Consider the following 55,756-nt stretch of genomic DNA (forward strand, 5'->3'; position numbering starts at 1 on the left):
CTCCAGCGCCATCCCGAACTCATCGACAGTTGCCTCACCGAGACCGGACTGACCCTCACCGCAGACCATCCGAAGCCAATCCGAAAAGGTCAGTAATGGGTCGGGGGTGCGTGTGGGTTGGCGGCTGCGGGTGCGTTGTGGCTGGTCGCGCAGTTCCTCGCGCCCCTAGGTAGTTCACCTGACCGGTGTGGAGAGGAGAGCCTCGTGGATTTCGGGTTTGCCGCTGAGGATGAGGCGTTTCGGGGGGAAGCCCGGGAATGGCTCGCAGGTCATGTCGATGGTTCCCAGGACCGCCGTGCCTGGGAACGGACCCTCGGGAAGTCCGGGTGGATCGGGCTGGGTTGGGGAGAGTCCGGATACGGGAATCGGACGGCCACGCTCACCCAGCAAGTCGCCTGGGCCGAGGAGTACGCGCGGTCCGGGGCGCCGGCGCGGTCCGGGCACATCGGGGAGAAGCTGCTCGCGCCGACTCTCCTCGCACACGGCAGCGACGAGCAGAAGGCGCGGTTCCTGCCTCCCGTCGCCGCCGGGGAGGAGCTGTGGTGCCAGGGGTACAGCGAACCCGGGGCGGGGTCCGACCTGGCGGGTGTGCGGACCAGGGCCGTGCGTGCCGAGGACGGGGCGTACCGGATCAGCGGGCAGAAGATCTGGACGTCCCTCGCGCATGAGGCGGACTGGTGTTTCGTCCTCGCCCGGACCGATCCGGAGTCCCGTCGGCATCACGGGCTGAGCTTTCTCCTCGTGCCGATGGACCAGCCGGGGCGCGTCGAGGTGCGGCCCATCCGGCAGCTGACCGGGACCAGTGAGTTCAACGAGGTCTTCTTCGACGGGGCACACGCGCGTGCGGAGCATGTCGTCGGGGGCGAGGGGCAGGGCTGGCGGGTGGCGATGAGCCTGCTGGGGTTCGAGCGCGGGGTGTCCACGCTGGCCCAACAGGTGGGGTTCGCCCAGGAGTTGACCCGGGTGGTGCAGGCCGCCGTACGGACGGGCGTGGCCGCCGATCCGGTCGTACGCGCTCTGCTCGTGCGGCAGTGGGCCGAGCTGCTGACCATGCGGTGGAACGCCCTGCGGACGCTGGGCGGTTCGGGGGACGCCGGAGCCCCCAGTGTGGCCAAGCTGCTGTGGGCGGGCTGGCACCAGCGGCTCGGCGAACTGGCGATGCTCGTGCGCGGGGCGGAGGCCACGGTCGGGCCCCGGGAATGGGGCTCCTCCACGCCGTACGAACTCGACGAGCTTCAGCATCTGTTCCTGTTCGCACGGGCCGACACCATCTACGGCGGCTCGGACCAGGTCCAGCGCACCATCATCGCCGAGCGCGTGCTCGGTCTGCCCAGGGAACCCAAGGGGGTCGTCTGATGCGCGGCGTGCTGTTCGACGGGAGGCAGGTTCAGGTCGTCGACGATCTGGAGGTGCGGGATCCGGGGCCGGGCGAGGTGCGGGTCGCGATCGCGGCGGCCGGGCTGTGCCACAGCGACCTGTCCGTGGTGGACGGGACCATTCCGTTCCCGGTCCCGGTGGTGCTGGGTCATGAGGGCGCGGGTGTGGTGGAGGCGGTGGGGGAGGGGGTCACGCACGTCGGGTCCGGTGACCACGTGGCGCTGTCCACGCTCGCCAACTGCGGTGCCTGCGCCGACTGCGACCGGGGTCGGCCGACCATGTGCCGCACGGCCATCGGACGGCCCCAGCGACCGTTCTCGCGGGGCGGTGAGCGGGTGTTCCAGTTCGCGTGCAACTCCGCCTTCGCTGAACGGACCGTGGTGAAGGCCGTGCAGGCGGTCCGGATCCCGAAGGACATCCCGCTGTCGTCCGCCGCCCTCATCGGGTGCGGGGTGCTGACCGGGGTGGGAGCCGTGCTCAACCGGGCCCGGGTCGGCCTTGGGGAGAGCGTGCTGGTCATCGGGACCGGGGGGATCGGGCTCAACGTCATCCAGGGGGCGCGGATCGCGGGGGCGTCGCGGATCGTGGCGGTGGACGCCAACCCGGCGAAGGAGGCGGTGGCCCGCCAGTTCGGGGCCACGGACTTCCTGACCTCGACCGAGGGGGTACGGGAACTGCTGCCGCACGGGGTGGACCACGCCTTCGAGTGCGTGGGCCGCGTGGAGCTGATCCGCCAGGCGATCGACCTGCTCGACCGGCACGGCCAGGCGGTGCTGCTCGGGGTGCCGCCGTCGGGGGCCGAGGGCTCCTTCCTGGTCTCCTCGCTCTACCTGGACAAGTCGATCCTGGGCTGCCGCTACGGCTCCTCGCGACCGCAGCGGGACATCCCGCTGTACGCGGACCTCTACCGGCAGGGCCGGCTCCTCCTCGACGAACTGGTCACGGAGACCTATCCGATCGAGGACTTCGAGAAGGCGGTGGCGGACGCGGAGGCGGGGCGGGTGGCGCGGGGAGTGCTGACCTTCTGACCAACGGGTCCGGTGCGGGGTTCTCCACAGGCCCTGGAAAACCCTGGGGGCGTTGTCGGTGCCGGGCCCTAGCTTCGACGCATGACTTACCGTGACGTCGTCTCCCCACAGGTCCTGGTCTGGGCCTGCACGTCCGTCGGCGCCCGTATGCCGGTGGCGATGGCTCCGCTGGCCCTCGTCTTCCTGGTGCGCGAGAGACCGGGAGGGTATGTGCTCGGGGCGGTGCTCGCGGCGGCCTATGTGATCGGTGAGATCGTCGGCGCCCCCGTGCTCGGGATGCGATTGCGCCCCGAGCGACCCCGGCCCCAGCTGGCGGTTGGGCTCGCGGCCGGCGCGGCCGGGTTCGCGGGCCTCGGGTTGCTGCCCGAAGCGAACTCCCTGCTCTTGGGCGGGTTCGCGGTCATCGCCGGGGCCGCCCCTGCCGCCGCGACCGGCGGGCTGCGGGCACTGCTCACCGGGCTGGTCCCGGAGCAAGCCGTGGCACAGGCACTGTCCACCGAGTCGATGCTCAACTCCGTCATCTGGGCCGTCTCCCCGGCCGCCGTCACCGGTCTCGCCCTCCAAGTCGCGCCGCGCGTGCCGCTGTTGTTCGCCGCCGCGCTGATGTCGGCGTCGGTGGCGGGGCTGTGGCTGCTCCCGGCCGGCTGGAAGGTGGACGACCCGGGCGGCGGGGCGTGGGACAGCAGGTCGTTGCCCCGCCTGTTGCTCGCCGCCTGGCCGGTGTACGTCACGGGCGCGGCCAGCCTCAGCCTGCTGGGCCTCGCCGAACTCGTCCTGCCCGCCCTGCTCGAACAGCGGGGCATCGGCGTCGGCTGGTCAGGACCGCTGCTGACCGGTCTGGCCGTGGGCGGCGGACTCGGGGCGTTCCTCTACGGCCTGCGCACCTGGCCCGGTTCGCTGCGCACCCGCAGTGCCGTGCTGATGTGCGGCACCTCGGTGTGCGTCACCCTCATAGCGCTCGCACCGAACATCGCCGCGATCGCGGCCGCGCTCGCCGTGGGCGGCCTGCTCCAATCGGGCGCGCTGCTCACCCGCAACCTCGCCCTGCGTGAGGCGCTTCCGCCCTGTGCCCTGGCCGCCGGCTACTCCGTGATGTACGCGGCGGCGGGCGCGGGCTACGCGGCCACGGGCTCGCTCGCCGGAGCCCTGCTCAAGGTGACGGTGCCGTCCGACGCCGTCCTGGCTGGAGTGGTGCTGACCCTTGCGCTGACGGGGCTCGGCTGGTGGGGGGAGGAGCGCCGGGCGGGGAGCTCAGTGCGGGGCGCCGGCGTCGTCGTAGCGCCTGGAGGTGACGCCGAGGCTCCCGTGCCCGATCCCGGACCCGGCCCGGAACGTACGCCGGTACGCGGTCGGGGTGACGCCGAGGGTCGACTGTAGGTGCTGGCGCATCGACTGGGCGGTGCCGAAGCCGGCGTCGTGGGCGACCTGGTCGACGGAGAGGTCGGTGGACTCCAGGAGGTGCCGGGCGCGTTCCACGCGTTGCTGGGTGAGCCACTGGCCGGGGCTGACGCCGACCTCCTCGCGGAAGCGGCGGGTGAAGGTGCGCACGGACATGGCCTCCTGCTCGGCCATGTCCCGCAGCTGGATCGGCTCGTGGAGTCGGCCGAGCGCCCAGGCGCGGGCCGAGGTGGTGGTCGCCTGCTGGGGGTCGGGCACGGGCCGGTGGATGTACTGCGCCTGCCCGCCGTCGCGGTGCGGCGGTACGACGGTGCGGCGGGCCACGTCGGTGGCGACGGCGGTGCCGTGGTCCTGGCGCACCATGTGCAGGCACAGGTCGATGCCGGCGGCGACGCCCGCGGAGGTCAGGACGTCACCGTCGTCGATGAACAGCACGTCGGGGTCGACCTTGACCTGTGGGAAGAGCTCCTGGAGCCGCTCGGAGTCGGCCCAGTGCGTGGTGGCGGGGCGGCCGTCGAGGAGACCGGCGGCGGCCAGGACGTAGACGCCGGTGCAGATGGAGGCGAGCCGGGTGCCGGGGCGGATGTGGGCGAGGGCGGCGGCCAGTTCCTCGGTCAGCACGCCCTGGTCGAAGACCGGGCCCAACTCGTACGACGCCGGGACGATCACGGTGTCGGCGGTGGCCAGGGCCTCGGGGCCGTGCTCGACCTGGATGGCGAAGTCGGCGTCGGTCTGGACCGGGCCCGGCGGGCGGATCGAGCAGGTGATGACGTCGTACAGCAGGCGCCCCTCCGCGTCCCTGGGACGGCCGAAGATGCGGTGCGGGATGCCCAGCTCGAACGGGAGGACACCGTCCATGGCGAGGACGGCCACGCGGTGCGGGCGGAACCCCGGAGCACGCGATTCCGGATCACGACGGTCTGGGCTCATGGCCCGATCCTAACGAATGCTGTCCCTCGGGCCAATGGATCCGGAGCGGCGCAGGACCGAAGCTCTATGTCGTGACCCAGACAACCGCAGCCGCCGTCCAGGCGGCCCAGCCGGAAAAGCAGCCCGCACGCATCCACCGCGCCTGGTTCGTGGCCGCCGTCACCTTTGTGACGATCATCGGCGCGGCCGCCTTCCGCTCCCTGCCCGGCCTCCTCATCGACCCCCTGCACGACGACTTCGGCTGGTCGCGCGGCACCATCAGTGCGGCCGTCTCGGTCAACCTCGCCCTGTACGGTCTGACCGCGCCCTTCGCCGCGGCGCTCATGGACCGCTTCGGCATCCGACGGGTCGTCGCGGTCGCGCTCACCGTGATCGCGGTCGGCTCGGGCCTGACCGTGTGGATGACGGCCGCCTGGCAGCTGATGCTCTACTGGGGCCTGCTCGTCGGCCTCGGCAGCGGCTCCATGGCGCTGGCCTTCGCCGCGACCGTCACCAACCGCTGGTTCACCGAGCGGCGCGGCCTGGTCACCGGCATCCTCACCGCTGCCTCCGCCTCCGGCCAACTCATCTTCCTGCCGGTGCTGTCCTGGATGGTGGAGAAGCACGACTGGCGCCCGGCCGCGATCACGGTCGCCCTCGCCGCCCTCGCGGTCGTCCCCTTCGTCTGGCTGCTGCTGCGCGACCACCCGGCCGACGTGGGCCTGAAGCCGTACGGGGCAAAGGAGTTCGTGCCGAAGCCCGCTCCGGTGACGGGGGCGGCCCGCCGGGCGGTCACGGTGTTGCTGAAGGCCGCCCGCACCGGCCCCTTCTGGCTGCTCGCCGGCACCTTCGCGATCTGCGGCGCCTCCACCAACGGCCTGATCCAGACCCACTTCGTGCCCGCCGCCCACGACCACGGCATGCCCGTCACGGCCGCCGCCTCACTGCTCGCGGTCATCGGGGTCTTCGACGTCGTCGGCACGGTGGCCTCCGGCTGGTTCACCGACCGCTTCGAACCGCGCCGCCTGCTCGCCGTCTACTACGCCCTGCGCGGTATCTCGCTCCTCTTCCTCCCCATGCTGCTGGCGCCCTCGGTCCACCCGCCGATGCTCTTCTTCATCGTCTTCTACGGCCTCGACTGGGTCGCCACCGTCCCGCCCACCGTCGCCCTGTGCCGTGAGCAGTACGGCGAGGACAGCGCGATCGTCTTCGGCTGGGTGCTCGCCTCCCACCAGGTCGGCGCGGCGCTGATCGCCTTCCTCGGCGGCCTGGCACGGGACGTGTTCGGCACGTACGACATGGTCTGGTACGCGTCGGGCGCGCTGTGCGCGGCGGCGGCGCTGATGGCGCTGGTGATCCGGCGACGGCCCGCCCCGGTGCCCCTGGCGGCGGCCTAGAGGAACCGCGCCGCGGTCCCTACAGGAACCGCCCCTTGTGGAACAGCAGCGGAGCCTCGCCCTCGCCCGTCCCCAGCGCGTCCACCCGTCCCACCACGATCAGATGGTCCCCGCCGGTGTGCACCGCGTGGATCGTGCAGTCGATCCACGCCAGCGTGCCCGCGAGGCGCGGGGAGCCGGAGGCCGGGGCCGGGTCGTGGGGTACGCCCGCGAACTTGTCGGCGCCGCTCACCGCGAAGGCACGGCACAGCCCGCCCTGGTCGGCGCTCAGGACGTTCACGCAGAAGACGCCGGCCCGGGCGATGCGCGGCCAGGTCGTCGACGTACGGCCGACCATGAAGGCGACGAGCGGGGGGTCGAGGGAGAGCGAGGAGAAGGACTGGCAGGCGAAGCCGGCCGGCGGCGTGCCGGGGGCCGTGATCACCGTGACGCCGGTCGCGAAGTTGCCCAGCACCTGCCGGAACTCGGCCGGGTCGACCGGTGCCCGCTCGTCCTCGCGCACACACCGCAGCTCCGGGCGGGGCAACGCCTCCACGGCGAGGGCCTTCCCGGACCTGAGGTAGCGGACGGCCGCTTCCGCCGTCCCTGCTTGTCCCATCACACCCTCCATTGAAGCTGACGGTGTGTCAGATGGGAAGGGTTCGGGCAGACGTGCGAAAGGCCGCACGTACGCTGCGTCCATGCAGTGGGGGAACAAGCAGATCAACGAGGCCGCCGCGGTGTGCGCGGCGCAGTTCCCGGCGATCGGACTGATCTGGTGGATCAGGGGTCAGCTGGGCGACGACTACGCGTACGCGGGCGCCTACGGGGCCTTCGCCCTGTTCGCCCTGGCGTGCCTCCTCGCCGTGGCGCCGCTGGTCCTGCCGGTCCTCGGCCTCCTGCACGCGGCCGTCCAGGTGCTGCCGGCGGAGCTGCTCGCCCACCGGGCCGCCCGTCGCGCGCGGGGGCCCGTCTGGGCCTGGCACCTGGGGCTCACCGCGGCCCTCGGCGTGGCCTGGGCCGCGCTCGCCCTGCTGCTGTGGGACTGGCCGTTCAGCACCACCGCACCGCTCTTCGCGGCCCTCGGTCTGTTCCCGGTGCTCGGCCTCGGATGGCTGCGCAGAGGGGCCCGGGGTTTCTGGGGCATATGGCTGCCCGCGCTGTTCGCCTCCGTCGGCCTGTTCCTGCTGGTGTTCGTCGGCGGCGTGCTGGCCACGGTCGCGGGGATCGTCGAGGAGTACGAGCCTCCCGTCCTGTCCGCCGCCCAGGTCACCGGTGTGTGGCGGGGCGACGACGGCGCGGTCCTGAGTCTCGGCACGGGCGGCCGGGCCGAACTCACCGCCCTGCCCGCCGAGCCCGAGCCCGGGTCCGTCGACCCGAACGCCGAGTCGCCCTTCGCCGTGTGCGACGCCACCGGCACCTGGCGGCTCGACGACAAGGGCGGCCACGACCCCTACGCCAACGGCTCCGGGGGGCGCGCCGGTGTCGTCGTACGGCTCGACGGAGACTGCGGGCGGGAGACGTACTGGAGGATCGGCGGAACGGAGTCCGCGCCCGAGCTGTTCGTGCCGTTCGGGGACCCGGACGCGCCGGACGTGCGGATCCTGATCCGGGACTGAGCCCTCAACGGCCCCGGTACTCGGGGCTCCTGCGCTCCACGAAGCTCGCCACGCCCTCCCGCGCGTCCTCCGTCGTCATGTTGATCTCCTGCGCGGCGGCCTCCGCGGCGAAGGCGGTGGCGCGGTCGCTGTCCAGGGAGGCGTTCACGAGCTGCTTCGTCAGGGCGAGGGCGCGGGTCGGGCCGGTGGCGAGGCGCTCGGCCCACGCGCGGGCCGTTTTGGCCAGCTCCTCGTCGTCCACGACCCGGTTGACGAGACCCAGCCGTTCGGCCTCGCGCGCGGTGAGCGCGTCGCCGAAGAACATGAGTTCCTTCGCCCGCTGCGGGCCGATCAGACGGGGCAGGAGATAGGCACCGCCGCCGTCGGGGACCAGGCCCCGGCGTACGAACACCTCGATGAATCTCGCCGACTCGGCGGCCAGCACGAGATCGCAGGCGAGGGCGAGGTGCGCACCCAGACCGGCCGCCGTGCCGTTCACGGCGGCGATCACCGGTTTCTCGCAGTCGAGGACGGCCGCGACCAGACGCTGGGCGCCGAGGCGGATCGTACGGGCGACGTCACCGGGGGCCACCGTCCCGGGTGCGCCCCGCAGATCCGCACCCGCACAGAAGCCGCGCCCGGTTCCGGTGAGCACCACGGCCCGCACGTCCGGATCCGCGGACGCCTGCGTCAACAGCTCGATGACCAGGTCCCGTTGGGCGGGCGTGAGGGCGTTGAGGACCTCGGGTCTGTTGAGGGTGACGTACGAGACCTGTCCTTCGACGGTGTGCATCACCTCGCTCACCGGCACACCACCAACGCGTCCAGCGCCACCGCCCCCTGCCCTCGGGGCAGCACCATCAGCGGGTTGATGTCGAGTTCCGCGACATCGTCCCCGAGCTCCACCACCATGCGCTGCACGCGGAGGACGACCTCCACGAGCGCGTCGAGATCCGCGGCCGGCCGCCCCCTCACCCCGTCCAGCAGGGCCCGCCCGCGCAGGTCGTCCAGCATGTCCCGGGCCTGCTCCTCGCCGAAGGGCGGCACGCGTACGGCGGTGTCGCGCAGCACCTCGACCAGGACCCCGCCGAGCCCGACCGTCACCGTCGGCCCGAACAACTCGTCGTGCGCCGCCCCTACGACCATCTCGACGCCCCGCTCCACCATCTGGCAGACCAGGACGCCGTCCAGGGAGACGTCCTCGTAGCGGGCGATGTCGGTCAACTCGCGGTAGGCGTCCCGGACCTGGCTGGCGGAGGTCAGGCCGATCTTCACCAGGCCCAGCTCGGTCTTGTGGGCGATCCTCGCACCGGACGCCTTCATCACGACCGGGTAGCCCACCAGGCCGGCCGCGCGGACGGCCGCCGCCGCGCTGGTCACCAGCTGCTCGCGCGGCACCCGGATCCCGTACGCCCGCAGCAGTTGCTTCGCCGCGTGCTCGCTGAGCTGCTGGCCGGGGCGCATCAGGGCCTGGGCCTTGCGGAAGGAGGGCGAGGGGGTGCGCGGGGCCTCGTCGAAGGGGGAGCGGTAGCCGGTGACGAAGCGGTGGTGGTCCAGGTAGGCGCGGACCGCGGTGATGCAGTTGCCGACCGTGCGGAAGGTGGCCACCCGGGAGGAGCCGAGCAGGACCTCGCGGTAGGCCGGCTCGGTGCCGACCGGTGATCCCCACACCACGCACACCAGCTTGTCGGTCTGCTCGGCGGCGTCCACCAGGTCCTGGACCAGCCGGTCGCTCAGCGGCGGGAACGGCCCGGTGACCGGGCAGATCAGCACTCCGACCGAGGGGTCGGCGAGGATCGCGTCGATGATCTTCCGGCCGCGCTCGTCACCGACCGGGTGCCCGCCGTTGTCCACGGGGTTCGCGACGCTCAGGAACTCCGGTATCCACTGGTGCAGTTCGGCCTGCTTGGCCTCCGAGAAGGCGGGCAGCCTGAGGCCCGCCTCCGTCGCCAGGTCGGCGAAGTGGGCGCCGGTGCCGCCCGATATGGAGTACACGACCACACCCTCGGCGCGCGGGGGCCTCGCGCGGGCCAACAGGGCCGCGGTGTCCTGGAGTTCGTCGAGGCCGTCGACGCGGATCACACCGTACTGGCGCATGGCCGCGTCCACCACCGTGTCCGCGCCGGTGAGCTTGCCGGTGTGGGAGGCGGCCGTGCGGGCGCCGGTCTCGGTGCGGCCGACCTTGACCGCGACGACCGGCACCTTGCGGCGGGCGGCCCGGTCGGCGGCGAGCAGGAAGGAGCGGCCGTCCTTGAGGCCCTCCAGGTAGCAGGCGATGGCGCCGACCTCGGGACGCTCGGCGAACCAGGAGAGGAAGTCGGAGGTCTCCAGATCGGCCTCGTTGCCGGTGGGCGCCCAGTGGGTGAGGCGGATGCCGAGTTCCTGGAGGGCGAAGACCGGGCGGCCCTGGTGACCGGACTGGGTGATCAGGGCGATGCCCGGCCCCTCCAGGTCCTCACGGAACGACGAGAAGGCGTTCAGGTTGGTGTTGGGCCCCAGCAGCCGCATCCCGGACTCCGCCACGGCGGCCGCGAGACGCTCCTGGGCCGCCGCTCCCTCCTCGCCGGTCTCCGCGAACCCGGAGGCGAAGACGACCGCGAACTTCACCTTGGCCTCGGCCAGTTGCTCGATCAGCGGAAGAGGGTCGGCGACCAGCAGGACGGCGAGATCGACCTGCTCGGGCAGCTCGGCCACGGATGCCACACAGGGAACGCCGAAGACGGACGGGCGGGTCGGATGCACCGGATGCAGCCGGGCGCCGACCCGGTCCGCCCAGTCGGCCAACTGCCGGGTGACGCCGGTGTTCGGTCGGCCCTCGGTGTCCGAGGCACCGATCACGGCGACCGACTCCGGCCGGAAGAAGCGGTCCAGATCGGGGACGTCGGCATACAACGGCCGGCCGCCGACGTCGAGATCGTCGACCTCGGCCGGCCTGCCGTGAACGGCGGGCCCGGGTTGCTCGCCGCACGCGATGACCCGGGCCCGGCGGGAGTCGGTGGTGAGGGTGCCGTGGGTTGATCCAAGCATCGGTCCGCCCGCTCCTGTGTGACAGCACAAATAACTGACGTAGTGTCAGATTACAGAACTGACGGTGTGTCAGGAATGGTCGTGCACACAAAAACGAGCGGACCGACAGCGACCGGGTCGCGGCGTGGACCGGCCAGGACCGGGCCTACAGCACCGCCAGCACCTCCTTCGCCACCCGCTCGCCCGACCGCACCGCACCGTCCATGAAGCCCATCCAGTGGACCGACGTCTCCGTCCCGGCCCAGTGGATGCCGCCGACGGGGGCGCGCAGGGCGGGGCCGTACTGGGTGAGCACCCCGGGCGCGCCGATGGAGACGGGGCCGCCGCGGGTGTAGGCCTCGTTGTTCCAGCGTTGCAGGACGAAGGAGGTGGGGGAGGCCGCTTTCGAGCCGAAGTACGTCACGTAGTCCTTGAGGACGGCGGCCTTGACCTCCGCCTCGCTCGCCGCGTCGTACTTGCGGGCCTCGTCGGCCTCGATGAAGCCCATCAACGCGCCGTAGGAGGCGTCCGGCGGGGAGTTGTCGAAGGTCGAGCTGACGACGCCGGTGTCGCTGACGACCTGGCCGTTGAGGCCGTCGGCCCGCCAGAAGGGGGTGTCGTAGATCGCGATCGCCTTGCCGACGGAGGCCATCGGGAGGCGCTGGGTGAGCTGGTCGCGGGCGGCGGGCAGCAGTGGGTCGTAGGTGATGCGGGCCGCGAGCGGCGGGGGTACGGCGACGACGACCCGCTTGGCGGTGACGGTGACCCCGTCGGCCGTGACGACGTACTTCGCACCGGACTTGGCGATCGTGCGCACCGGGGCGTTCAGCACCACGCGGTCGCCCAGTGTGGCGGCGAGCTTGATCGGCACCAGCTGGGAGCCGCCGACGAAGCGCAGTTCCTGGGCGCCGCCCGCGGTCTCGGTGAGGCGTTCCAGGGTGCCGGGAGTGGTCTCATTGCCGGCGGCGGCGATGTAGAAGAGGACGAACAGCAGGGAGAGTTCCCGGGGTTCGGCCGAGAAGATCGACGTGCAGGCCACGTCGAGGAGGAACTTGGCCGACGGGATCACGGCGTTGGCGCGCAGCCAGGTCTCGAAGGTCTGCCGGTCCCACTCCTCGGCCTTGGCGGCGGTCCAGGGCGCGTCGACGGGGATCGTCTTGGCCATGTCGTCGAGGGATGCCTGGACGATGGCCGCGTTGGCGAGGCCCGCCGCGTCGATGGGCGGGACCGAACCGAGGAGGCCGTCGGTGGCGTAGGCGGTTTTCTTGCCGTCCTTGTAGAGGAGGTTGTTGCCGGTGTTGTAGGTGGCGAAGGTCTGCACGCCGAGCGAGTCCGCGAGGGCCTTGATGCGGTCCTGGGTGGGGCCGATGAACTCGCCGCCGCCCTCGGTGACACCGCCGTTGGCGAGGGACAGGTTGAGGACCCGGCCGCCGACGCGGTCCCGGGCCTCCAGGACGGCCACGGTCTTTCCGCCCGCGACCAGGTCACGGGCCGCGGTGAGCCCGGCGAGTCCGCCGCCGACGATCGCGACGTCCACGTCACGGGTGGCGGCGGAGGCGGGGGAGGCGGCGGTGCCGGTGAGGGTGACGGCCCCGGCCGCGGCGGCGGCACCGCCGAGCAGGGAGCGCCGGGAGAGGCGGGGGAGCGGGGGGAGCTGTCTTTCGCGTGCCACGTGCGTCCTCCGTGGTGGAGAGAGTGTGGAGCTAGAACATGAGAAGTGTTCACATTCTGGCCCTGTGCGACGGCACACGACAACGCTCCTGTCACATCTCTCACAGATGTAACAGGAGCGCTGGTGAAGGGAGTTGAGCCGCCTATGTCACCGGAAGACGGGAAAGCGACGCCGTGCCGCCCCGCTCGACGGACTTCTCGACGGCCTTCGCGATCTTCAGCGCGTCGATCGCCACCTCGCGGAAGGTGCCGCTGATCGGAGTGACGTAACCGCTGAAGAAGAGGCCTGGAGTGTCGGCGGGGCAGCGGGCGCCGTTGACGAGCGGTCTGCCGTGGGCGTCGAGGACGTCCAGGTGACCGACCAGCCCCTCCAGCGACCGCGCGTACCCGGTGGCCGCGATCACCGCGTCCGGCGTGACGCGGGTGCCGTCGGCGAGCAGGACCTTGCCGTCCTCGAACCCCTCGACGGCGGCCACGATCTCCACCCTGCCCTGGCGGATCGCGTCGATGAGCCCGACGTCCTGGACCGGGATGGCGCCCTCCTTGACCCGGCTGTAGAGACCGGTGTCGGGGCGGGGCAGGCCGTGCTGGGACAGGTCGGGCACGCTGAGCTTGGCCAGGGGCCGGGCCAGCCGGTCCACGAGGCCGACCGGCAGCCGTCGTACGAGGACGCCGGTGTACTGGGCGGCCCAGCCGGCGGTGGAGCGGCGGACGATGTGCGGGGCCGTGCGCACGGACAGCCGTACCCGCGAGGCGCCGCCCTCGACCAGGTCCACGGCGATCTCGGCGCCGGTGTTGCCGGCGCCGACGACGAGGACGTCACGGCCGGCGTACGGCTCGGGGTTGCGGTACTCGCCCGCGTGCAGGAGCTCGCCCTGGTACTCCTCGCGGCCCGGCCAGTCCGGCAGCAGCGGGGTGTGGTTGTAGCCGGTGGCGACGACCACCGCGGCGCCGGTCAGCTCGCGGCCCCCGGTGGCGTGCAGCAGCCAGCCGGTGCCGTCAGGGGTGCGCTCGACGCGCGAGACCTCGACGCCGGTGACGGTCTCCAGCTCGTGGAACTCGGCGTACTTCTCCAGATAGCGCACCACGTCGTCGCGGGCGACCCAGCGGCCGAAGCGGCGGGGCATCGGAAGCCCGGGCAGGGCTGACAGGCGGCGGGTGGTGTGCAAGTGGAGGCGGTCGTAGTGGCGCCGCCAGGACGCGCCGACCTGCTCGGACTTCTCCAGGACGACCGCGCGGACGCCCCGGGCCCGCAGCGCGTACGCGACGGAGAGTCCGGCCGGGCCGCCGCCGATGACGTACACGGGGCGATCGGGCTGGTCGGGGCGGTCTGCGGGGGCGGGGTCGGGTGCGGAGTCGGCCATGAGCGCGAGCGTAATCAGACAGCGCGTTGATGGGTCTCGGTCAAGACGGGAATTGGTTGCGGATCGATCACGCCTGTAGGAGAAGTGCGTGGGTCGCGTGACGTAGCCCACACGGAAAACGCCAGGGCGCCGGGTCCGCGTGCTGCGGTCCTCGACGCCCTGGCGGCGGCGGCCGGAAACTGACGGGAAACCGGGGCCGCGTCCGTGGGGGCTACTCCGCTGGGGGCTGCTCGGCCGGGGGTTACTCGGGCGGGGGCTACTTGGTCTTCTTGTGACCCGTGACCTTGGCGATCCAGGTGATGAAGTCGCCGGGGTCGGTGTTGGCGCCGTGGCCCTGGTCCCAGTAGTAGAGGTGGTTCACGTCGTCACCGAGGTTCTGGGCGGCGGCGGCCAGGTTCGCGGCGATCGTCAGCGAGGTGTCCGAGTCCTTCGTGCCGAGGCGGATCCACCAGTGCTTCGAACGCTTCCCGTTGGCCTTCTCGACCAGGTGGTACATCGGGTTCATCAGGTCGAGCTTCGCGGGGATATCGCTCGCGACGCGCTGGGTGGACAGGCCCGTGGTGTCGTTCTTGGCGCCGTACGCCGTGAAGTGCCGGGCCTCGGTGGTGTCCGCGCCGAACTCGTTGTTCTCGCCGGCGGACAGGTCCCAGGCATCGAAGGAGGGGGCGTTCTTCTTGCGGGCGCCGACGTGGGTGAGGAAGTCGGCCCAGGTGAAGCCGGCCTTGCCGTTCTTCCACGTGATGAAGGTGTTCGCGGCCAGGTAGGCCGTGCGGTCGGCGTCCGAGAGCGCGGCCAGGTAGGTGGTGGCGGACGGCTCCAGGTACTGCTTGACCAGGTAGTCGTCGTAGTTGCGGGCGGTGAGCGTCCCGAAGCCGGAGCCCTTCAGGCCGCGCAGCCGCAACTTCGCCTGGTACTCGGCGAACTGCGACCGGAGCTCCTTGGACACCGTCTGGTCGACCTGCTTGCCGGTGCTGAGGTCGTTGGTGCCCCAGCACCATTCGTAGGCGCCGTCGGCGTGCTCGAGGTCGATGATCGGGCACCAGGCGCCGGTCGCGAAGATCGCGTCGGAGGCGTCGGCCGCGCCGATCTCCTCGAGGTACTTGTCGTAGAGCGGGCTGTCGCCGGAGGCGCCGAGCAGGGAGGACAGGGCGCCGCCCGCGCTGGTGCCCGCGGAGACGATCCGCTCGACGTCGCCGGGGATGCGGCCCTTGTTGGCCCTCACGTACCGCACGGCGGCCTTGAGGTCGACGATCGCGGCGGGGGCGGTGCCGTAGTACTCGCCGGCGGAGTTCTTGAGGGTACGGCCGCGGGCGCCGGGCTCGACGACGACGTACCCGGCGGCCAGGGCCAGGAGCTGGTTGGTGTTCATGGCGCCGCCGGTGGCGTTGGTGTTGCCGTTGGCACCCGGCGCGGAGGCGGAGGCGCTCGCGGTGGGAGCGTCGCTCGCGGCCCCGCTCGGAGCGCCGCTCGGGGCGCCGCTCGGGGCGCCGCCGCCCGCCCCGCCGCCCATGCTCGCGCCTCCGATGCCGGTGGCGTCCGCCACGGAGGACGGCATGTAGCCGCCGACGGAGTTCGCGAACAGGATCGGGGCGTCGCTCGCGTCGACCGCGGTGCCGTCGATCTCGACCGGCACGCTGACGTTCAGCGACTGGTAGGTCGCGTCGACCGGCTTGGAGACGTAGGTGATCGCCTTCCAGAAGTGGTAGGTGACGGAGTGCTCGGTGCCCTCGGTGTCGGTGACGGTCGTCGTCAGCTTCGTGTAGGCGTCGGGGTCGAACACGAGGCTGTCGTCGCCGCTCCCGGTGGAGCCGGCGGTCGACGCGCTGGCGTTCAGGGCGATGCCTCCTACGGCCGCGACCCCGGCCGTGGCGCCGATGCCTATGACGACGTTCCTGCGCTTGATTGACCTGTGCTTCACGGTTGGCTCCCTCGGCGTTTTCGCTGGCGGGAACGAACGTAGCCGCATCTTCGACAAAATTGCCAACAATCTGGCGGCATTCACGGGGGACCCACAGCTTCTCAGGGGGTGCACAGGTTTCTCTCATGGATTCTCGCCGTGAACACGGTCTTCCCGCGCCCCGGGATCTGACGTACCGTCAGATTTCATGGACACGATCTGGCTGACCGGCGCCGAGTGGCTGGCCGTGCTGCGCATAGGCCTCGGGTTGTGGTGGCTGGAGAGCTGGCGGCACAAGGACAAGAGCACGTGGTTCGAGGGCGGCGGCATCACCTGGGCCGCGGACATCGCCGCCAAGCACCGCTGGACCCCGGTCCGCAGCGGCTTCGACGTCCTGGTCGCGCCCCGCCCCAAGACGATGGCGTACGTCGTCGCGTACGCCGAACTCGCCCTGGGTGCGGGCCTGATCCTCGGTTTCCTGACCCCCCTGGCCCTGGTCGGCGGCCTGCTCCTGAACGTCCTCTACTTCACCCTGATGATCCACGACTGGGCCGAGCAGGGGCAGAACTCCATGATGGCCCTCATCTCGCTCGTGGCCCTGTTCGCGATGTCCTGGCAGACCTGGTCGCTCGACGCCGTGCTGGGCTGGTTCTGATGGGCGCGAGGTACGACCTGCCGGAGGCCGACGCCTTCACGCAGACCTACTGGGACGCGGCGGCGCGGGGCGTGCTGCTGCTCAGACTCTGCGCGGCATGCGCCCAAGTCCACTACTACCCCCGCGAGTTCTGCCCGCGCTGCTGGAGCGAGGACGTCTCCTGGTCCCCGGCGAGCGGCCGGGCCACGCTCCACACCTGGTCCGTCGTCCACCGCAACGACCTCCCACCCTTCAAGGACCGCACCCCGTACGTCGCCGCCGTCGTCGATCTCGCCGAGGGGCCCCGGATGATGACGGAGATCGTGGACTGCGTGCACGAGGAGCTGCGGGGCGGGCTGGTTGTGGAGGCGGTGTTCCCGGAGGGGGTGCCGAAGTTCAGGCCCGTGGGGCCGCTTCGGGGGCTTGGGTGATGGTCGGGCGGCGTTCCGTCGGGCATGGCAGCGAGCTGGCGCCCTCCATCGGGCGGGCTGGACGTGGACGTGGTGTTCCCGGGCTGGGGTGGTGAAGTTCAGGCTCGTGGGTCGCTTCGGGGGCTTGGGTGACTGGTCGGGCGGCGTTCCGTCGTCCATGGCAGTGAGCTGGCGCCCTCCATCGGCCGGGGTGGACCCAGAAATGGGATTTTCGGACGGGGTGCCGAAATTCGGTCCGCGTGGGACGGTCCTGGCGGTTTGAATGGGTGGATGACCGACGTCGACGATCACCACCTCATACGCCCCTTCACTCCGCTGCACGGCCACGGCCTGCGCCTGTGCGCCTGGGACGCGGACTCCGACGCCCAGGTCCAGGACTGGCTGCGCGCCACCCTCGACCCCGAGTTCGGGCGCTGGAACACCCCCCTCACCCTGATCCACGACCTCGACGGTGCCCGTGATGCCATCCGCGGCAGGGCCGACCAGGCGGCGCAGGGCACGAGCGCGTCGTACCGGATCACGGACGAGTCGAGCGGTACGACCCTCGGGCATCTCGGCTTCAACATGATCGACCACGTCTTCCGCACCGCCCGCGTCGGCTACTGGGTACTCCCCGAGGCCCGCGGCCGGGGCGTCGCCACCCGCGCCCTCCGTCTCGCCGCCCACTGGGCCCTCACCGACCTCGGCCTGCACCGCCTGGAACTGGGCCACGCCCTCGGCCACGACGCCTCCTGCACCGTCGCCGAACGCAGCGGCTTCCGCTACGAGGGCACGCTGCGGGGCGCGATGTTCGAGGCGGGGCGGCATGACGCGTTCCGGGACATCCACCTGCACGCCCGGCTGGCGACGGATCCTGATCCGCAACTGGGCGAATTCCGTACCGCGTGAGCCGCGCGGCAGTGGTGTAGCACGGTGAGACACAGCGAGCTACGCGGGCCGTATGAAGACCATCACGCAGCGCGAGTTCCGGAACAACTCCGCCGCCGTCATGGACGCGGTCGAGGCCGGTGAGACGTACCACATCACACGCAACGGCATAGAGGTCGCCGAACTGCGTCCGCTGGCCCGTCGGCGCAGGCTGGGTGCCGACGAGCTCGTGGCCAAGCATCGGAACCTTCTGCGAGTGGACCACGCGCAGATGCGTGCCGAGGCGGACGAGTTCTTCGGGAGTGAGGATCGGGTGGAAGACGACCCGTGGGAGCGAGAGCGTGGCTGAACGGCACCAGGAGGGCGTTCTCGACACCCGCACTTATATCGATCTCGGCGTGATCAGCCCGCTGAGCCTCCCTGTCCTGTCGGAACTGACTGCCATCACGTTCGCGGAACTGCAGCAGGGGGTGGCCATGGCCAAGGATCCTGCCGTGCGCGCGGCGCGGATGGAAAAGCTGGGAGCTGCGGTCGCCGACTTCGAGCCTCTGCCGTTCGACGGGGATGCCGCGGCCAGGTACGGCACCACCTTGGTCGCACTGACCATCGCGGCCAACAGGGACCCTCGTCCGCGGCGTATGGATCTGATGATCGCGGCGATCGCCTCGGTGAGGGGTCTGCCGCTCTTCACTCGGAATGCCGGGAACTTCGAAGGGCTTGAGAGCGCCGTCCTCGTCGTCCCCGCCTGACCCGGCGGACGCCCTGCTTCGGTATGTCACGGCCACAGCAGCTGTTTGGCCCAACCTCCGTTCTTCCGCCAGTAGTTCAGCCGCACATGCCGCCTGCGCTCGTCCCCCTGGAAGAACTCCACCTCTTCGGGTACGAGCCGGTACAGCGTCCAGGACGGGACGGGCGCCGACGGTTCCCGCTGCGCCCGCTCCCACGCCTCCTCGGACGCCCGCGCCAACTCGTCGAGCGAGCCCAGGACTTCGCTCTGCCGGCCGGTGAGCGCGGCGGCCAGCGCCCCGGTCGAGCGGGCGTGGAGATCCGCGGCCGCCTCCCCGGAGGGCGCGGCGGTCACCGGCCCCCGCGCCCGCACCTGCCGGCCGAGGCTCGGCCAGTAGAAGCCGAGGGCGGCGTACGGCCGGTGCGCCAGGTGCCCGCCCTTGCGGCTGTGGGCGTGGCTCGCGAAGGCCCAGCCGTCCTCGTCCGCGCCGTGCAGCATCACGGTCCGAACGTCCGGCCGGCCCGCCGCGTCCGCCGTCGCGAGGGACATGGTGTGCGGCTCGGTCTGGCCGGCGGCCACCACCTCCGCGAACCAGGTGGTGAACAGCTCCAGCGGGGTCGCGGGCGCGGCGGCGGGGTCGAAGGAGGGCAGCGAGGTGACCTCCGGGTCCCACACCCGCAGTGACCTCAGCAGTTCGTGAAGATCCGTTGCCATGCCTCAGACGGTACCGAGGCAGCGACGGTGCGTCGCGCCTCTGGCCGAGCTAGACTTAGTCCATTGCTTAGTCCACCCGTCGCCCCGATCGTGAGGCAGTCATGGAAGCAGCCCGTCAGTACAACGTCCATGAAGCCAAGACGCACTTTTCGCGGATTCTCGAGCAGGTTGCGACCGGTGAGGAAATCGTGATCAGCAAGGCTGGGGAGCCGGTGGCCAAGGTGGTGCCGCTGCGCCCCAAGGTGAAGCGGACGGGCAGGGGCTCACTCCGGGGGCGGATCCACATCCCGGACGACTTCGATGAACTGCCCGAGGACATCGCCGACGCCTTCGGGATGCGCTGATGCGACTGCTGCTCGACACCCATGTCGTTCTGTGGTGGCTGGACGACTCCACTGAGCTGTCCGGTGAGGTCAAGGATCTGCTCGACACCGAACCCGCGGTGTACGTCAGTGCCGTATCACCGTGGGAGATCGCCATCAAACAGTCCCTCGGAAAACTGGAGGGCCCGGAGGACCTGGCCGAGCGGGTGCGCGACAGCCAGTTCACCGGCCTGCCCATCACGGCCGGGCACGGTGTGCGGGCGGGCCGGCTTCCGGCACATCACCAGGACCCCTTCGACCGGATACTGGTCGCTCAGGCGCAGATCGAGGGGATGACGCTGGTGACGCGGGACAAGTGGATCCCGCAGTACGACGTGCGGGTCATGCCCGTGTGAGGGGGCGACCCGCCTCGGCGCGGCGAGGGAGGCCGCCTCAGACGGTACCGAGGTCCGACGTCACCCACCGTTCGGGCCGCATCCGGACGATCACCTGTTCGCCGTGGTTCTTCGAGGCGAACTCCACGTACCGGTCCACCTTCTCGGCCGCCAGGTAGCGGGCGGAGATCTCCCGGAGGTCCTCGAGGGTGCCCGGCCGGGTGTCGACGACCGGCCCCTCCACCGACACGTACCGGATGGTGGGCTCGACGCGCTCGACCAGCAGGGAGAAGCGGCCGGCCGCCCGGATCAGCTCGTGCTTGCGGGAACCGGCGCCCGTCATGATCCAGATGTCGGCACCGGGCGCGTACTGGTACCAGATCGGCACGGCGAGCGGCGCGCGCCCCTCTCCCGCGTCAACCGCCAGCGCGGCGACATGCGGCTCGGCCAGGAACTGTTCACGTTGTGCGCGAGTCAGGGCCATACGGCGCAGGGTACTTGGGCCAGGGCGTGGGAGCCGCGAGGAGAGGGATTCGGGCGTGCCCTAACGCGCCAGCACCACCGTCCCCGACGAGCAGAACCAGCCGCCCGTCCCGGACGCCACCGCCAGCCCCGGCGCCGACCCGTCCCGGCGCCGCACCTGCCGCGCGCCCGCCTCTCCGCGCAGCTGCCGTACGGCCTCCACCAGCAGGAACAGCCCGCGCATGCCGGGGTGTTGGGCGGACAGTCCGCCACCGTCCGTGTTCACCGGCAGGTCCCCGCCCTCGACCCTCAGCCGGCCCTTCTCCACGAAGGAGCCGCCCTCGCCCTTCCCGCAGAATCCGAGGTCCTCCAGCGTCACCAGCGTCATGTAGGTGAACGCGTCGTAGATCTCGGCGAGTTCGATCTCCCCCGGGCTCACGCCCGCCCGTTCGAAGGCCAGCCGCCCGCTCACCGCGGCCGGGGACACCGTGAAGTCGGGCCACTCGGACATGCTGACGTGTGACACGTACTCCCCGGTGCCGAGCACCCAGACGGGAGCGGTACGGCAGTCCCGTACGTACTCCTCGGCCGCGAGCAGCACCGCCGCGCCGCCGTCGGAGCGGATGCAGCAGTGCAGCTTGGTGAAGGGGTCCGCGATCATCGGGCCTGACAGGACGTCGTCGACGCTGATGGGATCGCGGAACATCGCCTCGGGGTTGAGGGCGGCGTTCGCGCGAGCCTGTACCGCCACCTCCGCCAACTGCTCGATCGTCGTGCCGTGTTCGATCATGTGGCGGCGGGCCGCCATCGCGTACTTGGCGATCAGGGTGTGGCCGTACGGCACCTCGAACTGGAGCGGGCCGCGGGTGCCGAAGGAGAGGTTGCCGGTGCGGCGGCCGGCCTTGATGTCGGTCCGGGCCGTGGAGCCGTAGACCAGCAGGACCGCGTTCGCGTGTCCGGCGGCGATCGCGTCGGCCGCGTGGGCCGCCATGACCTCCCAGGTGGAGCCGCCCACCGAGGTCGAGTCGACCCAGGTGGGGCGCAGGCCCAGGTACTCGGCGATCTCGGCGGGGGCGAGGGTGCCGGTGCCGGCGGAGGCCAGGCCGTCGACCAGTTCGCGGTCCAGACCCGCGTCGGCGAGGGCGCGGCGGGCCGCCTGGGCGTGCAGGGCGTAGGGGGTCGTGCCGTCCACGCGACCGCAGTCGGCCAGGGCCACGCCGGTGATCGCGACTTTCCGGCTCCCGGGGGGCATGAGGGTCTCCTGCCTCTGGGCATCTGGTGCGGGCGCTCCTAATATGACGGACCGTCAGATCGGGAGGGAAGAGGAAGAGCCATGGACGCTCGCTTCACCGCCGAACAGGACGAGATCCGGGGTGCGTTGCGGGAACTGCTGCGGAGACGGTGTGGACCCGCGGAGTCGAGGAGCGCGGCCGGCACTCCGGCGGGATACGACCCGGCACTGTGGACGGCCCTCGCCGAACAGCTGGGGCTGCCGGGGCTGGCGCTCCCCGAGGAGTACGGCGGCGTGGGGTGCTCGGCGACGGAACTCGCGCTGGCCTGCGAGGAGACGGGGCGGGCACTGGCGGCCACGCCGTTGCTGGGCACGGCGGTCCTCGTGGCCCCCCTGGTACTGGCCCTGGGCACGGCTGCCCAACGCGCGGACCTGCTGCCACGCATCGCGTCGGGCGCCCTGACGGCGGCCCTCGCTGTACCACCGGGCACGGCCCTCGCCCTGACCGGCGACAACCGGGACGACTGGGCCGGAGGCGGACGTGCGGGCGGGGTGCAGGCCCGGCCGGCCGGTGGTGGGGGTGTTGTCGCCGGGCCGGGAGCCGCCTCAGTGACGGAGCGACCGGCCGCCGAACCGGCCCCGCCCGCCGACCGCTGGCGGCTCTACGGGCAGGTCGATCACGTCATCGACGGGCACAGCGCCGGTCTGCTCCTCGTCGCGGCCCATGCCGGAGGCTTCGCCCGGTCCCGGACGCTTCTCTTTCTCGTCCGCGGCGACGCCCCGGGGCTCCTCCGCACCCGGCAGACCGCCCTCGACGCCACTCGCCCCCAGGCCCGCGTCCAACTCCGGGACGTGGAAGCCGAACTGCTCGGCGCCGACGACGGGTCCGATGTGCTCGGGGCCCTTGCCCGCACGGGAGACACCGCCGCGGCCGTTCTCGCCTGCGAGGCCGTCGGGGCCGCCGACCGGGTGCTGGAGATGACCGTCGAGTACGTGAAGCAGCGGGAGCAGTTCGGGCGGCCGATCGGGTCCTTCCAGGCTGTCAAGCACCGGCTCGCCGATGTGTACGTTCAGCTCCAAGCGGCCCGTTCCGCGGCCTACTTCGCCGCCTGGGCCGCTGTCCATGACGAGCAGCGGGTCGGCGGGCTCGCCCTCGCCCAGGCCCTCGAGGCGCTGCGGACCGCAGCGGGCGAAGGCATCCAGCTGCACGGGGGCATCGGGTTCACCTGGGAGCATGAGGCGCAGCGGTACTTCAAGCGCGCCACCGCGGACGAGTTGCTGTTCGGGCCGGCGCACCGGTTGCGGGCGCACGCCGCCGACGCGGCACGGCTTTTCGAGCGGGCGGAGGTGACGGTGTGATCGGGGAACGGATCGTCCAGAGGGTGTCGTCCACACGCGGTTTCGCCAAGGTCGCGCCTCATGTCATCCCGGCCCTGGACCGGGCCGTGCACCGGATCACCCGGGGGAGGATCCTGCTCAGCGCGCAGATGCTGCCGGGGGTGGTGCTCACCTCGACAGGGGCGCGGAGTGGGCTGCCCCGGCGGACCCCGCTCGCCTGCATGCCCGAGGACGACGGCCGCACCTGGATCCTTGTCGGCTCCAACTTCGGCCGCGACGGCCACCCCGCCTGGACCGCCAACCTCATCGCCCACCCCGACGCCGAGGTCAGCTGGAAGGGCACGGACATCCCGGTCACGGCGACCCTGCTGACCGGGGAGGAGCGGGCGGGCGTATGGAAGACGGCGCTGGCGTTCTGGCCGCCGTACGCCACCTACCAGGCGCGGGTCGAGCGGGAGATCCGGCTCTTCAGGATCACCCGCAGGTGATGCCCGGACGCACGACAGGCGGCCGTCCACCCGTGTGAACGGCCGCCCGCCAGACAGGACTCGAAACAGGGACGCTACTTCGTCGGCTTCTTGCCCGTCACGCCCAGGTGCACCAACAGCGCCAGATTCGGCTTGAGTTCGGCCTGCTTGACCCCCCAGCTCTGGAAGCCCTTCTGATGCGAGGCCACCGCCGCGAGCATCGCGACGAGCGAACCGGCCACCGCGGCCGGGTTGACGTCCTTGTCGACCCTGCCCTTGGCCTGGAGCTCGGCGACGGCGTCCGAAAGGGAGTTGTTCACCGAGTTGAGGATCTTCATGCGGATCTTGTAGAAGCGCTTGTCGCCCTCGGCGGCCCCGAGGTCGACCACGCGCAGGATCGCGTCGTTCTTCCGCCAGAACTCCAGGAAACCGTCCACGAGTTCCTGCGCGGTCTGCCAGCCCGCCTTGCCGACCCACGACCGCCCTTCGAGCAGCCGCGTCAACTGGCCGCCCTCGGTGGCCATTTGCTCGGCGACCTCCAGGACGGCGCCCTCGACGTCCGGGAAGTACTGGTAGAAGGTCGCGGGCGACGTGCCCGCCTTCCGGGCGACATCGATGACTTTGACGTCCCGGTAAGGGGAGGAGCTGAGCATCTCGCTGAGGCAGTCGAGCAGCTTCTGCCGGGTCGCCTGCCCACGCCGGCCGGCCACGCGGCCGTCGACGGTACGCACTTGTCCTGTCATGTCGTCAGCTTACCGAGGGGTGATCGGAGCGCGATTCGGCCGACTGCAAATGGGGTGCACGAGGTCCGGGAGGCGGGTGTGCCTGGTCCTGCGGGGTGCGTGCGCCGCCGTTACTTTGACGGTATGGCCGAAAACAGGGCATCCGCAGACGGAACGGGATACGGCGAGGGCGTCCCCTGCTGGGTGGACGCGCAGCTGCCCGACGTGGCCGCCGGACGGCGGTTCTACGGTGAGCTCTTCGGGTGGACCTTCGAGGACGCCGACGAGGGTTCGGTGTGGGCCCACCACAAGGGCCGCCCCGTCGCCGCCCTCGCCCACAAGACGGACGGCCGGATGCCCACCGTGTGGACGGTCTACTTCGCCACCCCGGACATCGAGAACCTCGCCGACCGGATCTGGGCGGCCGGCGGACAGGTCGTCACCGCGCCCGTTCCGGTGGCGGACCTGGGTGTGTCCGCGCTGGTCACCGACCCGGAGGGGGCGGTCTTCGGTCTCTGGGAGCCGGGCCGCCACCCCGGCTTCGGTGTCCGGCACGAGCCCGGCACCTTCGCCTGGGCCGAGCTGTACGCGCGTGACACCGAGGCCGCCAACACCTTCTACGGCGGGCTCTTCCACGACGCCCTCTTCGGGCCCGAGGCGCACCCCGACTTCGGCCGAGCCCCCGTCTCGGACGTCTTCCCCGCCGAGATGCCGCCCCACTTCCTCGTGCACTTCGCCGTCGAGGACTGCGAGAGCGTGCTCGGGACGGTCAGCCGGCTCGGTGGGCGGGTCCAGGCGCCGCCATTCGAGACGTCGTACGGAAAAGTGGCCGTCGTCACCGACAATCAGGGGGCGTCGTTCGCCATTCTGGAGCGGTCGGAGCGATCGGAGCGGTAGAAGATTCCGCTTTGAGGCGAGACACCCCATTTGACCCCGGGTTCGCCACCAGGCCTCCGGCCAGGAAGAATCAGGGTTGCGTGCCGCCATGGCGGTGCGGTGGTGAGACGCTGCACGGGGTCGCGTACATATGTGGGTGGCGCGGCTTGTACGGGGAGGTGGCAGGCAGAGTGGTGGATCAGCTGACGCAGCACGATCCGCGCAGGATCGGGCCGTTCGAGGTGCTGGGACGGCTCGGTGCCGGCGGCATGGGGCTGGTCTATCTCGCGCGTTCGGCGTCGGGCCGGCGCGTGGCGATCAAGACGGTCCGTACGGAGCTCGCCGAGGACCAGCTCTTCCGCGTCCGCTTCACCCGCGAGGTGGAGGCGGCCCGGGCGGTCTCCGGCTTCTACACGGCGGCCGTGGTCGACGCGGACCCGCGTGCGGCCGTGCCGTGGCTGGCCACCGCGTACGTCCCCGCGCCCTCCCTCGAAGAGATAGTGAACGAGTGCGGGCCGCTCCCGGCCCAGGCGGTGCGCTGGTTCGCGGCAGGCGTCGCCGAGGCCCTGCAGTCCATCCACGGCGCAGGGCTGGTCCACCGTGACCTCAAGCCCTCCAACGTCCTGGTGGTCGAGGACGGCCCCCGGGTGATCGACTTCGGTATCGCGTCCGGCGTCTCGAACACCCGTTTGACGATGACGAACGTCGCCGTCGGCACCCCCGCCTACATGTCCCCCGAGCAGGCCAAGGACTCCCGCAGCGTCACCGGCGCCAGCGACGTCTTCTCGCTCGGCTCCATGCTGGTCTTCGCCGCCACCGGCCACCCGCCCTTCCACGGCGCCAATCCGGTCGAGACGGTCTTCATGCTGCTGCGCGAGGGACCCGACCTCGAAGGCCTCCCGGACGAGCTGCGTCCGCTCATCGAGTCCTGCATGCAGATGGACGCCACGGCCCGCCCCAACCCGGCCGACCTCCAGGCCCAGCTGGCGCCCCACCTCTACGGCTCCGGCTCGGACGACAGCGGTACGGCGTCGGCGTGGCTGCCCGAGAAGGCCGTCGCCATGATCGAGACGCGGCGCGGCGGGCGCCCCGCACCCACCCAGACCGGCGGTGCCCGCAGCGGAGGCGGCCGCCCCGCCGCCGTACCGCCGCCGCCCGCCTACGACCCGCCACAGCCCGCGCCCGTCCCCGTGGGCGCCCCCGACACCGGCCCGGTGCGCCTGGCCGGCGCCCAGGTGCCCATCGGGCCCGGACCGCGCGTCGCCGACGCCCGGGCCGCCGCCGTGAAGGCGCCCCCGCCGGAGGCCGGCCTGGTCGCCTCCTGGTCGCGGCCGCGTCCCGGCGTCAACGGCACCGACGCCGCCGTGGGCCCGGCCGTACCGGCGCCCCCGCCCGCGCCGCCGGAGACCGCGGCCGGCTGGCGGCCCTGGCGGTTCCGCATGTCGAACGACGTGTGGGGCACCCCGGCCGTCGCCGGGGACCTCGTCTACGTCACCTCCTTCGAGGTGCACGCCCTGGACGTCGGCACCGGCCGCCGCCGCTTCAAGACGCGGGACGTGGCCTGGTCGATGGCGGTCGCGGACGGCCGTATCCACGCCTCCGACGGCCCCACCCTCTTCGCCCTCGACGCTCGCGAGGGCGCCGACCAGTGGCGGCTCGGCACCGACGCCTGGGTGTACTCCCTGAAGGCCGAGCACGGCACGGTCGTCACCGGCACGCGCGGTGGTGGCGTCCAGGCGTGGGACGCCTCGGGCGGGCAGAAGCTCTGGGAGATCGCCGGCTGCCAGACCGACTTCGAGTCCCCCGAGGCCGGACCCGCGCTCCACGAGGGCACGGTCTACGTCTGGCAGGAGGGCCGCCTGCGCGCCCTGGACGCCCGCACCGGCAAGGAGCGCTGGGCCTTCCCCATCGGCGACGCGGCCTCCTGCGGCGGGGTGCCGGTCCGGGTGGCGCAGGCCCACGACGGGTTCGTGTACATCTCGGCCGGGACGCGGGTCATGGCCCTCGACGTGGCGAGCGGACGGGTGCGCTGGCACTTCGAGGCCCCGGCGGTCTTCCTGTGCGCGCCGACCTTCGTGCCGGGGGCCGCGGTGACGGGCGGCGGGGTGTACCTCGCCGACTACCTCGGCACGGTCTACGCCCTCGACGCGACCGACGGCCGCGACCGCTGGCGCATCGCCACCGAGGCCCGGGCATCGGTCGAGCCGGTGCTGGTGGCCGCGGGCCATGTCCACGTGGGCAGCGGCAAGGGCCTGTACACGCTGGACGCGGTCACCGGTACGCCGAAGTGGCGGTTCCAGGCCGGCGGGGACATCGTCGGAGCCCCCGCGGTCGCCGAGGGCCGTATCCACTTCGGGTCCACGGACCATCTGCTCTACACCCTGAAGGCCGACGACGGCCGCCTGCGCTGGAAGCTCGCGACCGGCGGGGAGATCACCGGCTCGCCGGTGGTCAGGGACGGGGTCGTGTACGCGTGCAGCAAGGACCGCTGCGTGTACGCCCTGGACGCGGAGAAGGGGACGGGGACGGCCAGGGCGACCTGAGCGGGATGTCGGTGGCGCCCATTAGAGTGATCACATGCATTCACGGGGGCGTGTTCTCAGGTTTACGGCGGTCACGGCGACGGTGGTCCTCGCGCTGACGGGGTTCTCCAGCGGTCACAAGAGCGGCGGGCGGCACAAGAGCAGTCACCGGGACAGTGACGGCGGCGGGGGGTGCAGCAGCTCCAGCCAGGACCACGACAGCTACACGCCGGCCCGCACCACCGGCACCCGCCGCGCCTCGACGCTCCAGGACGGCACGGCGACGGTGGTGAGCTGCGCGACGAAGGCGACCCCGTACACGACGATCGAGGTCAGCAACCCGAACAGCCGCCGGGGCACCTTCGAGGTCGCGTTCTCCTTCACCGACGCCGCAGGCCGGACGCTGAACTCCGGGGACAAGCAGGTCTCGGTGTCCGGCAGAGGCACGTCGAAGATCAAGGTGCCGACCGGCCAGGCCGTTCTGGCGAAGCTCGACCACTGCTGGGTCGAACCGGCAGCCGACCTGGTGAACTGACCGTCAGCCCCGCAGCTCCGTAAGGAACTCCACCAGCGCCGCGTTCACCTCGCCGGGCCGCTCCTGCTGGGTCCAGTGGCCGCAGCCCGGCAGCAGGACCGGGTCGCGGACCAGGTTCGGCATCAACTCCGGCAGGCGCTCGATCAGTTCCGGGGTGCCGGGGAAGGCCGGGACCAGATCGCGGTCGCCGTACAGGTAGAGCGCGGGCGGGGTGGCCCTCGCGTCGTGCCAGGGCGCGGTCAGCTCCCAGTTGCGGTCCAGGTTGCGGTACCAGTTGAGGGCACCGGTGAAGCCCTTGGCGTAGCTCTCGGTGAGCTCGTCGAGGTCGGCCTCGGTGAGCCAGTCAGGGAGCTCCTCTGGGTCCGGCATGTCCGCGAGCCAGCCGCGGTCCAGGTCGGTCACCAGGGCCTGCTCGTAACGCCCGCCGCCTTCGCCGTCGCCCGAGGCTCCGACCAGCAGCCTGCGCAGGGCCGATCGGGGGTCGGCGCCGAACTCGGCGTCGGCCATCCCGGGCTGTTGGAAGTAGTTCCAGTAGAAGTGCCCGCCGAACCGCTCCCGCATGGTCGTGAGCGGCGGCCGCTCACCCCGGAACGGCGGCGGCACGCTCAGCCCGGCCACCCCGCGCACCACGTCCGGCCGGAACAGCGCGGTGTGCCACGCGACCGGCGCCCCCCAGTCGTGCCCGACGACGAACGCCGTCTCCTCGCCCAGCGCGTGGACGAGACCGACGACATCCCCGACCAGATGGAAGATGCTGTACGCCGACACGTCGTCGGGGTGGTCGCTGGTGCCGTATCCGCGCTGGTCGGGCGCGACCACCCGGAACCCGGCGGCGGCCAGCGGGCCGAACTGGTGGCGCCAGGAGTGCCAGGACTCCGGGAAACCGTGCAGCAGCACGACGAGCGGCCCCTCGCCCTCCTCCGCGATGTGCAGCCGGATGCCGTTCACGTCGACCATGCGATGTTCAACCATGAGGCGAGCATACGCCTGTATAGGACACCGAAATTGCTAACGCAACCGGAACCCGGGCTGTCGCGAACGGAACAGTTCCGCCTGCCGCTCCGGGGGGAGGTTGCCGAGCGCGACCAGGTGCGGCGCCTGTGCGAACCCCCGCTGCACGGCCGCCTCCTTGGCCGCCCAGAGCGCGCGGACGGTGCCCTGCACCCCTTCCGGCGGATACCCGGCGATGATCTCGGCGGCGGCGGTCGCGGCCGCCGACGCCCCGCCCGGTGCGGTGATTTCGGTGACCAGGCCGATGGCGTGGGCGCGCTCGGCGGAGAGCCGCTCCGCCGTCCCCATCAGCGCCGTCCGGGCGGCCTCCCCGTGCGGCATGACCTGCGCCATGAGCACCGACTCGTAGGCGCTGACCATGCCGTAGGTGGTGTGCGGGTCGAAGAAGGTGGCGCCGGGGTCGGCGACGAGGAAGTCGCTCTCGCCGAGGAGGTAGAAGGCGCCCCCGCAGGCCATCCCGTTCACTGCGGCGATGACCGGTTTCCACAGGTCGTTGGATTTGGGGCCGGCCCGCAGGAGCGGATCGTCCGCCATGTAGGGGGAGTTCGGCTGCGGAACCTCGGCGTCCCGATCGAGGCCGGTGCAGAACGCCCGCTCCCCGGCGCCGGTGAGGACCACGGCCCGTACGGAGTCGTCGCACCGCAACTCCCCCCAGCAGGCGACGAGTGCGTCCCGCGTCTCCAGGTCGATGGCGTTCAGCCGGTGCGGCCGGTCGAGGGTGACGACGGCGACCCCGGTGTCCTTGTCGGCGGTGACCCGCAGGCCGGTCACGACAGCACCCACTGCGGAAGCCCGTCGGAGAACACCACGTGCACCCGGGCGCCGATCCGGATCCGGTGCGGGTCAAGGGAGTTGAGCGGCGCCCCCGCCGCGCTGACCAGGTTTCCGACCAGCCGTACCCGAGGTGCCTCCTCCAGTTCGACCACGATCACGTTGTACGGCGCCTGCGCCGCGTAGTCGGGGAGGAGGGGTGGGTGCGGGACGACGTAGGACCAGATCCGGCCGTGCCCGGAGACCGGCCGCCACTCGGTCCCGAAGGACCGGCAGTGCGGGCAGCAGGGCCGGGGCGGGAAACGGAGTTCGCCGCAGTCGGCGCAGGCCTGGACGCGCAGTTCGCCCCGGGCGGCGTACTGCCAGAAGGGGGCGCCCGTGGCGTCCTTCACCGGTTCGAGCATGTCAGCTCCCGTTGGTCCGGTTGGTCAGCAGCAGGGCGGAGGTGGGGACGCCCTCGCCGGCGGTGACGAGGCAGGTCGCGGCGTCCGGGACCTGGGCGGTGCTGGTCCCGCGCAGCTGCCGGACACCCTCGTCGATGAGGTTGAAGCCGTGCACGTAGGCCTCGGAGAGCCCCCCGCCCCCGGTGTTGATCGGCAGCCGTCCGCCGGTCTCCAGGGCGCCGCCCTCCGTGAAGGCGCCGCCCTCACCGCGTCCGCAGAAGCCGTAGCCCTCCAGGGAGAGCGGCACGAGGGCGGTGAACGCGTCGTAGATCTGGGCCACGTCGACGTCCTGCGGGGTGAAGTCGGCGTGTTTCCACAGGTGCCGGGCGGCGGTCCAGGCGGGTCCGGTGAGCGGGTCGTCGTTCCAGTAGTTGACCATGCCGTGGTGCTGGGCGGGCAGGCTCTGGGCGGCGGAGTGGACGTAGACGGGGGTGTTCGGGCAGTCCCGGGCGCGCTCCCTGCTGACCAGGACGCACGCCAACGCCCCGTCGGTCTCCAGGCAGTTGTCGAAGAGGCACAGGGGCTCGCTGATCCAGCGGGAGGTCATGTACATCTCGCGGGTCAGCGGGCGGTCGTACATGATCGCGGCCGGGTTCTGGTTGGCGCGGTTGCGGCAGGCGAGGGCGACGTTGAAGAGGTGGTCGCGGGTTACGCCGTACTCGTGCATGTAGCGGCGGGTGAGCATGGCGATCTCGTCGGCGGGGCGGAGCAGGCCGAAGGGTCTCGTCCACTGGGCCGGGGTGGGGAGTTGGACGGTGGTGTTGGTCCAGGGGCGGGGGCCCGAGCCGCGCTTGCGGGACCGCCAGGCGACCCCGACCGTGGCCTGGCCGCTCGCTATCGCCGCCGCGAGGTGGGCGACCGTCGCGCACGAACCACCGCCGCCGTAACCGACCTTGCTGAAGAAGGTGAGGTCGCCGAAGCCGACGGCCTTCGCCAGCTCGACCTCGTCCGTCTCCTCCATGGTGTACGAGGCCAGGGCGTCGACCTCGCCCGGGTCGATCCCGGCGTCGTCGAGGGCGGCGAGCACGGCCCGGCAGGCCAGGGTTCTCTCGTCCTCGGCGAGGCGTCTGGCGAACGGGGTCCGTCCGATGCCGACGATCGCCGTGGCGTCCTTGAGGGTCACGCTGCACGCACCTCCGCACACTGTGAGGCCTGCTGACAGCCCGTCAGGCTACAGCTAATCTGACGGGTAGTCAGCTAACGCGTTTCCGCTTTTCGGGGAGGCCGATGTGGAGTGGCGGAGCATCCCGGAGCTGGTCGGCTGGGCCGCGCGGCGGTACGCCGCCACGGAGGCGGTCGTCGAGGGCCGGAACCGCATCACGTACGGCGAGTTGGGGGCCCGCGTGGAACGGGCGGCGGCCGCGTGCGTCGCGAACGGCGTGCGGCCGGGCGACCGGGTGGCCGTCTGGGCCCCCAACTCCCTGGACTGGATGGTCTCGGCGCTCGGCGCGGTGTCGGCCGGGGCGGTCCTGGTCCCCCTCAACACCCGCTTCAAGGGCACCGAGGCCGCGGACGTGCTGCGCAGGAGCGGCACTCGGCTGCTGTTCGTCACCGGCACCTTCCTGGGCACCTCGTACGTGGCCTCCCTGCGCCGGGCGGTCGCGGAGGGGCCGGGGCTGCCGGACCTGGAGCAGGTGGTGGTGCTCTCGGACGACGCCCCCGCCGACTACCGCACGTGGAAGGACTTCCTGGCGAGCGGGGACGCGGTGGGGGAGGCGGAGGTGCGGGCGCGGGCCGCCGCCGTGGCCCCCGACCGGCCCTCGGACATCGTCTTCACGTCCGGGACCACCGGCCGCCCCAAGGGCGCGGTGATCACCCACGAGCAGACACTGCGGGCGTACGACGTCTGGTGCGAGCTGGCCGGACTGCGGCACGGCGACCGCTACCTCATCGTCAACCCCTTCTTCCACACCTTCGGTTACAAGGCCGGGGTGATCGCCTGTCTGATGCGCGGCGCGACGATGATCCCGCAGCCGGTGTTCGACGTGGACACCGTGCTGGCCAACATCGCGGCGGAACGGGTCTCGGTGCTGCCCGGCCCGCCCACCCTCCACCAGTCGCTCCTGGACCACCCGGCGCGCCCCTCCCACGACCTGTCCGCGCTGCGCCTGGTGGTCACGGGCGCGGCGGTGGTGCCGCTCAGACTGGTCGAGCAACTGCACGGCGAGCTGGGCGTGGAGACCGTCCTGACCGCGTACGGCCTCTCGGAGGCGAGCGGCATCGTCACGATGTGCCGGCGGGGCGACCCGCTGCCGGTGATCGCGTCGACGTCCGGGCGGGCCATCCCCGGGACGGAGGTGCGGGTCGAGGCGCCGGACGGGGAGCCCGGCGAGGTCCTGGTCCGCGGCTTCAACGTGATGCGCGGCTACTACCAGGACGAGGCGGCCACCGCGGAGGCGGTGACCGAGGACGGCTGGCTGCGCACCGGCGACATCGGCGTCCTGGACGCGGCGGGCAACCTGCGGATCACCGACCGGCTGAAGGACATGTTCATCGTCGGCGGCTTCAACGCGTACCCGGCGGAGATCGAGCAACTCCTCGGCCTGCACCCGGCGGTGGCCGACGTGGCCGTCGTCGGCGTCCCGGACGCCCGCCTCGGTGAGGTCGGCAAGGCGTACGTGGTCCGCCGCCCGGACGCGGTCCTGACCGCCGACGACCTGATCGCCTGGGCCCGCCGGGAGATGGCCAACTACAAGGTGCCCAGGACGGTGGAGTTCGTGGCACGGCTGCCCCGCAACGCGAGCGGGAAGGTGGTCAAGGGCGAACTGCGCCGGGGACCGGCCTGAACGGCCGCCCCCCCGGACACGCCTCGGCCGCGACGGCTCCCCCTCCGCGCCGCCGCGGCCGATCCCCGTGCGGGAAGGAAGTCCGATCAGACGGGCTCGTCCGTGGCGTGGATGTTGTCCGTGCCGGCCTCGGCCGTGCCCTCGTCCGCCTTGAGCGCCGTGGCCTTGAGCGGCTCGCTCGTCGCGTGGATGTTGTCCGTGCTCACCGGCGCCTCGTCCTCGACGTCGGTGGCGTGGATGTTGTCGGTGGTGTTCTTGTCGCTCATGGGACTGCCTCCCCTGACAGTTGGATGCTGATCTGTTGCCCGGCCCGGCGACTCCCCCGAGGGTCGCCGGGCCGGCTGTGCGACCGCTCACCGTAGTGCAACGGTCCAGGTCGACCCGCCTGCCCCCCGACGCGACGGAACGACAGGACGAGAGTGCCGGTCGCCGATAAACGAACGATGAACGTCCGCTCCCGGGCCTCCGGCGCCCTCCCGCTCCCGGCCCCCGGGAAGGCGCTCCTAGGCGAGGGCGAGCGGTGCGAGCAGGGCCCGTACCGAGTCCGCCTCCGGGGCTTCCAGGGCCTCGAAGAGATCCAGGGCCTCCCGCCAGCAGACCTGGGACCGGCCGGGCTGGCCGATGCCGCTCAGGGCGTGACCGAGGACCACGAGGACGTTGGCCCGGCGCCAGTCGCCGCCGATGCCGCGCAGCACGGTCAGGGCCGTCTCGGCGTTCGAGGCGGCCTGCGCCGGTCGCAGGGCGGCCAGGTCGGCCTCCGCCAGGCGGAACATGGACATGCCCTCCCACAGGCGCTGACGGCTGTCCTGGAACACCGTCAGGGCCTCCTGGAGACGCGCGGTCGCCTCGGGCAGCCTGCCGTGCTGGGTGAGGGCGAGGCCCAGCGCGTACCGGGCGTTGGCGCCCTTGAGGGCGTGGCCCATGGCGTCGTACATCTCCATGCCCTGCCGGGCCAGCGAGACCGCGCTCTCGGTGCGGCCGCCCGCCAGGTGGATGCGGGAGAGGTTGCACAGGGCGCTCGCCTCGCCGGTGGGGTCGTCGCAGGCGCGGAAGCCCTCGATGGCGCGGGTGAGGTGGGCCTCGCCGTCGTCGTTGCGGCTCTGGTAGACCGCGATCACCCCGAGGATGTTGTTCGCCCAGCTGCCCGCCAGCGGATCACTGGAGGCGACGGTCAGTTCGTGGGCGCGGGCGGCCTCCTCGTCGGCCAGGTCGAAGCGGCCGGTGACGCTGTGGGCGTAGGCCAGCGTGATCAGCGCCCGCGCCTCCGCACCCGGGTCACGGGCCTCGCGCGCGGCCTCCCGCAGGGCCGAGGCGACGCCTTCGTACGCCTTGGAGTTGGTGCCGGACTCCGCCAGGTCCACGGCGGCCCACAGGAGGTCGACCGCGCGCCGCAGGAATCCGGAGCCCGCGGACTGGCGCACGCAGGCGAGCAGCGACACCGCCTCGGCGTACAGCCAGTCCTGTGCCGCGTGCCGGTCGGCGAAGGTCAGCCCCGGGTACTCGGGGGTGGCCAGGTGGTCCACCAGCCGGTCCCCGGGCCGTTCGATCAGGTACACGCCCGCGACGGTGGCCAGGTAGAAGTCGAGGAGCCGGGACAGGGCGGCCGCACGCTCGCTGGGTGGCCACTCGTCGCGTTCGGCGCACGCACGCGCGTAGAGCCGTACGAGATCGTGGAACCGGTAGCGGCCGGGCGCCGCCGACTCCAGCAGTGAGGTGTCGACGAGGGCCTCCAGGAGGTCCTCGGTGTCCTCGGCGGGAAGGTCCAGTACGGCGGCGGCCGCGGCCAGCGAGATGTCCGGGCCGTCGGCGAGGCCCAGCAGCCGGAAGGCGCGGGCCTGAGCGGGCTCCAGCTGGCCGTAGCCGAGTTCGAAGGTCGCCTTCACCGCGAGGTCGCCTGCCTGGAGTTCGTCCAGGCGGCGGCGTTCGTCGGCGAGCTTCGCCGCGAGCACGGAGACCGTCCAGGTGCGGCGGGCCGCCAGGCGGGAGGCGGCGATGCGGATGGCGAGCGGGAGGAAGCCGCAGGCGGCGACCACGTCGAGGGCGGCCTTGCGCTCGGAGGCGACCCGCTCCTCGCCGACGATCTTCGTGAAGAGCTGGAGTGCCTCGTCGGGGGACATGACGTCCAGGTCGACCAGGTGGGCTCCGGCGAGGTCGACCATCCGCACCCGGGAGGTCACGAGGGCCGCGCAGCCCTCCGTGCCCGGTAGCAGGGGCCGTATCTGGGCCGCGTCGCGCGCGTTGTCGAGCAGGACGAGGATCCGGCGGCCGTCCAGGACCGAGCGGTACAGGGCGGCCCGTTCCTCCAGGGAGTCGGGGATCGCCGAGTCGGCGGTGCCGAGGGCTCTGAGGAAGGCACCGAGGACCGTCTCGGGGTCTGCGGCCCGCGCGCCGGCGCCCTGGAGGTCCACGTAGAGCTGCCCGTCGGGGAAGGCGGAGCGGGACTGGTGGGCCACGTGCACGGCCAGCGTGGTCTTGCCGACGCCGCCGATGCCGGCCAGCGCGGAGACCGCCATCACCCGGCCCTCGGAGCCGGAGGCGAGCACCTCGCTGAGTTCCTTGACGAAGGCTGCGCGGCCGGTGAAGTCCGGTACGGTCGCCGGGAGTTGGGCGGGGCGGACGGGGGTGGCGACCGGTTCGGGCTGCGGGGAGGAGGGTTCCGCGAGGCCGGGGTCGGCCTGGAGGATGCGCTGCTGGAGCTCGCGCAGGCCGGGGCGGGGGTCGACGCCGAGTTCGTCGGCGAGCAGGCGGCGGGTGTCGGCGTAGACCGCGAGGGCCTCCGCCTGGCGACCGCTGCGGTACAGGGCGAGCATGAGGAGTTCCCTGAGCCGCTCACGCAGGGGGTGCTCGGCGGTGAGGGCGGTGAGTTCGGAGACCGCCTCCGCGTGGCAGCCCTGCTCCAGGTCCATGTCCAGGCGGGATTCGAGGAGTTGCAGCCGCCACTCCTCCAGCCGTACGCGCTGTGCCTCGGCGTACGGCCCCGGCACGCCCGCCAGCACCTCGCCGTCCCACAGCGCCAGGGCCCGGGCGAGGGCGTCCCGCGCGTGACACAGGTCCCCGGCGCTCCGGGCCTTCTCCGCCTCGGTGGCCAGTTCCTGGGCGGCGGCGAGGTCCAGCGCGTCCTCGCCGAGCCCGCGGATCGCGTAACCGCCGGACTCGCTGACCAGGATGCCGGGGTCGAGGATCTTGCGGAGCCGGGAGGCGTACGTGCGTACGGCGGCCAGCGCCTGCGACGGGGGCTCCTCGCCCCACAGGGCGTCGATCAGCTCGGCGGCGGTCGCGGTACGGCCGTCGCGCAGCAACAGGGCGGCGAGCAGGGCGCGTTGCTGGGGGGAGCCGGTGTTCAGCAGTTCCTCACCGCGCCGGGCGCGCACCGGGCCCAGCACGGAGAAGCACAGCGGCGCGGGTTCCCCCGCGGCACCCGTGTCCTGCCCGGCCCCCGCCGAGGAGCCGGGACGCCTTTGCTCCGGCACCCGCGGTACACCGTCCATCGCCGTCCCCCTAGGGCCTGTTTACAACCCCGTCAGTCTGCCTTGTCCATGGCGGATGCGTCAGCTGTGGAGAGCCTGATCACAGGAGGACGCGCGGGATGTCACAAGGCCCTCACCCGCTCTTCGCACACTTCCGCACAGGAACGCCCGCGACGCCCCCGTCGGCACCCACCTCCCGAGACGACACCGGGAGCGGGCCGGACGGTTCCGTGCGGGCACGCGCACAAGTGACGGGTGACACCTATCCGTCCCCCTGCCGGAGGTGGCCGCACCCAACCCCGGCCCAGCGCCCCGCACAACCGCTGACGGCACAGCTGACGGACCGTCAGATCGGCGCTACCGTGGGCGCCATGGAGACCACGACGGCACTTCCGAAGATCATCTCCGTCGACGACCACACGGTGGAGCCCTCCGACGTCTGGCAGAACCGGCTCCCGAAGAAGTACCTCGACACCGGCCCCCGCATAGTCCGCGCCCCGCTGAAGGAGATCAGCTTCCTCGGCGGCCGCTTCAAGCCCGTGATGGGTGCCCCCGGCGAGGACGGCCCCCTCGGCGACTGGTGGCTGTACGAGGGACTCCAGCGTCCCCTCACCCGCCTCGACACCGCGGTCGGCTACAGCAGGGACGAGATCAAGCTGGAGGTCATCACCTACGAACAGATGCGCCCCGGCTCCTACGACGTCCCGCAGCGCCTCGCCGACATGGACGTCAACCACGTCCAGTCCGCCCTCTGCTTCCCGACCTTCCCGCGCTTCTGCGGCCAGACCTTCACCGAGGCCAAGGACCACGAACTGGGCCTGCTGTGCGTGCAGGCGTACAACGACTGGATGGTGGAGGAGTGGTGCGGCCCCCAGGCGCAGGGCCGACTCATCCCGCTCACCCTGATCCCGCTCTGGGACGCCGAGCTGGCCGCCGCGGAGGTCCGCCGCAACGCCGCCCGGGGCGTCCGCGCCGTCGCCTTCTCCGAGATACCCCCGCACCTGGGCCTGCCCTCCGTCCACTCAGACGACTGGGACCCCTTCCTCGCCGCCTGCGACGAGACCGGCACCGTCATCGCGATGCACATCGGCTCCAGCAGCCGCATGCCCTCCACCTCCGCCGACGCCCCGCCCGCCGTCGGCTCCACGATCACCTTCGCCAACTGCTGCTTCTCGATGGTCGACTGGCTGATGAGCGGCAAGTTCGAGCGCTTCCCGAACCTCAAGGTCATGTACGCGGAAGGCCAGATCGGCTGGATCCCGTACATCCTCGAACGCGCCGACGTCGTCTGGGAGGAGAACCGCGGCTGGGGCGGCGTCGCCGACAAGGTCCACCGCCCGCCGTCCGAACTCTTCACCGAGCATGTCTACGGCTGCTTCTTCGACGACGCCTTCGGCCTGAGGAACATCGACGCCATCGGTGTGGGCAACGTCCTCTACGAGACCGACTACCCCCACTCCGACTCCACCTGGCCGAAGTCCCGCGAGGTCGGCGAGGCGCAGATGGGGCACCTGGACGCCGAGGTGGTCGAGCGGATCGTGCGGGGCAACGCCATCGAGCTGCTCGGTCTCACTCCCGAGGGGCTGTGGAGCGGGGCATGAAGTACGGCATCCAGCTCCCCGTCCAGTCCCAGAGCACGATCTACGCCGAGCCCTGGGAAGCCGGCGCCGGCCCTGAGGATCTCGTCGAGATCGCCCGGGCCGCCGACCGCGCCGGGTTCGCGTACATCGCCGTCTGCGACCACGTGGCGATCCCGCGCCGCCTCGCCCCCGCGATGAGCACGGTCTGGTACGACCCGGTCGCCACCCTCGCCTACCTGGCGGGCGTGACCGAACGGGTGCGGCTGCTCAGCCATGTGGCCGTCGTGGGGCTGCGGCATCCGCTCCTCACCGCCAAGCAGTACGCCACCCTCGACCATCTCAGCGGCGGACGGCTGATCCTCGGGGTCGGCGCGGGACACGTCCAGGAGGAGTTCGAGGCGCTCGGGGTCGACTTCGCCGGGCGCGGGGCCGTCCTCGACGAGTCGGTCGACGCCCTGCGCAAGGCCCTCGGCCCCGACGAGTTCCCCGAACACCACGGCAAGCTCTACGACTTCGCCGATCTCGGCCAGCGTCCCCGGCCCACCCAGGCCCGCGTCCCGGTGTGGGTCGGCGGGTCCTCCCCGGCCGCCGTACGCCGTGCAGCCCTCAAGGGTGACGGGTGGCTGCCCCAGGGCGATCCCCGGGACCGGCTCCCCGCGCAGATCGAGCGGATACGGCGGCTGCGGGCGGAGGCGGGCGTCGAAGGGCCGTTCACCGTAGGGGCCATCGCCGGGCCGCTGTACCTCGGCACGCCCACGTGGGACGTCGGCCGCCGCACGCTCAGCGGGGCGCCGGACGCACTCGCCGAGTCCCTGCGCGCCTACCGCGCCATGGGCGTGGACCAGATCCAGGTGCGCTTCCGCAGCCGTGACCGCAAGGAACTCATCGACCAGATCTCGGCGTTCGGCGCCGACACCGCCCCCCACCTCTGAGGAGTCACCGCATGGGCAAGCTGGACGGACGTGTCGTCCTCGTCACCGGCGCGGCGCGCGGGCAGGGGGAGCAGGAGGCCCGGCTGTTCCGGGCGGAGGGCGCCGAGGTCGTCGTAGGGGATGTGCTGGACGAGCAGGGGAAGGCGCTCGCCGAGGAGATCGGGGCGCTGTACGTCCACCTGGATGTGAGCCAGGAGGCCGACTGGCGGCGGGCCACGGAGGCCGTCGTCGAGGAGTACGGGCGAGTCGACGGGCTGGTCAACAACGCCGGCATCCTGCGCTTCAACGCCCTTCTCGACACGCCTCTCGACGAGTTCATGCAGATCGTGAACGTCAACCAGGTCGGCTGCTTCCTCGGCATCAGGACCGTGGGGCCGGTCCTGGCCGACGGGGGCACGATCGTGAACACCGCTTCCTATACCGGCGTGACCGGGATGGCGGGCGTGGGCGCCTACGCGGCCTCCAAGCACGCGATCCTCGGGCTCACCCGGGTCGCCGCACTGGAGCTGGCACCGCGCGGTATCCGGGTGAACGCCATGTGCCCCGGCGCCGTCGACACCGCGATGTCCAACCCGGCCGTCCTGGACCCGTCGGCGGACGGGGCGGAGGCATCCCGGGGGCTCGACCGGTTCTACCGCAAGATCGTGCCGCTCGGCCGGATCGGGCGGCCGGAGGAGGTGGCGGCGCTCGCGCTGTTCCTGACCTCCGCCGACTCCTCGTACATCACCGGGCAGCCGTTCGTGATCGACGGCGGCTGGCTGGCGGGAGTCAGTGTCATCTGACTGACCGTCAGCTATTGACCCTCCATGCCGGTGGTGCCACAGTCACATCGAAACTGACGATCCGTCAGAAATATTCGGACCGGGGATGGTGACCCGCCTTGGAATTCGGGCTCTTTGTACAGGGATACGTGGGCAAGCGCGCCGAGACCGACCCGCTGGCCGAGCACAAGGCGCTGATGGAGGAGACCGAGTACGTCATCCAGGCGGACCGGTCCGGCTTCAAGTACGCCTGGGCGTCCGAGCACCACTTCCTGGAGGAGTACTCGCACCTCTCCGCCAACGACGTCTTCCTCGGCTACCTCGCGCACGCCACCGAGCGGATCCACCTGGGGTCGGGCATCTTCAATCCGCTCGCCCAGGTCAACCACCCCGTGAAGGTGGCCGAGAAGGTGGCCATGCTCGACCATCTCACCGAGAACCGCTTCGAGTTCGGGAGCGGGCGCGGGGCCGGGTCGCACGAGATCCTCGGGTTCATCCCCGGGGTGACCGACATGAACTACACCAAGGAGATCTGGGAAGAGACCATCGCCGAGTTCCCCAAGATGTGGCTCCAGGACGAGTACGTAGGCTTCCAGGGCAAGCACTGGCAGCTCCCGCCGCGGAAGGTGCTGCCGAAGCCGTACGGGAAGTCGCACCCCGCGATGTGGTACGCCGCCGGGTCGCCGCCGTCGTACGCGATGGCCGCCCGCAAGGGGCTCGGGGTGCTGGGCTTCAGCGTGCAGAAGGTCTCCGACATGGAGTGGGTCCTGGAGCAGTACAAGACGGCGGTGGTCGACGCCGAGCCGATCGGGGACTTCGTCAACGACAACGTGATGGTGACGACCACGGCGATCTGCGCGCCGACGCACGCCGAGGCGATCGACATCGCCGTGCGCGGGGAGCTGCACTACCTGCCCTCGCTGGTCTTCCGGTACCACGACACGTTCCCGCGGCCCGAGGGGTTCCCCGTGTGGCCCGAGACCCTGCCCGAGTACACCGCGGAGTTCGTCGAGCTGCTCATCGAGGAGGAGCTGCTGATCTGCGGCGACCCGGACGAAGTGGTCCGGCAGTGCAAGCGGTGGGAGCAGGCCGGGGCGGACCAGCTGAGCTTCGGACTGCCGGTGGGGGTGCCGAAGGAGGAGACGCTGCAGACGATTCGGCTCATCGGGGAGCACGTGATTCCGAAGATCGACACGGATCCTGTGCATCGGACTACGCGGTTCCGCCAGGGGGCCTGAGCGTTCGTCGGCGGGTGCGGGGCCGTGGGGGCTGGTCGCGCCCGCGCGGCGGAGCCGCAAATCGATACAGCCCCGCGCCCCTGAGTAGGTCCACCTTGCCCGGATTGGGAGGCAACGTCCATGCTTGATCACGTCATCAAAGGGGCGACCGTCGTCGATGGCACGGGTGCGCCCTCCTACACCGCCGACGTGGGTATTCGTGACGGTCGCATCGCCGTCATAGGGACGGGCACCGAGCCGTCCCGCTCCACCGAAGACGCCTCCGGGCTCGTCCTCGCCCCCGGGTTCGTCGATCCGCACACGCACTACGACGCCCAGCTGTTCTGGGATCCGTACGCGACGCCCTCGCTCAATCACGGGGTCACCACCGTCGCCGCCGGCAACTGCGGCTTCACCCTGGCGCCCCTGAACCCGGCCCGACCGGACGACGCCGACTACACCCGCCGCATGATGTCCAAGGTCGAGGGGATGTCGCTGGTCGCCCTGGAGGAGGGGGCGCCCTGGAGCTGGAGTTCCTTCGGGGAGTATCTGGACGCCCTGGAGGGACGGATCGCCGTCAACGCCGGATTCATGGTGGGGCATTGCGCGCTGCGGCGGTACGTGATGGGCCCGGACGCCGTCGGAGGGCAGCCGTCCGAGGAGCAACTCGCCCAGATGCTACGGCTGTTCCACGAGGCCATGGACGCCGGCGCCTGGGGATTCTCCACCACCCAGTCGTCCACGCACTCCGACGGGGACGGCAAGCCCGTCGCCTCCCGGCACGCCCTGCCCGGCGAACTCCTCGCGCTCTCCCGGGCCGTCGGGGAGCACGAGGGGACCCAGATCGAGGCGATCGTCGCCGGGTGCCTCGACCAGTTCAGCGACGCCGAGATCGAACTGTTCACGGAGATGAGCGCGGCGGCCGGGCGGCCGTTGAACTGGAACGTGCTGACCATCGACTCGTCCGTTCCGGAGCGGGTGCCGAGGCAACTGCTCGCGAGTGAGCAGGCGAAGAAGGCGGGCGGCCGGGTCGTCGCCCTGACCATGCCGATCCTCACCCCGATGAACATGTCCCTGGGCACCTTCTGCGCGCTGAACCTGATCCCCGGCTGGGGGCCGGTGCTCGCGCTGCCCGTCCCCGAGCGGATCGAGAGACTGCGCGATCCGGACGTACAGCGGGAACTGCTCCGGCAGTCCCAGTCCAAGGAGGCCGGCGTCTTCCGGCGGCTGACCAACTTCGGCCGGTACGTCATCGGCGACACCTACAGCGACACCAACCGCGGGCTCAGCGGGCGGGTCGTGGAGGACATCGCGGCCGAGCGCGGGCAGGAACCGTTCGACGCGTTGGTCGAGATCTGCGCGGCCGACTCCTTGCGTACGGTCCTGTGGCCCATGCCCACCGACAACGACCCGGCGTCCTGGGCGATGCGCGCCGAGGCCTGGCAGCACGAGGACGTCCTGCTCGGCGGGTCCGACGCGGGCGCGCACCTGGACCGGATGTGCGGGGCGCCGTACACGACCCGCTTCCTCGGGGACTGTCTGCGCGGGCGGAAGCTGACGTCGTTGGAGCAGGCCGTGAAGATGCTCACCGACGACCCGGCCCGGCTGTTCGGGCTGCGGGAGCGCGGGCGGATCCAGGAGGGCTTCCATGCGGATCTCGTCCTCTTCGACCCGGAGCGGATCGCCGCGGGCACGGCCACCCTGGTGCACGACCTGCCGGGTGACAGTCCGCGGCTGGACTCCAAGGCGATCGGGGTACGGGCCGTGTGGGTCAACGGGGTCGAGGCGATCCGGGACGACGTGGTGAGCGGGGCCGTGCCGGGCCGGGTGCTGCGGTCGGGGCGGGACACGCGGACGGTGAGTACGAGGTGAGTTCGCCGGGTGGTTCTGGTGGTTCCTCGGACGGGCGGCGGCTGTTCGTCGGCGGCGAGTGGGTGGCGCCGGACGGCGGGCACTACGCGGTGGTCGACCCGGCCACCGAGGAGACCGTCGGATGGGCTCCGGAGGCCTCGCGGGATCAGGTGCACGCGGCCTGCGCCGCGGCCCGCGAGGCCTTCGGGCCGTGGTCGCGCACGACGCCGGAGGAGCGGGGCGCCGTGCTGGCCCGGGCCTCCGACATCATCCGTTCCCGCCTGGTGCCGTACGCCGAACTGGCCCAGGCCGAGACCGGCGCGACCACCGGTGTGGCCCGGGGCATGCAGGTCGGTGTGGCCGCCGCCCGCTTCCGGCGGTACGCGCGGGTCGAGCCCGCCGAGTGGGCGATCCCGCCGCAGGTCAACGAGGCCGGGCCGATGGGGAAGGCCGCGGTGATGGGCGCGCTGGCCGTCCGGCAGCCCGTCGGGGTGGTCACCTGCATCACCTCGTACAACAACCCGTGGGCGAACCCGGCAGGGAAGATCGCCCCCGCCCTGGCCATGGGCAACACCGTCGTCGTGAAACCCGCCCCGCAGGACCCCCTCTCCGTCTACCGCATGGCGGAGGCGCTGGAGTCCGCCGGGGTGCCGCGCGGGGTCGTGAACGTGGTGAGCGGCCGTGGCGTGGAGGTCGGCGAGGCCGCCGTCGACTCGCCCGACGTCGACATGGTCAGCTTCACCGGCTCCACGGCGGTCGGACAGCGCATCGGCGAGGTGTGCGGGCGGTCCATGAAGCGGCAGCTCATGGAGCTGGGCGGGAAGGGGGCGGCGGTCGTCTTCGAGGACGCGGATCTCGCCTCGGCGGTGGCCGGGATCGGGACCACCTTCTCCTTCTACAGCGGGCAGATCTGCACGGCACCGACGCGGGTGCTGGTGCAGCGGGGCGTCTACGAGCAGTTCGTCGATCAACTCGCCCGTTACGCCGGGAGGTTGAAGCTGGGCGACCCCCGGGAGACCGGGACGGTGGTCGGACCGGTGATCTCGGCGGCACACCGGGAGCGGGTGGAGTCGTACGTCGAACTGGGCCGCAAGGAGGGCGCATCCGTCGTCGTGGGCGGTGAACGGCCGCCCCTGGCACGTGGCTTCTACGTCGCCCCGACCCTCCTCGCCGACTGCGGCCCGGAGATGCGCGTGGTCCGTGAGGAGATCTTCGGTCCGGTCGTGACCGTGACGCCCTTCGGCGACGAGGAGGAGGGGATCGCCCTCGCCAACGACAGCGACTACGGCCTGATCGACTACGTCTGGTCGGCGGACGTCGCCCGCGCCTTCCGCGTGGCGCGACAACTGCGGGCCGGGGGAGTCGGGGTCAACACCGTCGCCCGCAACATGGAGGCGCCGTTCGGCGGCTTCCGCAGGAGCGGGGTCGGTCGGGACTGCGGCTCGTACGCGCTGCACGCCTACAGCGAGGTGCAGTCGATCGTCTGGCCGGGGTGAGACGGCTTCCCGGGGCGGGGTCCGGTCACCGGGGTTCGGCCAACTGGCCGGTAACCCCGCGGTGGGCCCGTAGAGTCCCGGAGCGGAGGGCGCCGGCGCCGCTGCTGTCGCCCTGACTGCCAGTCAAGAACCGTTCCGGAGAACAGACTTGAAGCTCACCAAGCGACTTGCCCTGACCACCGCGGGCCTCGCCGCCGCGACCGCCCTGCTGGGCACGACCACCGGTCACGCCACCCCCTCGGACCCCGCGCCCAGGCCCGTGAAGGCCCCGGCGGCCCTCAAGGTGCCCGACGGCAACAAGCTGACCGGCGTGTACCCGGCCCGCGGCGTGCAGACCTACACCTGCACCGACGGTGCCTGGAAGCTCCTGGAGCCCGCCGCGACCCTCTCCGACAGGAGAGGCCGCACGGTCGCGCTCCACTCCCGCGGCCCGGTCTGGGTCTCCACGGTGGACGGCAGCGCGGTGAACGCCACGGCGATCGCCAACTCCCCCAAGACCGGCACCATCCCCGAACTCCTCCTCCAGGCCACCGCCACCCGGGGGACGGGCGTCTTCGCGGGCGTCTCCTACATCCAGCGCCTGAACACCACCGGCGGCGTGGCACCGACCACCGCCTGCACCGGCACGGACCAGGTGAGCGTGGCGTACACGGCGACGTACGCCTTCTACAAGCCGGCGAAGTGACGCGGGTGACTCTCTGAGCGGGACCGCCGCCGTGCCGCTCGGGGAGTCACTGGTCGAGATCCACCCGTACCGTCAGCTGTCCGGCTCCTATCGCCCGCACAGCCGCGCTGTTGAGCAGGGGAAGGCCGCGCAGGCGTACGGCGGTGTCGTCGTCCGGCATGAGATGGGCGGTCCCGGTGTGCCACCGCCCGCGGATGCGTACCCGTACCCGTGGGTCGGCCTTGATGTTGCGGACGTACTGGGACCGCTCGCCGAACTCCGAGACCAGCCAGAAGGCTCCGCCGACCCGCTTGCCGCCCACCGGGGTCCGGCGGGGCAGGCCGGAAGCGCGGCCTGTGGTCTCCAGGACGGTCTGCAGGGGCAGTCGGCGCATGATCGGGTTGAGGCGGCGCTGAAGGGCCGTGGCGGCGCGGTACTTGCGCTCGGCGTTGCGGGACATGGGCGGTGAGACTCCTGTCTCTTGTCTTCCGTATCCTGACCGGCGGCCTCGATGATCTCAGGGTGCGGCGGCCATGCGGATGAGGGGTGTCGGCGATGCGTGTGGTGACCTGGAACCTGTGGTGGCGCTTCGGCCCGTGGCAGGAACGCCAGAAGGCGATCCTCGCGGTGCTGCGGGAGTTGCGGCCGGACGTGGTCGGGCTCCAGGAGGTGTGGTCGGCGGGTTCCGAGAACCTCGCGGAGTGGCTGGCCGGTGAACTCGGCCTGCACTGGGCGTGGGCCGCGTCGCCCGCCTCGGAGCGCTGGCAGCGGCGGATAGGCGACCCGGGGGTGGAGGTCGGCAACGCGGTACTGAGCCGCTGGCCGGTGGTCGACCGGGCCGTCCTGCGGCTGCCGGCCCCCGACGCGCTGGACGACGGCCGCCTCGCCTTCCACACCCGGCTGGCCGGACCGTCGTACGACATCCCCTTCTTCACCACCCACCTCACCTCGGCCCCGACCGCCTCCGCGATCCGCTGCCAACAGGTCACGGCACTGGCGGAGTTCGTGGCCGCCCACCGCTCCGGCACCGACTTCCCCCCGGTGATCACCGGCGACTTCAACGCCTGGCCCGACTCCGACGAGATCCGCCTCTTCGGCGGCTACCGGACAGCCCCGGCCGCGCCGGGCCAACTCTTCCTCGACGCCTGGGAGTACGCGGACCCGACGGCCCCCTCCGCGACCTGGGACCCCGCCAACCCACACGTCCGCATGTCCCCGCCGGCCCGCATCGACTACATCCACGTGGGCCCGCCGGGTCCTGCGGGTCTGGGCCACGTCCTGGACGTCCGGCGCGCGGGGGACGGGCCGGTGGACGGGGTGTGGCCGTCGGACCATGCGGCGGTGGTCGCCGACCTGGCGGACGGGTCAGATTGACTTCAGCAGGGCGGTGAAGGCTGCGCGGCTGACGGTGATGACGGTTTCTGCGGCGTCCGAGTCGGTGAGGTGGACGCCGTCGGGGTCGGTGGATATGTGTACACAGGCTTCGCCCTCCTGGCAGTAGGACGACTTCCGCCAGACGTGGGTGGTCATCTCGGCTCCCTCACAGGCTTTGGATGATGGAGTGGATCAGATCGCGCGACTTCGCGGGACTGAGGGCGATGGCCTCCACGACGTCCAGGAGGCGCCGGTACTTCTCCAGATGGGCCTCGGCGTCCAAGAGCACCGGGCCGTGGAACTGGTCCAACTGCACGGTGTCCAGCGGCGGCACGGGGCCGCAGAGGTAGTTGATCGACTGTCCCGATCCGGGGAACGCCCCGACGTCGAAGGGGAGTACGCGAAGGGTGATGTGCTCCCGCAGGCTCATGGCGATCAGATGCCGAAGCTGATCGCGTGCCACCCGCCGACCGCCGACCCGCATGTGCAGGGCGGCCTCATGGATCACCGTGCTGTACGGGTTCGGGTTCTCCCGGAACACGAAGTCCTGCCGCTTGATCCGGTGCGAGACGCGGTGCTCGACCTCTGGCGGGGTGAGGGCCGGAATCGCCTGACTGAAGATCTCCCGGGCGTGTTCGGCGGTCTGGAGCATGCCGGGGATATGGGCGGTGAACGCGGTACGGACGGCGGTGGCGTGGTGCTCCAACTCGGCGAGGGTGAGCAGTCCTGACGGCAGTACCTCGCCGTACGCGTCCCACCACCAGCCACGTGCCTTTTCGGCCGCCATGTCGGCGAGGGCGTCGATGTAGGGCTGGTTCGTGCACGAGTAGATGCCGGCCATTGCCCGCACACGGTCCGGACTTACCCCGAACCGGGCCGACTCGACATTGCTGAGTTGACCCGAACTCGTGCCGAGCAGCTGTGCGGCCTCGGTCGAGGTCAGGCCGGCCCGTTCGCGGAGTTTGCGCAGCTCAGTCCCGAGCCGGACACGCCGAGCCGTCGGCGCGGGCCTTGGCGCCATGAGACCTCCTCCTACCGGGCGTGCGGCGAGCTTGTCACCCACACGGGGGAGAAAGCGCCGAGCTTCTTCGAATCGGCGCAAAGAACCTTTGTGTGACCCTTATCTTCGTTCCCAGGCGCCACCCCGCCTGGCAGCGCACCGTGGGACGCCGCGGCAGAGACACCAGGCACTCGTCCAACTCCCCTCAGCGACCGGAGACTTCCGATGGCCACCGTATCCCCGCCCTGGAACTACACCCTGCATCTCCCGCACGATCCACGCGCCCCGGGGATCGCGAGAGGCGCCTTGAGGCTGATCCTGGCCGCACATGAGATGCCCGACCTCGCCCCCACAGCGGAGCTGATCGCGGCGGAACTGCTGGCGAACGCGCACTATCACACGAAGAAGCCGTACGCCTTCCGCCTCCTCTCGCCGTCCCCCGGACGGGTCCGGGTCGCCGTCTGGGACACGGACCCGCGCGTTCCGCCGGGCTTCACCTCCGACCAGCCTCCCCCCGCACCGGACGCCGAACACGGCCGCGGCCTGCACCTGGTCCGGGCCTGCGCGGACGCGACGGGGGTGTCGGTCCTACGAGAACTGGGCGCGTCGAAGGGCGGGAAGCTGCTGTGGGCGGAGTGCGGGGTGCCGGGATGGTGAGCCGGGCCATACTGGGAGCTGGATCGATGTCCGTTCACCAGGAGCCGACCATGAGCGCACAGCCCGAGCACGGCTGGGGAACGATGCCCCTCCCGGCGATCCGGACCGTGGACGACCTGCGCAGCGCGCTCAGCCGCTACGGCTTCCCCGGCGACCGGGAACGCTTCGAGACGGAGCTGGCCACGGCCATAGGAGCCTCGCCGACCAACGACTTTGCGGGCGCCGCCGCAGTGGTCCGTGCCTACCGGCACCGGGTCCTGATCAGGAACTCGCCCGAGATCATGACGGCCCTGGAAGACGCGCGCGGCGGAGGCGGCCGTACGTGAACGAGATCCCGCTGGAGGAGGCCGAGTCCGCCAGGAAGGCGTTCGGCGATCTGACGGAGGGGGAACGGGAGGTGGTCCGCGCGGCACTCGCTGCCATCGCCCGCGACCCGGCGGCGGGCCGGGAGATCCCCGGCTGGCGCCCTCCGTCCCTGGAGTACACGTACACCACCCCGCTGGCCCCCGACTCGGCGGAGGCGATCACGGTCGTGTACACGCACACACCGGGTCTGGGCGTGACAGTCGTCTACTACTTCCGTGATCCACAGGTGGTGGACTGACTCCGGGGACGGGTCACTCGCCCTGTCCCTCCCCCGTGAACATGCTGATCAGCCCGTGGGGCGTGTCGTCGCCGAACATGAGGGCGTAGAGCTCGGTGCCCTCGTCGGCGGTTTCGGCGCTGCGGGGGAACATGGCGCGCTCATGCTCGGTGAGCGCGGTCTCGATGTCGTCGGGGTGGGCCGCCAGGGCCTGGGCGAGCTCCGCGCCGTCGAGCATGGCGAGGTTGGCGCCCTCGCCGTTCGGGGCGGCAACGTGGGCGGCGTCGCCGATCAGGGTCACTCCCGGTATCCGCTCCCACCGGTGCTCGACGGGCAGGGCGGCGAAGGGACGCAGCACCGGGGCGGTGTCGGCGTCGGTGATCAGCGCGGTGAGTTCCGGTGCCCAGCCCTCGAACTCCCGCACGATCCGGGCGACGGCCGCGGCGGAGTCGGTGAAGTCGATGTCCGCGAACCAGTCCCGCGGCCGCCTGAGCATCACGTACGTGTGCAGGTTGCCGCCCCTCTCCCGGTGCGTCACGAAACCCTTGCCCGGCGCGAGCGCGAACAGCGCCCCGCCTCCGACGACCTTCGCGCTGGCCGAGTGCCGGGTGTCGGAGTCGTACAGGTACACCTCGACGCAGGACATGCCGGTGTACTCGGGCGTCGCGGGGGAGAGCAGCGGCCGTACCCGTGACCACGCCCCGTCCGCACCGACCAGCAGATCGGTGACGACCGAGGTGCCGTCGGCGAAGGTCACCTCGTGGCGACCCCCGCCGAGCGCACGGGTGCCGCTGACCTTGTGGCCCCAGCGGACCGTGCCGGCCGGGAGCGAGTCGAGCAGGAGTTGGCGCAGTTCGCCGCGCTGCACCTCGGGGCGGGAGCCGGTGCCGTCGTCCGGGTGGTCGAACAGGAGGGTTCCGTCCCGGTCGACCAGCCGCGTCGCCTCGCGGCCTGCCAGGACGAGGCCCTGGAACTCGTCCATCAGACCGGCCGCCTGGAGGGCCAACTGCCCGTTGTAGTCGTGGATGTCGAGCATCCCGCCCTGCGCCCGCGCCGTCGGGGAGGACTCCGCCTCGTAGACGGTGGAAGGGATGCCGTGGACGTGCAGGACGCGGGCGAGCGTGAGGCCGCCGAGTCCGGCACCGATGATCGTGACGTGGGTGGTGGGCATGGTGACTCCTTGCGGGTCGGGGCCGGCGGGCGGGCCCCGGCGGCGTCTTCGACAAGACTCCGGGCCCCGCCCGACAGGCCGCCGACATCCGACCGACACCCCCGACAAACGCCCGACACCGCACCGATCCCGGCCGACGGCCACCGCCCCGGCCCCGGCTGAAGGGCGCCACACCGGCTTCTGGGCCGACGACCGCCGCACCGGCCCTTGCCGACAGCGGCCCCACGGGCCCTTGCCGACAGTCGCGCCCCGGCCCTCGCCGAGGCCCGCCGCCCCGGCCCTCGCCGACGACCGCCACACCGGCTCCTGGGCCGACGACCGCCGCGCCCGCTCCTGGGCCGACGACCGCCCCACCGGCCCTCGCCGACAGCGGCCCCACCGGCCCTTGCCGCCAGTCGCGCACCGGCCCTCGCCGACACCCGCCGTCCCGGCCCCCGCCGACGACCACCGCCCCATCCGACACCCCCGCGCGCGTCCCACCCGGTCCGACCGCCCGGTCCGACCGCCCGGCCCTCCGCTCGGGCCCCCCGGTCTGGCGACCCTGCCCCCCTCCGCTTACTTCCTCCGCTTACTCCGCCCGCTCGCACCTCCCTCACAGATGCCGACCAGTCGGTATGGACATCCGCGCTCCGGCCCGGTACAGATGCAGTCATGCGCATTTCCGTGACGATCTTCCTCACCGACGAGACCATCACCCCGACCCGGCTCGCCCGTGAGCTGGAGGCGCGGGGCTTCGCCGGGCTGTATCTGCCCGAGCACACCCACATCCCCGTCGAGCGGGTCACCCCGTACCCGGCGGGCGGCGAACTGCCGCGTGAGTACGGCCGTACCCTCGACCCCTTCGTCGCGCTCGGCCAGGCCGCCGCCGTCACCGAACGGCTCGGTCTCGGCACCGGCATCACGCTCGTGGCCCAGCACGACCCGATCGACCTCGCCAAACAGGTCGCCACCCTCGATCACCTCTCCGGGGGCCGGTTCACGCTCGGGCTCGGCTTCGGGTGGAACGTCGAGGAGGCCGCCGACCACGGCGTCGAGTGGCGTACCCGGCGCGAGCTCGTGCGGGACCGGATGGCGCTCATGCAGGCCCTCTGGGCGGACGAACCGACCGCCTACGAGGGCGAGTTCGGGAGCGTACGGGCCAGCCACGCCTTCCCCAAGCCCGTCCGGAAGCGGACCCTGGTGGGCGGTGCCGCCGGGCCCAAGCTGTTCTCCCACATCTGCGAGTACGCCGACGGCTGGCTGCCCATCGGAGGCCGCGGCCTGTCCGAGTCCCTGCCCGTCCTGCGCGCCGCCTGGGCCGACGCGGGCCGCGACCCGGAGGCGCTGCACGTGGTGCCGTACGCCGTCTTCCCGAACCCCGGCAAACTCGCGCACTACGCCGACCTCGGTATCGAGGAGGTCGTGGTGCAGTTGCCTCCGGCGGGGGAGGGCGAGGTGCTGAAGGCGCTCGACGAGTATGCCCGTTATGTCCAGGACGGTAATGGTGGTGTGTGATGTCACCCACCTTCGGTCGGCCCCTCTGACCTGATCACACCGCTCGTATGCTCGAAGGATGACGACCTCCGCGACCTCCGGAACCGGCCCCACCGAGAACTCGATGCGTCGCGCTCTGAAACGTGCCCGGGACGGCGTGGCCCTGGACGTGACAGAAGCAGCGGTGCTGCTGCAAGCGCGCGGCGAGGCCCTCGTCGACCTCACCGCGTCCGCCGCTCGCGTCAGGGACGCGGGCCTCGCACAGGCGGGCCGCCCCGGTGTCATCACGTACTCGAAGAGCGTCTTCATCCCCCTGACCCGGTTGTGCCGGGACAAGTGCCACTACTGCACCTTCGTGACCGTGCCCGGCAAGCTCCGCCGGGCCGGCCACGGCATGTTCATGTCCCCCGACGAGGTCCTGGACGTGGCCCGCAAGGGGGCCGCGCTCGGCTGCAAGGAAGCCCTGATCACCCTCGGCGACAAGCCCGAGGACCGCTGGCCGGAGGCCAGGGAGTGGCTGGACGCGCACGGCTACGACGACACGATCGCCTATGTCCGGGCCATCTCCATCCGCATCCTGGAGGAGACGGGCCTGCTGCCCCACCTCAACCCGGGCGTGCTGTCCTGGACCGACTTCCAGCGGCTGAAGCCCGTCGCGCCGAGCATGGGCATGATGCTGGAGACGACCGCGACCCGGCTCTGGTCCGAGCCCGGTGGCCCGCACCACGGCTCCCCGGACAAGGAACCCGCCGTACGGCTGCGGGTCCTGGAGGACGCCGGGCGCTCCTCCGTCCCCTTCACCTCGGGCATCCTCATCGGGATCGGCGAGACCTACGAGGAGCGCGCCGAGTCTCTTTTCGCGCTCCGGCGCACAGCACGCGCGTACCACAGCGTCCAGGAGCTGATCATCCAGAACTTCCGCGCCAAGCCGGACACCGCGATGCGCGGCATGCCGGACGCGGAGCTGGACGAACTGGTCGCCGCCGTGGCCGTCGCCCGTCTCGTCATGGGCCCGGCCGCCAACATCCAGGCCCCGCCGAACCTCGTAGACAGCGAGTACGAGCGCCTGATCGGGGCGGGGATCGACGACTGGGGCGGGGTCAGCCCGCTCACCATCGACCATGTGAACCCCGAGCGCCCCTGGCCGCAGATCGAGGAGCTGACCGAGCGGTCCGCCGCGGCCGGCTTCGAACTGCGCGAACGCCTCTGCGTGTACCCCGAGTTCGTCCAGCGAGGCGAGCCCTGGCTGGACCCGAGGCTGCGCCCGCACGTGGCGGCGCTGGCCGACCCGGAGACGGGGCTGGCGCGTCCTGACGCTCTTCCGCGGGGGCTGCCCTGGCAGGAGCCGGAGGAGGCGTTCGTGGCGTCCGGCCGTACCGACCTGCACGCCTCCATCGACACCGAGGGCCGTACCTCCGACCGCCGCGACGACTTCGACGAGGTCTACGGCGACTGGGGCGCCCTGCGCGAGGCGGCCGCCCCCGGGATGGTGCCCGAGCGCATCGACACGGACGTACGGGACGCACTGCGGACAGCCGCCGACGATCCCACCAAGCTGACCGACGACGAGGCCCTCGCGCTGCTGCACGCCGACGGCCCGGCCCTGGACGCGCTCACCCGGATCGCCGACGACGTCCGCAAGTCGGTGGCCGGCGACGACGTGACGTACATCGTCACCCGGAACATCAACTTCACCAACGTCTGCTACACCGGCTGCCGTTTCTGCGCCTTCGCCCAGCGGCGCACCGACGCCGACGCCTACACGCTCTCCCTGGACCAGGTCGCCGACCGCGCCCAACAGGCCTGGGAGGTCGGCGCGGTGGAGGTCTGCATGCAGGGCGGGATCCACCCGGACCTGCCCGGCACGGCGTACTTCGACATCGCGAAGGCGGTGAAGGAGCGGGTCCCCGGCATGCATGTGCACGCCTTCTCGCCGATGGAGGTCGTCAACGGCGCGACCCGCACCGGCATGTCGATCCGGGAGTGGCTGACCGCGGCCAAGGAGGCCGGCCTCGACTCCATACCCGGCACGGCCGCCGAGATCCTCGACGACGAGGTCCGCTGGGTGCTGACCAAGGGCAAGCTGCCGACGGCGACCTGGATCGAGGTGATCGAGACGGCGCACGAGGTCGGCCTCCGGTCCTCCTCGACCATGATGTACGGCCATGTCGACCAGCCCCGGCACTGGCTGGGCCACCTGCGCACGCTGGCCGGAATCCAGCAACGCACGGGCGGCTTCACGGAGTTCGTGACGCTCCCCTTCATCCACACCAACGCCCCGGTCTACCTGGCCGGCATCGCCCGCCCCGGCCCGTCGATGCGGGACAACAGGGCGGTCACGGCGATGGCGAGGCTGCTCCTGCACCCCTGGATCCCGAACATCCAGACCAGCTGGGTCAAGCTCGGCACCGAGGGCGCGGCGGAGATGCTCCGCTCCGGCGCGAACGACCTCGGCGGCACGCTGATGGAGGAGACGATCTCGCGGATGGCGGGGTCGTCGTACGGCTCGTACAAGTCGGTGCAGGACCTGATCGCGGTGGCGGAGGCGGCGGGCCGTCCCGCGCGGCCGCGTACGACGCTGTACGGGGAGGTGCCGGAGGAGCGGCAGCAGGCGGCGGCCGTGTCGGACGGGCATCTGCCGGAGTTGTTGCCGCTGCTGGACTGAGTGAGGCGGAAGGTGGCGCGGCGGGGGCCGGTACGATGATCCGACCCCCGTTCGACGGGGATCCTTAGCCGAGGAGATGCGTGCCGTGCCAGCCCCGAAGGTCTGGGTGACGGGTCTGACCGTGGGGGCGATCGCCGCCGTCGTCGCCCTGGCCGTACAGGCCGACAAGGGAACGAAGCCGAGCGTGGCCGTCACCAAACGGCCGAGCGTGTCGGCGTCCCCGAACGCGTCCGCGCGGCCCGAGCCGTCCGCGACCGCGGTCCCGGACAGCTCCGGCACCGGCCGCCGGATCGTCTACTCGCTCGGCGAGAAGCGGGTGTGGCTGATCGACGCGAGCGAGGCGGCCCGGCGGACCTTCACCGTCTGGCCGGGGACGGTGGACCCGGCCCCCGGCAACTACTCCGTCTCGCTGCGCCGGGGAGACCCGACGACCGGATCCGACGGCGTGCGGATCGCGCACATCGTGTACTTCACCGCCGTGGACGGCGTGAACGTCGCCTTCTCCAACGCGGTGGACGGCTCCTCGCCCCCGCCCGCGAACGGCGCCCAGACCGGCGGCATCCGTATGAAGGCGGCGGACGGGTCGGCACTGTGGACGTTCGGCGAGACGGGGACCAAGGTCGTCGTCGTGAACTAGCGCTCGTCAACCAGCGCTACGGTCCGGCAGGTTGACGACCAACAGGACGACCCCGCTCAGCACGAACACCCGCAGCGCCGCGTCCAGCCCGTTCCAGGTGTCCGACTGCCACATGGAGAACCACTCCCCGCCGATCGCGATGAACCCGGCACCGAAGAGCAGCATCAGCATGAGCAGACCGTAGGTGGAGAAGCGCCGGGCGGCCTGGTCGTCCCGGCGCACCCACAGCCACGTGCCGTAGATCAGCACGAGCGCCGCGAGGGTCTCCCAGACGATGATCGCGACGTACGCCGTGTTCTGAAGTCCCTTGCTGGTGACGGCTCTCCACATCAGATCGTCGTCCTTGAACGTCGTGTCCATCGCGAGAACGTGCTGCACGAACGCCTGGTTCGTCCCGAAGTCCGTGATGTTCCCGAACGCGACGAGCGCTATGTACAGCGCGACGGACGCGGTGAGCAGGGTGGCGGAGAGGTGAAGTGCGCTGCGTGTGGTGCGTGGGGGTGTCGATGCCATGGGGGCCATCTTCCCCGGGATCCGAGAGGGTGATCCAGATCGTGAGCCAGAATGGCGGACATGACGAGGGCACGGCTGTCGATGCAGGAGCTGATCGCACAGCGCAGACGGGCCGGCTTCATCGGCCGAGGCGCTGAACGAGCCGCGTTCCGGACGAACTTCGACCTCCCTCCGGAGGATGAGCGGCACCGGTTCCTCTTTCACGTGCACGGCAACGCGGGTGTCGGAAAGACGTTCCTCGTCCGGGAGCTGGAACAAGTTGCCCGCGAGAAGGGCGCGTTGACGGCATACGTCGACGAGAGCGTCGGCAGCGTCCCGGAGGCGATGGCGGCCATCAGCCGCCAACTCGCCGCCCAAGGCTGCCGCTTCAAGGACCTGGAGCGACTCCTGGCCGCCCATCGGGAACGCCGGTACGAGGCGGAGGCGGCCGTCGCCACCCTCGAGGCGGAGCCGGAGGGGCCGTCGGCCGGCAGCATGGTCGCGGCGCGGGCGGGGCTGGCCGGGCTGGGGATGGTGCCGGGGGTGGGAGCCTTCGCGGGAGCCCTGGACGCGGCGCAACTCGCCCAGGGCGCCGACCGGTTGCGGGCCGGACTCAGCGCACGCTACCGCAGCCGGGAAGACGTTCAGCTGGTCATGCAGCCGGAGCAGGTGCTCACACCCGTGCTGCTGAACGAACTCACCGACGCGGCGGCCACGGCCCCCTGGATCGTCCTGTTCTTCGACACGTACGAGCGGACCGGCCCGTTCCTCGACGGCTGGCTGCACGAGGTGATGACCGGCGACCGCTACGGCACCCTCCCCGCCACGGTCGTCGCGGTGACGGCCGGCCAGCGCCCCTTCGACACAGCCCGCTGGGG

Annotated in this window: 54 protein-coding genes and 1 pseudogene (1 of these 55 cut by a window edge); 33 read left to right on the forward strand and 22 right to left on the reverse strand. The window is 71.7% G+C overall.

The genetic code is table 11. The features are described from left to right. The first annotated feature begins 204 nt into the window (after nt 1-204). The 3 genes and pseudogenes from ABZT06_RS42905 to ABZT06_RS42915 form a co-directional block, all read left to right on the forward strand. On the forward strand, nt 205-1,356 hold the full coding sequence (locus ABZT06_RS42905; protein WP_355753566.1) for an acyl-CoA dehydrogenase family protein: 1,152 nt from the start codon (nt 205-207) through the stop codon (nt 1,354-1,356). Then, complete coding sequence (locus tag ABZT06_RS42910; RefSeq protein WP_355753568.1) at nt 1,356-2,405, forward strand: Zn-dependent alcohol dehydrogenase; 1,050 nt, start codon at nt 1,356-1,358, stop codon at nt 2,403-2,405. The genes ABZT06_RS42905 and ABZT06_RS42910 overlap by 1 nt, the downstream gene beginning before the upstream one ends. Nucleotides 2,406-2,486: 81 nt before the next feature. Then, nucleotides 2,487-3,644, forward strand: a pseudogene (locus ABZT06_RS42915) (MFS transporter); the annotation flags it as partial. 12 nt (nt 3,645-3,656) lie between these two features. Here the strand turns inward: ABZT06_RS42915 and ABZT06_RS42920 are convergent. Beyond that, nucleotides 3,657-4,733, reverse strand: a complete 1,077-nt coding sequence (locus tag ABZT06_RS42920; RefSeq protein ID WP_355753571.1) for a helix-turn-helix domain-containing protein — start codon at nt 4,731-4,733, stop codon at nt 3,657-3,659. Between the two features lie 71 nt (nt 4,734-4,804). On the opposite strand from ABZT06_RS42920, the gene ABZT06_RS42925 reads away from it, so the two are divergent. Then, nucleotides 4,805-6,109: an MFS transporter gene (locus tag ABZT06_RS42925; RefSeq protein WP_355753573.1), complete on the forward strand. Its 1,305-nt coding sequence runs from the start codon at nt 4,805-4,807 to the stop codon at nt 6,107-6,109. A 19-nt stretch (nt 6,110-6,128) separates the two neighbouring features. Here the strand turns inward: ABZT06_RS42925 and ABZT06_RS42930 are convergent, their stop codons facing one another. Then, the gene (locus ABZT06_RS42930; RefSeq protein WP_355753575.1) at nt 6,129-6,707 is read right to left on the reverse strand and encodes a flavin reductase family protein; all 579 of its coding nucleotides are present in this window, start codon (nt 6,705-6,707) and stop codon (nt 6,129-6,131) included. Between the two features lie 82 nt (nt 6,708-6,789). Between ABZT06_RS42930 and ABZT06_RS42935 the strand changes: the two genes are divergently transcribed. Then, complete coding sequence (locus tag ABZT06_RS42935; RefSeq protein ID WP_355753578.1) at nt 6,790-7,707, forward strand: hypothetical protein; 918 nt, start codon at nt 6,790-6,792, stop codon at nt 7,705-7,707. Between the two features lie 4 nt (nt 7,708-7,711). On the opposite strand, the gene ABZT06_RS42940 is transcribed toward ABZT06_RS42935, so the two are convergent. The 5 genes from ABZT06_RS42940 to ABZT06_RS42960 form a co-directional block, all read right to left on the reverse strand. Continuing rightward, a complete protein-coding gene (locus tag ABZT06_RS42940) occupies nt 7,712-8,497 on the reverse strand; it encodes an enoyl-CoA hydratase-related protein (RefSeq protein ID WP_355753580.1) in 786 nt (261 codons plus the stop codon). After that, complete coding sequence (locus ABZT06_RS42945) at nt 8,488-10,713, reverse strand: acetate--CoA ligase family protein (protein ID WP_355753583.1); 2,226 nt, start codon at nt 10,711-10,713, stop codon at nt 8,488-8,490. Before ABZT06_RS42945 ends, ABZT06_RS42940 begins: the two co-directional genes overlap by 10 nt. A gap of 145 nt (nt 10,714-10,858) precedes the next feature. Further along, complete coding sequence (locus ABZT06_RS42950; protein ID WP_355753585.1) at nt 10,859-12,364, reverse strand: FAD-dependent oxidoreductase; 1,506 nt, start codon at nt 12,362-12,364, stop codon at nt 10,859-10,861. Nucleotides 12,365-12,506: 142 nt separating this feature from the next. Then, entirely contained in the window at nt 12,507-13,727 is a 1,221-nt protein-coding gene (locus ABZT06_RS42955) for an NAD(P)/FAD-dependent oxidoreductase (RefSeq protein WP_355753587.1), read from the reverse strand. Nucleotides 13,728-13,983: 256 nt separating this feature from the next. Beyond that, on the reverse strand, nt 13,984-15,645 hold the full coding sequence (locus ABZT06_RS42960; protein WP_355753590.1) for a subtype B tannase: 1,662 nt from the start codon (nt 15,643-15,645) through the stop codon (nt 13,984-13,986). Between the two features lie 187 nt (nt 15,646-15,832). Between ABZT06_RS42960 and ABZT06_RS42965 the strand changes: the two genes are divergently transcribed. The 5 genes from ABZT06_RS42965 (at nt 15,833) to ABZT06_RS42985 (ending at nt 18,305) form a co-directional block, all read left to right on the forward strand. Continuing rightward, nucleotides 15,833-16,279, forward strand: a complete 447-nt coding sequence (locus ABZT06_RS42965) for a DoxX family membrane protein (RefSeq protein ID WP_355753593.1) — start codon at nt 15,833-15,835, stop codon at nt 16,277-16,279. Then, entirely contained in the window at nt 16,279-16,689 is a 411-nt protein-coding gene (locus ABZT06_RS42970) for an OB-fold domain-containing protein (RefSeq protein WP_355753596.1), read from the forward strand. The genes ABZT06_RS42965 and ABZT06_RS42970 overlap by 1 nt, the downstream gene beginning before the upstream one ends. Before the next feature lie 270 nt (nt 16,690-16,959). Then, nucleotides 16,960-17,577 carry a GNAT family N-acetyltransferase gene (locus ABZT06_RS42975; RefSeq protein WP_355753599.1) on the forward strand — a complete coding sequence of 206 codons (618 nt, stop codon included), beginning with the start codon at nt 16,960-16,962 and terminating at the stop codon, nt 17,575-17,577. 52 nt (nt 17,578-17,629) lie between these two features. Next, nucleotides 17,630-17,905, forward strand: a complete 276-nt coding sequence (locus ABZT06_RS42980) for a type II toxin-antitoxin system prevent-host-death family antitoxin (RefSeq protein ID WP_355753601.1) — start codon at nt 17,630-17,632, stop codon at nt 17,903-17,905. After that, complete coding sequence (locus ABZT06_RS42985) at nt 17,898-18,305, forward strand: type II toxin-antitoxin system VapC family toxin (protein ID WP_355753603.1); 408 nt, start codon at nt 17,898-17,900, stop codon at nt 18,303-18,305. The genes ABZT06_RS42980 and ABZT06_RS42985 overlap by 8 nt, the downstream gene beginning before the upstream one ends. A 26-nt stretch (nt 18,306-18,331) precedes the next feature. On the opposite strand, the gene ABZT06_RS42990 is transcribed toward ABZT06_RS42985, so the two are convergent. Then, nucleotides 18,332-18,997, reverse strand: a complete 666-nt coding sequence (locus ABZT06_RS42990) for a pyridoxal 5'-phosphate synthase (RefSeq protein WP_355753605.1) — start codon at nt 18,995-18,997, stop codon at nt 18,332-18,334. Between the two features lie 101 nt (nt 18,998-19,098). On the opposite strand from ABZT06_RS42990, the gene ABZT06_RS42995 reads away from it, so the two are divergent. Together ABZT06_RS42995 and ABZT06_RS43000 are read left to right on the forward strand one after the other, a co-directional pair. Beyond that, a complete protein-coding gene (locus ABZT06_RS42995; RefSeq protein ID WP_355753607.1) occupies nt 19,099-19,341 on the forward strand; it encodes a type II toxin-antitoxin system prevent-host-death family antitoxin in 243 nt (80 codons plus the stop codon). Continuing rightward, nucleotides 19,341-19,715, forward strand: coding sequence for a type II toxin-antitoxin system VapC family toxin (locus ABZT06_RS43000; protein ID WP_355753609.1), 375 nt, complete (start codon nt 19,341-19,343; stop codon nt 19,713-19,715). Before ABZT06_RS42995 ends, ABZT06_RS43000 begins: the two co-directional genes overlap by 1 nt. Before the next feature lie 37 nt (nt 19,716-19,752). Here the strand turns inward: ABZT06_RS43000 and ABZT06_RS43005 are convergent, their stop codons facing one another. Further along, on the reverse strand, nt 19,753-20,178 hold the full coding sequence (locus ABZT06_RS43005) for a pyridoxamine 5'-phosphate oxidase family protein (RefSeq protein ID WP_355753611.1): 426 nt from the start codon (nt 20,176-20,178) through the stop codon (nt 19,753-19,755). Nucleotides 20,179-20,238: 60 nt separating this feature from the next. Continuing rightward, nucleotides 20,239-21,408 carry an acetyl-CoA acetyltransferase gene (locus tag ABZT06_RS43010; RefSeq protein ID WP_355753613.1) on the reverse strand — a complete coding sequence of 390 codons (1,170 nt, stop codon included), beginning with the start codon at nt 21,406-21,408 and terminating at the stop codon, nt 20,239-20,241. A gap of 81 nt (nt 21,409-21,489) precedes the next feature. On the opposite strand from ABZT06_RS43010, the gene ABZT06_RS43015 reads away from it, so the two are divergent. Next, nucleotides 21,490-22,746, forward strand: coding sequence for an acyl-CoA dehydrogenase family protein (locus tag ABZT06_RS43015; protein ID WP_355753615.1), 1,257 nt, complete (start codon nt 21,490-21,492; stop codon nt 22,744-22,746). Beyond that, nucleotides 22,743-23,213 (forward strand): nitroreductase/quinone reductase family protein, encoded by a 471-nt coding sequence (locus ABZT06_RS43020; RefSeq protein WP_355753618.1) that lies wholly within the window; start codon nt 22,743-22,745, stop codon nt 23,211-23,213. Before ABZT06_RS43015 ends, ABZT06_RS43020 begins: the two co-directional genes overlap by 4 nt. A gap of 74 nt (nt 23,214-23,287) precedes the next feature. Here the strand turns inward: ABZT06_RS43020 and ABZT06_RS43025 are convergent, their stop codons facing one another. Continuing rightward, nucleotides 23,288-23,935: a TetR family transcriptional regulator gene (locus tag ABZT06_RS43025; protein WP_355753621.1), complete on the reverse strand. Its 648-nt coding sequence runs from the start codon at nt 23,933-23,935 to the stop codon at nt 23,288-23,290. Between the two features lie 123 nt (nt 23,936-24,058). On the opposite strand from ABZT06_RS43025, the gene ABZT06_RS43030 reads away from it, so the two are divergent. From ABZT06_RS43030 to ABZT06_RS43040, 3 genes are all read left to right on the forward strand, one after another. Then, nucleotides 24,059-24,811, forward strand: a complete 753-nt coding sequence (locus ABZT06_RS43030) for a VOC family protein (protein WP_355753623.1) — start codon at nt 24,059-24,061, stop codon at nt 24,809-24,811. Nucleotides 24,812-24,981: 170 nt separating this feature from the next. Further along, a complete protein-coding gene (locus ABZT06_RS43035) occupies nt 24,982-27,333 on the forward strand; it encodes a serine/threonine-protein kinase (RefSeq protein ID WP_355753625.1) in 2,352 nt (783 codons plus the stop codon). Nucleotides 27,334-27,367: 34 nt separating this feature from the next. After that, a complete protein-coding gene (locus ABZT06_RS43040; RefSeq protein WP_355753627.1) occupies nt 27,368-27,847 on the forward strand; it encodes a hypothetical protein in 480 nt (159 codons plus the stop codon). A gap of 3 nt (nt 27,848-27,850) precedes the next feature. Here ABZT06_RS43040 and ABZT06_RS43045 read toward each other — a convergent pair whose 3' ends face one another. Genes ABZT06_RS43045 through ABZT06_RS43060 form a run of 4 tightly spaced genes read right to left on the reverse strand, consistent with a single transcriptional unit; the run spans nt 27,851 to nt 31,195 of the window. After that, nucleotides 27,851-28,819, reverse strand: a complete 969-nt coding sequence (locus tag ABZT06_RS43045; protein ID WP_355753629.1) for an alpha/beta hydrolase — start codon at nt 28,817-28,819, stop codon at nt 27,851-27,853. Nucleotides 28,820-28,855: 36 nt separating this feature from the next. Continuing rightward, the gene (locus tag ABZT06_RS43050; RefSeq protein WP_355753631.1) at nt 28,856-29,641 is read right to left on the reverse strand and encodes an enoyl-CoA hydratase/isomerase family protein; all 786 of its coding nucleotides are present in this window, start codon (nt 29,639-29,641) and stop codon (nt 28,856-28,858) included. Continuing rightward, nucleotides 29,626-30,033: a Zn-ribbon domain-containing OB-fold protein gene (locus ABZT06_RS43055; RefSeq protein WP_355753633.1), complete on the reverse strand. Its 408-nt coding sequence runs from the start codon at nt 30,031-30,033 to the stop codon at nt 29,626-29,628. The genes ABZT06_RS43050 and ABZT06_RS43055 overlap by 16 nt, the downstream gene beginning before the upstream one ends. Nucleotide 30,034: 1 nt before the next feature. Further along, the gene (locus ABZT06_RS43060; protein WP_355753635.1) at nt 30,035-31,195 is read right to left on the reverse strand and encodes a lipid-transfer protein; all 1,161 of its coding nucleotides are present in this window, start codon (nt 31,193-31,195) and stop codon (nt 30,035-30,037) included. Between the two features lie 106 nt (nt 31,196-31,301). On the opposite strand from ABZT06_RS43060, the gene ABZT06_RS43065 reads away from it, so the two are divergent. Beyond that, entirely contained in the window at nt 31,302-32,858 is a 1,557-nt protein-coding gene (locus ABZT06_RS43065; protein WP_355753637.1) for a FadD3 family acyl-CoA ligase, read from the forward strand. 86 nt (nt 32,859-32,944) lie between these two features. Here ABZT06_RS43065 and ABZT06_RS43070 read toward each other — a convergent pair whose 3' ends face one another. Next, complete coding sequence (locus ABZT06_RS43070; protein WP_355753639.1) at nt 32,945-33,124, reverse strand: hypothetical protein; 180 nt, start codon at nt 33,122-33,124, stop codon at nt 32,945-32,947. A 237-nt stretch (nt 33,125-33,361) separates the two neighbouring features. After that, nucleotides 33,362-36,346 carry a BTAD domain-containing putative transcriptional regulator gene (locus ABZT06_RS43075; protein WP_355753641.1) on the reverse strand — a complete coding sequence of 995 codons (2,985 nt, stop codon included), beginning with the start codon at nt 36,344-36,346 and terminating at the stop codon, nt 33,362-33,364. Nucleotides 36,347-36,687: 341 nt separating this feature from the next. On the opposite strand from ABZT06_RS43075, the gene ABZT06_RS43080 reads away from it, so the two are divergent. The 7 genes from ABZT06_RS43080 to ABZT06_RS43110 all read left to right on the forward strand — a co-directional run bounded on the left by ABZT06_RS43080 (nt 36,688) and on the right by ABZT06_RS43110 (nt 44,847). Beyond that, nucleotides 36,688-37,926 (forward strand): amidohydrolase family protein, encoded by a 1,239-nt coding sequence (locus tag ABZT06_RS43080; RefSeq protein WP_355753643.1) that lies wholly within the window; start codon nt 36,688-36,690, stop codon nt 37,924-37,926. After that, nucleotides 37,923-38,837, forward strand: a complete 915-nt coding sequence (locus tag ABZT06_RS43085; protein ID WP_355753645.1) for an LLM class F420-dependent oxidoreductase — start codon at nt 37,923-37,925, stop codon at nt 38,835-38,837. The genes ABZT06_RS43080 and ABZT06_RS43085 overlap by 4 nt, the downstream gene beginning before the upstream one ends. An 11-nt stretch (nt 38,838-38,848) precedes the next feature. Further along, nucleotides 38,849-39,619, forward strand: coding sequence for an SDR family oxidoreductase (locus tag ABZT06_RS43090; RefSeq protein WP_355753647.1), 771 nt, complete (start codon nt 38,849-38,851; stop codon nt 39,617-39,619). Nucleotides 39,620-39,717: 98 nt separating this feature from the next. Continuing rightward, nucleotides 39,718-40,836, forward strand: a complete 1,119-nt coding sequence (locus ABZT06_RS43095; protein ID WP_355753649.1) for an LLM class flavin-dependent oxidoreductase — start codon at nt 39,718-39,720, stop codon at nt 40,834-40,836. 120 nt (nt 40,837-40,956) lie between these two features. Next, a complete protein-coding gene (locus tag ABZT06_RS43100; protein ID WP_355753651.1) occupies nt 40,957-42,687 on the forward strand; it encodes a D-aminoacylase in 1,731 nt (576 codons plus the stop codon). Beyond that, a complete protein-coding gene (locus tag ABZT06_RS43105) occupies nt 42,684-44,162 on the forward strand; it encodes an aldehyde dehydrogenase family protein (RefSeq protein ID WP_355753653.1) in 1,479 nt (492 codons plus the stop codon). The genes ABZT06_RS43100 and ABZT06_RS43105 overlap by 4 nt, the downstream gene beginning before the upstream one ends. A 148-nt stretch (nt 44,163-44,310) precedes the next feature. Then, nucleotides 44,311-44,847 (forward strand): DUF3455 domain-containing protein, encoded by a 537-nt coding sequence (locus ABZT06_RS43110; RefSeq protein ID WP_355753655.1) that lies wholly within the window; start codon nt 44,311-44,313, stop codon nt 44,845-44,847. Nucleotides 44,848-44,893: 46 nt separating this feature from the next. Here ABZT06_RS43110 and ABZT06_RS43115 read toward each other — a convergent pair whose 3' ends face one another. Further along, nucleotides 44,894-45,286 (reverse strand): nitroreductase/quinone reductase family protein, encoded by a 393-nt coding sequence (locus ABZT06_RS43115; protein ID WP_355753657.1) that lies wholly within the window; start codon nt 45,284-45,286, stop codon nt 44,894-44,896. 95 nt (nt 45,287-45,381) lie between these two features. Here ABZT06_RS43115 and ABZT06_RS43120 point away from each other — a divergent pair, with 95 nt between their 5' ends. Further along, nucleotides 45,382-46,200: an endonuclease/exonuclease/phosphatase family protein gene (locus ABZT06_RS43120; RefSeq protein WP_355753659.1), complete on the forward strand. Its 819-nt coding sequence runs from the start codon at nt 45,382-45,384 to the stop codon at nt 46,198-46,200. On the opposite strand, the gene ABZT06_RS43125 is transcribed toward ABZT06_RS43120, so the two are convergent. Next, nucleotides 46,192-46,356 carry a DUF397 domain-containing protein gene (locus ABZT06_RS43125; RefSeq protein WP_355753662.1) on the reverse strand — a complete coding sequence of 55 codons (165 nt, stop codon included), beginning with the start codon at nt 46,354-46,356 and terminating at the stop codon, nt 46,192-46,194. The genes ABZT06_RS43120 and ABZT06_RS43125 overlap by 9 nt on opposite strands. Before the next feature lie 10 nt (nt 46,357-46,366). After that, the gene (locus ABZT06_RS43130; protein WP_355753664.1) at nt 46,367-47,221 is read right to left on the reverse strand and encodes a helix-turn-helix transcriptional regulator; all 855 of its coding nucleotides are present in this window, start codon (nt 47,219-47,221) and stop codon (nt 46,367-46,369) included. 204 nt (nt 47,222-47,425) lie between these two features. Between ABZT06_RS43130 and ABZT06_RS43135 the strand changes: the two genes are divergently transcribed. Genes ABZT06_RS43135 through ABZT06_RS43145 form a run of 3 tightly spaced genes read left to right on the forward strand, consistent with a single transcriptional unit; the run spans nt 47,426 to nt 48,461 of the window. Continuing rightward, the gene (locus tag ABZT06_RS43135) at nt 47,426-47,857 is read left to right on the forward strand and encodes an ATP-binding protein (RefSeq protein ID WP_355753666.1); all 432 of its coding nucleotides are present in this window, start codon (nt 47,426-47,428) and stop codon (nt 47,855-47,857) included. A gap of 50 nt (nt 47,858-47,907) precedes the next feature. Next, nucleotides 47,908-48,183 (forward strand): hypothetical protein, encoded by a 276-nt coding sequence (locus ABZT06_RS43140; RefSeq protein ID WP_355753668.1) that lies wholly within the window; start codon nt 47,908-47,910, stop codon nt 48,181-48,183. Beyond that, nucleotides 48,180-48,461: a hypothetical protein gene (locus ABZT06_RS43145; RefSeq protein ID WP_355753671.1), complete on the forward strand. Its 282-nt coding sequence runs from the start codon at nt 48,180-48,182 to the stop codon at nt 48,459-48,461. Before ABZT06_RS43140 ends, ABZT06_RS43145 begins: the two co-directional genes overlap by 4 nt. 13 nt (nt 48,462-48,474) lie before the next feature. Here ABZT06_RS43145 and ABZT06_RS43150 read toward each other — a convergent pair whose 3' ends face one another. Next, nucleotides 48,475-49,611, reverse strand: a complete 1,137-nt coding sequence (locus ABZT06_RS43150; protein WP_355753673.1) for an NAD(P)/FAD-dependent oxidoreductase — start codon at nt 49,609-49,611, stop codon at nt 48,475-48,477. Nucleotides 49,612-50,262: 651 nt separating this feature from the next. On the opposite strand from ABZT06_RS43150, the gene ABZT06_RS43155 reads away from it, so the two are divergent. The 3 genes from ABZT06_RS43155 to ABZT06_RS43165 all read left to right on the forward strand — a co-directional run bounded on the left by ABZT06_RS43155 (nt 50,263) and on the right by ABZT06_RS43165 (nt 54,386). Continuing rightward, nucleotides 50,263-51,105, forward strand: a complete 843-nt coding sequence (locus tag ABZT06_RS43155) for an LLM class F420-dependent oxidoreductase (protein ID WP_355753676.1) — start codon at nt 50,263-50,265, stop codon at nt 51,103-51,105. A gap of 58 nt (nt 51,106-51,163) precedes the next feature. After that, on the forward strand, nt 51,164-53,749 hold the full coding sequence (locus ABZT06_RS43160) for a bifunctional FO biosynthesis protein CofGH (protein ID WP_355753679.1): 2,586 nt from the start codon (nt 51,164-51,166) through the stop codon (nt 53,747-53,749). Nucleotides 53,750-53,825: 76 nt separating this feature from the next. Then, complete coding sequence (locus ABZT06_RS43165) at nt 53,826-54,386, forward strand: hypothetical protein (RefSeq protein WP_355753682.1); 561 nt, start codon at nt 53,826-53,828, stop codon at nt 54,384-54,386. A gap of 6 nt (nt 54,387-54,392) precedes the next feature. On the opposite strand, the gene ABZT06_RS43170 is transcribed toward ABZT06_RS43165, so the two are convergent. Then, nucleotides 54,393-54,899: a DUF2165 domain-containing protein gene (locus ABZT06_RS43170; protein WP_355753685.1), complete on the reverse strand. Its 507-nt coding sequence runs from the start codon at nt 54,897-54,899 to the stop codon at nt 54,393-54,395. 60 nt (nt 54,900-54,959) lie between these two features. Here ABZT06_RS43170 and ABZT06_RS43175 point away from each other — a divergent pair, with 60 nt between their 5' ends. Then, nucleotides 54,960-55,756 carry the start of a tetratricopeptide repeat protein gene (locus tag ABZT06_RS43175; RefSeq protein WP_355753688.1) on the forward strand. Its footprint extends 1,696 nt past the window's final position, so only the first 797 of its 2,493 coding nucleotides appear in the window; its start codon is at nt 54,960-54,962; its stop codon lies off the right edge, out of view.

The sequence above is a fragment of the Streptomyces sp. NPDC005483 genome, from assembly GCF_040606035.1.
GTDB lineage: Bacteria > Actinomycetota > Actinomycetes > Streptomycetales > Streptomycetaceae > Streptomyces.

Coding starts and splice junctions, on each gene's coding strand:
- ABZT06_RS43030 (WP_355753623.1), top strand. CDS start 24,059: ATGGCCGAAAACAGGGCATCCGCAGACGGAACGGGATACGGCGAGGGC.
- ABZT06_RS43025 (WP_355753621.1), bottom strand. CDS start 23,935: ATGACAGGACAAGTGCGTACCGTCGACGGCCGCGTGGCCGGCCGGCGT.
- ABZT06_RS43115 (WP_355753657.1), bottom strand. CDS start 45,286: ATGTCCCGCAACGCCGAGCGCAAGTACCGCGCCGCCACGGCCCTTCAG.
- ABZT06_RS42980 (WP_355753601.1), top strand. CDS start 17,630: ATGAAGACCATCACGCAGCGCGAGTTCCGGAACAACTCCGCCGCCGTC.
- ABZT06_RS43100 (WP_355753651.1), top strand. CDS start 40,957: ATGCTTGATCACGTCATCAAAGGGGCGACCGTCGTCGATGGCACGGGT.
- ABZT06_RS43005 (WP_355753611.1), bottom strand. CDS start 20,178: ATGGCCCTGACTCGCGCACAACGTGAACAGTTCCTGGCCGAGCCGCAT.
- ABZT06_RS43045 (WP_355753629.1), bottom strand. CDS start 28,819: ATGGTTGAACATCGCATGGTCGACGTGAACGGCATCCGGCTGCACATC.
- ABZT06_RS42935 (WP_355753578.1), top strand. CDS start 6,790: ATGCAGTGGGGGAACAAGCAGATCAACGAGGCCGCCGCGGTGTGCGCG.
- ABZT06_RS43130 (WP_355753664.1), bottom strand. CDS start 47,221: ATGGCGCCAAGGCCCGCGCCGACGGCTCGGCGTGTCCGGCTCGGGACT.
- ABZT06_RS42920 (WP_355753571.1), bottom strand. CDS start 4,733: ATGAGCCCAGACCGTCGTGATCCGGAATCGCGTGCTCCGGGGTTCCGC.
- ABZT06_RS43125 (WP_355753662.1), bottom strand. CDS start 46,356: ATGACCACCCACGTCTGGCGGAAGTCGTCCTACTGCCAGGAGGGCGAA.
- ABZT06_RS43165 (WP_355753682.1), top strand. CDS start 53,826: ATGCGTGCCGTGCCAGCCCCGAAGGTCTGGGTGACGGGTCTGACCGTG.
- ABZT06_RS43055 (WP_355753633.1), bottom strand. CDS start 30,033: ATGCTCGAACCGGTGAAGGACGCCACGGGCGCCCCCTTCTGGCAGTAC.
- ABZT06_RS43150 (WP_355753673.1), bottom strand. CDS start 49,611: ATGCCCACCACCCACGTCACGATCATCGGTGCCGGACTCGGCGGCCTC.
- ABZT06_RS43160 (WP_355753679.1), top strand. CDS start 51,164: ATGACGACCTCCGCGACCTCCGGAACCGGCCCCACCGAGAACTCGATG.
- ABZT06_RS42910 (WP_355753568.1), top strand. CDS start 1,356: ATGCGCGGCGTGCTGTTCGACGGGAGGCAGGTTCAGGTCGTCGACGAT.
- ABZT06_RS43170 (WP_355753685.1), bottom strand. CDS start 54,899: ATGGCATCGACACCCCCACGCACCACACGCAGCGCACTTCACCTCTCC.
- ABZT06_RS43075 (WP_355753641.1), bottom strand. CDS start 36,346: ATGGACGGTGTACCGCGGGTGCCGGAGCAAAGGCGTCCCGGCTCCTCG.
- ABZT06_RS43135 (WP_355753666.1), top strand. CDS start 47,426: ATGGCCACCGTATCCCCGCCCTGGAACTACACCCTGCATCTCCCGCAC.
- ABZT06_RS43155 (WP_355753676.1), top strand. CDS start 50,263: ATGCGCATTTCCGTGACGATCTTCCTCACCGACGAGACCATCACCCCG.
- ABZT06_RS42990 (WP_355753605.1), bottom strand. CDS start 18,997: ATGGCAACGGATCTTCACGAACTGCTGAGGTCACTGCGGGTGTGGGAC.
- ABZT06_RS43070 (WP_355753639.1), bottom strand. CDS start 33,124: ATGAGCGACAAGAACACCACCGACAACATCCACGCCACCGACGTCGAG.
- ABZT06_RS43090 (WP_355753647.1), top strand. CDS start 38,849: ATGGGCAAGCTGGACGGACGTGTCGTCCTCGTCACCGGCGCGGCGCGC.
- ABZT06_RS43000 (WP_355753609.1), top strand. CDS start 19,341: ATGCGACTGCTGCTCGACACCCATGTCGTTCTGTGGTGGCTGGACGAC.
- ABZT06_RS42970 (WP_355753596.1), top strand. CDS start 16,279: ATGGGCGCGAGGTACGACCTGCCGGAGGCCGACGCCTTCACGCAGACC.
- ABZT06_RS43015 (WP_355753615.1), top strand. CDS start 21,490: ATGGACGCTCGCTTCACCGCCGAACAGGACGAGATCCGGGGTGCGTTG.
- ABZT06_RS42930 (WP_355753575.1), bottom strand. CDS start 6,707: ATGGGACAAGCAGGGACGGCGGAAGCGGCCGTCCGCTACCTCAGGTCC.
- ABZT06_RS43120 (WP_355753659.1), top strand. CDS start 45,382: ATGCGTGTGGTGACCTGGAACCTGTGGTGGCGCTTCGGCCCGTGGCAG.
- ABZT06_RS43040 (WP_355753627.1), top strand. CDS start 27,368: ATGCATTCACGGGGGCGTGTTCTCAGGTTTACGGCGGTCACGGCGACG.
- ABZT06_RS42995 (WP_355753607.1), top strand. CDS start 19,099: ATGGAAGCAGCCCGTCAGTACAACGTCCATGAAGCCAAGACGCACTTT.
- ABZT06_RS43085 (WP_355753645.1), top strand. CDS start 37,923: ATGAAGTACGGCATCCAGCTCCCCGTCCAGTCCCAGAGCACGATCTAC.
- ABZT06_RS43140 (WP_355753668.1), top strand. CDS start 47,908: ATGAGCGCACAGCCCGAGCACGGCTGGGGAACGATGCCCCTCCCGGCG.
- ABZT06_RS42965 (WP_355753593.1), top strand. CDS start 15,833: ATGGACACGATCTGGCTGACCGGCGCCGAGTGGCTGGCCGTGCTGCGC.
- ABZT06_RS42945 (WP_355753583.1), bottom strand. CDS start 10,713: ATGCTTGGATCAACCCACGGCACCCTCACCACCGACTCCCGCCGGGCC.
- ABZT06_RS43010 (WP_355753613.1), bottom strand. CDS start 21,408: ATGCCCCCCGGGAGCCGGAAAGTCGCGATCACCGGCGTGGCCCTGGCC.
- ABZT06_RS42975 (WP_355753599.1), top strand. CDS start 16,960: ATGACCGACGTCGACGATCACCACCTCATACGCCCCTTCACTCCGCTG.
- ABZT06_RS42955 (WP_355753587.1), bottom strand. CDS start 13,727: ATGGCCGACTCCGCACCCGACCCCGCCCCCGCAGACCGCCCCGACCAG.